General features: G+C 69.8%; 34 protein-coding genes and 1 pseudogene. 18 read left to right on the top strand and 17 right to left on the bottom strand.

Going from position 1 to position 53,476, the window contains the following annotated elements; translation table 11 throughout:
- The 6 genes from GA0115254_RS04575 to GA0115254_RS04600 all read left to right on the top strand — a co-directional run.
- The coding region (locus GA0115254_RS04575; RefSeq protein WP_256102394.1) for an FtsK/SpoIIIE domain-containing protein at positions 1–1,776 on the top strand (1,776 nt) is incomplete at its 5' end.
- A 142-nt stretch (positions 1,777–1,918) separates the two neighbouring features.
- Entirely contained in the window at positions 1,919–3,286 is a 1,368-nt protein-coding gene (locus GA0115254_RS04580) for an ABC transporter substrate-binding protein (RefSeq protein WP_093893982.1), read from the top strand.
- A gap of 4 nt (positions 3,287–3,290) precedes the next feature.
- Positions 3,291–4,715, top strand: a complete 1,425-nt coding sequence (locus tag GA0115254_RS04585) for a carbohydrate ABC transporter permease (protein WP_093893983.1) — start codon at positions 3,291–3,293, stop codon at positions 4,713–4,715.
- 99 nt (positions 4,716–4,814) lie between these two features.
- A complete protein-coding gene (locus tag GA0115254_RS04590) occupies positions 4,815–5,726 on the top strand; it encodes a carbohydrate ABC transporter permease (RefSeq protein WP_093893984.1) in 912 nt (303 codons plus the stop codon).
- A gap of 158 nt (positions 5,727–5,884) precedes the next feature.
- Positions 5,885–8,197 carry a bifunctional glycosyltransferase/CDP-glycerol:glycerophosphate glycerophosphotransferase gene (locus tag GA0115254_RS04595; protein ID WP_093893985.1) on the top strand — a complete coding sequence of 771 codons (2,313 nt, stop codon included), beginning with the start codon at positions 5,885–5,887 and terminating at the stop codon, positions 8,195–8,197.
- A gap of 43 nt (positions 8,198–8,240) precedes the next feature.
- On the top strand, positions 8,241–10,442 hold the full coding sequence (locus GA0115254_RS04600; protein WP_093893986.1) for a bifunctional glycosyltransferase/CDP-glycerol:glycerophosphate glycerophosphotransferase: 2,202 nt from the start codon (positions 8,241–8,243) through the stop codon (positions 10,440–10,442).
- Positions 10,443–10,448: 6 nt separating this feature from the next.
- Here GA0115254_RS04600 and GA0115254_RS04605 read toward each other — a convergent pair whose 3' ends face one another.
- From GA0115254_RS04605 to GA0115254_RS04625, 5 genes are all read right to left on the bottom strand, one after another.
- Complete coding sequence (locus tag GA0115254_RS04605) at positions 10,449–10,823, bottom strand: DMT family transporter (RefSeq protein WP_256102395.1); 375 nt, start codon at positions 10,821–10,823, stop codon at positions 10,449–10,451.
- A gap of 70 nt (positions 10,824–10,893) precedes the next feature.
- Positions 10,894–12,408 (bottom strand): bifunctional glycosyltransferase/class I SAM-dependent methyltransferase, encoded by a 1,515-nt coding sequence (locus GA0115254_RS04610; RefSeq protein WP_093893987.1) that lies wholly within the window; start codon positions 12,406–12,408, stop codon positions 10,894–10,896.
- 37 nt (positions 12,409–12,445) lie between these two features.
- Positions 12,446–13,687: a glycosyltransferase family 39 protein gene (locus GA0115254_RS04615; protein WP_256102396.1), complete on the bottom strand. Its 1,242-nt coding sequence runs from the start codon at positions 13,685–13,687 to the stop codon at positions 12,446–12,448.
- A 206-nt stretch (positions 13,688–13,893) separates the two neighbouring features.
- Positions 13,894–17,460 (bottom strand): bifunctional glycosyltransferase/CDP-glycerol:glycerophosphate glycerophosphotransferase, encoded by a 3,567-nt coding sequence (locus tag GA0115254_RS04620; protein ID WP_176739983.1) that lies wholly within the window; start codon positions 17,458–17,460, stop codon positions 13,894–13,896.
- Positions 17,461–17,574: 114 nt separating this feature from the next.
- Positions 17,575–19,599 (bottom strand): bifunctional glycosyltransferase/CDP-glycerol:glycerophosphate glycerophosphotransferase, encoded by a 2,025-nt coding sequence (locus tag GA0115254_RS04625; protein WP_093893990.1) that lies wholly within the window; start codon positions 19,597–19,599, stop codon positions 17,575–17,577.
- Positions 19,600–19,700: 101 nt separating this feature from the next.
- Here GA0115254_RS04625 and GA0115254_RS04630 point away from each other — a divergent pair, with 101 nt between their 5' ends.
- Positions 19,701–23,249: a bifunctional glycosyltransferase/CDP-glycerol:glycerophosphate glycerophosphotransferase gene (locus tag GA0115254_RS04630; protein ID WP_093893991.1), complete on the top strand. Its 3,549-nt coding sequence runs from the start codon at positions 19,701–19,703 to the stop codon at positions 23,247–23,249.
- 3 nt (positions 23,250–23,252) lie between these two features.
- Here the strand turns inward: GA0115254_RS04630 and GA0115254_RS04635 are convergent, their stop codons facing one another.
- A complete protein-coding gene (locus GA0115254_RS04635; protein WP_093893992.1) occupies positions 23,253–23,867 on the bottom strand; it encodes a TetR/AcrR family transcriptional regulator in 615 nt (204 codons plus the stop codon).
- Positions 23,868–23,995: 128 nt separating this feature from the next.
- Between GA0115254_RS04635 and GA0115254_RS04640 the strand changes: the two genes are divergently transcribed.
- Both GA0115254_RS04640 and GA0115254_RS04645 read left to right on the top strand, forming a co-directional pair.
- The gene (locus GA0115254_RS04640) at positions 23,996–24,937 is read left to right on the top strand and encodes an ABC transporter permease (protein ID WP_256102397.1); all 942 of its coding nucleotides are present in this window, start codon (positions 23,996–23,998) and stop codon (positions 24,935–24,937) included.
- Complete coding sequence (locus GA0115254_RS04645) at positions 24,930–25,718, top strand: ABC transporter ATP-binding protein (protein ID WP_176739984.1); 789 nt, start codon at positions 24,930–24,932, stop codon at positions 25,716–25,718. The genes GA0115254_RS04640 and GA0115254_RS04645 overlap by 8 nt, the downstream gene beginning before the upstream one ends.
- A gap of 179 nt (positions 25,719–25,897) precedes the next feature.
- Here the strand turns inward: GA0115254_RS04645 and GA0115254_RS04650 are convergent, their stop codons facing one another.
- Positions 25,898–30,892: an NAD-glutamate dehydrogenase gene (locus GA0115254_RS04650; RefSeq protein WP_093893994.1), complete on the bottom strand. Its 4,995-nt coding sequence runs from the start codon at positions 30,890–30,892 to the stop codon at positions 25,898–25,900.
- 391 nt (positions 30,893–31,283) lie between these two features.
- On the opposite strand from GA0115254_RS04650, the gene GA0115254_RS04655 reads away from it, so the two are divergent.
- Positions 31,284–31,853: a DJ-1/PfpI family protein gene (locus GA0115254_RS04655; protein WP_093893995.1), complete on the top strand. Its 570-nt coding sequence runs from the start codon at positions 31,284–31,286 to the stop codon at positions 31,851–31,853.
- Positions 31,854–31,893: 40 nt separating this feature from the next.
- Here GA0115254_RS04655 and GA0115254_RS04660 read toward each other — a convergent pair whose 3' ends face one another.
- The gene (locus tag GA0115254_RS04660) at positions 31,894–32,565 is read right to left on the bottom strand and encodes an HAD family hydrolase (RefSeq protein ID WP_093893996.1); all 672 of its coding nucleotides are present in this window, start codon (positions 32,563–32,565) and stop codon (positions 31,894–31,896) included.
- Positions 32,566–32,656: 91 nt separating this feature from the next.
- Positions 32,657–33,163, bottom strand: coding sequence for a DUF6912 family protein (locus tag GA0115254_RS04665; protein ID WP_093893997.1), 507 nt, complete (start codon positions 33,161–33,163; stop codon positions 32,657–32,659).
- A 291-nt stretch (positions 33,164–33,454) separates the two neighbouring features.
- Here GA0115254_RS04665 and GA0115254_RS04670 point away from each other — a divergent pair, with 291 nt between their 5' ends.
- Positions 33,455–33,883 carry an Rv3235 family protein gene (locus GA0115254_RS04670; RefSeq protein ID WP_093893998.1) on the top strand — a complete coding sequence of 143 codons (429 nt, stop codon included), beginning with the start codon at positions 33,455–33,457 and terminating at the stop codon, positions 33,881–33,883.
- Between the two features lie 541 nt (positions 33,884–34,424).
- On the opposite strand, the gene secA is transcribed toward GA0115254_RS04670, so the two are convergent.
- Entirely contained in the window at positions 34,425–37,244 is a 2,820-nt protein-coding gene (secA, locus tag GA0115254_RS04675; protein WP_093893999.1) for a preprotein translocase subunit SecA, read from the bottom strand.
- A 239-nt stretch (positions 37,245–37,483) separates the two neighbouring features.
- Here secA and GA0115254_RS04680 point away from each other — a divergent pair, with 239 nt between their 5' ends.
- Positions 37,484–38,059: a GNAT family N-acetyltransferase gene (locus tag GA0115254_RS04680; RefSeq protein WP_093894000.1), complete on the top strand. Its 576-nt coding sequence runs from the start codon at positions 37,484–37,486 to the stop codon at positions 38,057–38,059.
- A 70-nt stretch (positions 38,060–38,129) separates the two neighbouring features.
- On the top strand, positions 38,130–39,305 hold the full coding sequence (locus tag GA0115254_RS04685) for a winged helix-turn-helix domain-containing protein (protein WP_093894001.1): 1,176 nt from the start codon (positions 38,130–38,132) through the stop codon (positions 39,303–39,305).
- A gap of 58 nt (positions 39,306–39,363) precedes the next feature.
- On the opposite strand, the gene GA0115254_RS04690 is transcribed toward GA0115254_RS04685, so the two are convergent.
- From GA0115254_RS04690 to mtnA, 7 genes are all read right to left on the bottom strand, one after another.
- On the bottom strand, positions 39,364–40,119 hold the full coding sequence (locus GA0115254_RS04690) for a response regulator (RefSeq protein WP_093894002.1): 756 nt from the start codon (positions 40,117–40,119) through the stop codon (positions 39,364–39,366).
- A gap of 184 nt (positions 40,120–40,303) precedes the next feature.
- Positions 40,304–40,993, bottom strand: coding sequence for a ribosome hibernation-promoting factor, HPF/YfiA family (hpf, locus tag GA0115254_RS04695; protein ID WP_093894003.1), 690 nt, complete (start codon positions 40,991–40,993; stop codon positions 40,304–40,306).
- 322 nt (positions 40,994–41,315) lie between these two features.
- Positions 41,316–42,044 carry a ComF family protein gene (locus GA0115254_RS04705; RefSeq protein ID WP_093894004.1) on the bottom strand — a complete coding sequence of 243 codons (729 nt, stop codon included), beginning with the start codon at positions 42,042–42,044 and terminating at the stop codon, positions 41,316–41,318.
- Positions 42,045–42,115: 71 nt separating this feature from the next.
- Positions 42,116–43,981 (bottom strand): LpqB family beta-propeller domain-containing protein, encoded by a 1,866-nt coding sequence (locus GA0115254_RS04710; RefSeq protein ID WP_256102398.1) that lies wholly within the window; start codon positions 43,979–43,981, stop codon positions 42,116–42,118.
- The gene (gene mtrB / locus GA0115254_RS04715; protein ID WP_176739985.1) at positions 43,971–45,995 is read right to left on the bottom strand and encodes an MtrAB system histidine kinase MtrB; all 2,025 of its coding nucleotides are present in this window, start codon (positions 45,993–45,995) and stop codon (positions 43,971–43,973) included. Before mtrB ends, GA0115254_RS04710 begins: the two co-directional genes overlap by 11 nt.
- A gap of 1 nt (position 45,996) precedes the next feature.
- A complete protein-coding gene (gene mtrA, locus GA0115254_RS04720; protein WP_187438793.1) occupies positions 45,997–46,686 on the bottom strand; it encodes a two-component system response regulator MtrA in 690 nt (229 codons plus the stop codon).
- A 4-nt stretch (positions 46,687–46,690) separates the two neighbouring features.
- A complete protein-coding gene (gene mtnA / locus GA0115254_RS04725) occupies positions 46,691–47,836 on the bottom strand; it encodes an S-methyl-5-thioribose-1-phosphate isomerase (protein ID WP_093894005.1) in 1,146 nt (381 codons plus the stop codon).
- A 140-nt stretch (positions 47,837–47,976) separates the two neighbouring features.
- Between mtnA and GA0115254_RS04730 the strand changes: the two are divergent.
- The 5 genes and pseudogenes from GA0115254_RS04730 (at position 47,977) to GA0115254_RS04750 (ending at position 53,405) form a co-directional block, all read left to right on the top strand.
- Positions 47,977–49,178 (top strand): annotated as a pseudogene (locus GA0115254_RS04730) (glycerophosphoryl diester phosphodiesterase membrane domain-containing protein).
- A 4-nt stretch (positions 49,179–49,182) separates the two neighbouring features.
- Positions 49,183–49,872 (top strand): DUF4129 domain-containing protein, encoded by a 690-nt coding sequence (locus GA0115254_RS04735; protein ID WP_093894006.1) that lies wholly within the window; start codon positions 49,183–49,185, stop codon positions 49,870–49,872.
- Positions 49,869–51,086 (top strand): DUF4350 domain-containing protein, encoded by a 1,218-nt coding sequence (locus GA0115254_RS04740; RefSeq protein ID WP_093894007.1) that lies wholly within the window; start codon positions 49,869–49,871, stop codon positions 51,084–51,086. Before GA0115254_RS04735 ends, GA0115254_RS04740 begins: the two co-directional genes overlap by 4 nt.
- Positions 51,083–52,084 (top strand): AAA family ATPase, encoded by a 1,002-nt coding sequence (locus GA0115254_RS04745; RefSeq protein ID WP_093894008.1) that lies wholly within the window; start codon positions 51,083–51,085, stop codon positions 52,082–52,084. Before GA0115254_RS04740 ends, GA0115254_RS04745 begins: the two co-directional genes overlap by 4 nt.
- Before the next feature lie 10 nt (positions 52,085–52,094).
- Complete coding sequence (locus GA0115254_RS04750; protein WP_093894014.1) at positions 52,095–53,405, top strand: DUF58 domain-containing protein; 1,311 nt, start codon at positions 52,095–52,097, stop codon at positions 53,403–53,405.
- The last annotated feature ends 71 nt before the right edge of the window (positions 53,406–53,476 follow it).

Consider the following 53,476-nt stretch of genomic DNA (forward strand, 5'->3'; position numbering starts at 1 on the left):
TCGGCACCGTCCCACGGCCGGCCCGCGTCGGCCGCGCTCCCGCCGACCGCCCGGCTGCTGGACGAACTGGGCCTGGCGCGTGCCACCCCGGCATCCCTGATGGCCCGCTGGGCCTCCACCGCGGACGACCAGCCCGGCGCCACGGTCCGCGGTTCGGGCCGCTGGACGGGCGGGCCGGCGGGCGCCGGTGGCGCCATGGATGCGGCCGACGCGGATGCCCGCGGTTCGGGACGTACGGAGTACCCGCGCAGCGCGGGCCCCCGCGTGGGCGCCCAGCGCACAGGTGGCGCACCGGGGCCGGACCGCGCGGGCGAGTACGCCCCCGGCTCGGGGCGCACCCCGTACCCCGGCAGCGAGACCACCACCCACATCGGCACCGTGGGCTACGGCCTCGTGCGCGACGACGCCCACGACACCGGTGGCTCCGGGCGCACCCGGTACCCCGGCACCTCCCGTGTCGGCGGCGGGCACTACGGCAGTCCGCCCGGGGACACCCCGAGCTCCCGCACCGTTCCCGCGTCCGGTACCTGGGGCGGAGCGGATGTCCAGGGGGCCGACAGTCTCCGTTCCGCCGGATCCGGGCCGGCCTCGAACCGGGTCAGCGGACCGCGCGGCAACACGCCCCCGGTCGCGGCACGGGGCGCCGGGAGCGGAGCGGCAGCCGCACGTACCGCCGTGGAAGCGGACACGGGCACCGGCATGCCCGCAGCCGCCGGGGCCGAAGGCACCGCTGCCGTGGCCGCCGGGCGTCCCGTCGTGGTGCTCGGGGCCGGGCCCCGGGGCGCGGTCAGTGTGGATCTGGCGGAGGAGGGCCCCCACCTTCTCATCGAGGGACCGGCCGGCAGCGGACGTACGGAGCTGCTGCGGGCCGTCGCCGCCTCGCTGGCCGCGGCAGCCCGGCCCGACCGGCTGGGCATACTCCTGGTCGACGGCGCTGGTGGCGAGCGCGGTGAGAGCCTGCGCCCGTGTACCGAACTCCCGCACGCGTTCACACACCTGGTGGCCTCGGATCCGGTACGGATGCGTGAGTTCGCGCAGGCGCTGGGCGGCGAACTGAAACGGCGCGCCGAACTGCTCGCCCAGTACGACTTCACCGAGTGGCACCACCGGCACGAGATGGCGCAGCGGATGGTCGGCCAGCGCCCGCCGAGCGCCGCGGAGCAGCGCGGAGACCTCGACTCCCCGATGAGCGGGACGCTCCGGCTGCGGCCCGCCGCAGCACGGTCCACGGACCCCGGCCCCTCCCCGCTGCCCCGGCTCGTCGTCCTGGTCGACGACTTCGACGCGCTGGTCGCCCCGGCGCTCGGCAGCCCCGGCCGCCCCGCCGCGGGGTCGGTCGTACGGGCCCTGGAGGCCGTGGCCAGGGACGGCGGACGGCTCGGCGTCCACCTCGTCGCGACGTCCGCCCGCCCGGACCGTACGGAGGACACGGACCTGGCCCATGGGGCCCGGCTGCGCATCGTGCTCGACGCACCGGTCGTCCCGCCGTCGCCGGAGGATCCGGCACCCGGACGTGGCCGGCTGGGGCATCCGGACGGGCGGGTGACCCCGTTCCAGGGCGGCAGGGTGACGGGACGCATTCCACGTACGGCGACCCTGCGCCCCACCGTCGTCCCGCTGGAGTGGGAGCGGATGGGCGATCCTCCGGCCCGGCGCCCGGTCCGCGAGCTGGGCAACGGTCCGACGGACCTGGCGCTGCTGGCCAGTGCGCTGGAGCGGGCGGCCAGGTCGGTGAACGCCGAGCCGATAACCCCGTTCGGGCCCGTCCTTCCCTGAAGCGGCGCCGGGTCCGGACATCCACTGACATCACGTCACGAGCCCATCACGATCAAGGAGTTGACACGAGAAGCGGTATTGCGGCACCCGTACACCGGGCGTAGGACTGTGCGCACACAACGATGTGAGAGACGGGGAAGCAATGCGCACAACCCTTCGGATCAGCAGGGCCGCCGCGGTGTTCACCGCCATCGGCGCCCTGGCCCTCACCGGTTGCAGTGACGACGGCGGCGGCGGAAAAGACAAGTCGGACAAGAGCTCCGAGGGCGGCAAGGGGAGCTCGTCGAGCGTCGTACTGCCGAAACTGGACGGCGAGAAGCTCTCGGTCGCGGCGGTCTGGACCGGAGCCGAGCAGGCCAACTTCGTCAAGGTCCTCAAGGAGTTCGAGAACCGCACGGGGGCGACGGTCACCTTCGTCCCGGCGCAGGACCCGATCGTCAACTTCCTCGGTACCAAGATCGCGGGCGGCCAGCCGCCGGACGTCGCAATGATCCCGCAGGTCGGCGCGATCCAGCAGGCCGCCCAGAAGAAGTGGGCCAAGCCGGTCGGCGCCGAGGCCAAGGCCCAGCTGGCCAAGAACTATTCGAAGGTCTGGCAGGACCTCGGCACGGTGGACGGCACCCAGTACGGCGTCTACTTCAAGGCCGCCAACAAGTCCCTGATCTGGTACAACGCCAAGGCGTTCGAGAACGCGGGCGCGTCCGAGCCGAAGACCTGGAAGGACTTCCTGGCGACGGCCGAGACGGTCTCCGCCTCGGGTGTCACCCCGGTCTCGGTCGGTGGCGCGGACGGCTGGACCCTCACCGACTGGTTCGAGAACATCTATCTCTCCCAGGCGGGCCCGGAGAAGTACGACCAGCTGGCCCAGCACAAGATCAAGTGGACGGACCCGTCCGTCAAGGACGCGCTGACCACGCTCGCGCAGCTCTTCGGCAAGCCGTCACTGATCGCGGGCGGCGCCGACGGCGCGCTGCAGACGGAGTTCCCGGCCTCGGTCACCCAGACCTTCACCGGAGGAGACCAGCCGAAGGCCGCGATGGTCTACGAGGGCGACTTCGTGGCCGTCAACATCGCGCAGACGAAGGCGAAGATCGGGACCGACGCCAAGGTGTTCCCGTTCCCGGCGGTCGGCGCCGAGTCCCCCGTCGTGACGGGGGGCGACGCGGCGGTGGCCCTGAAGGACGGCAAGGGCGCCCAGGCCCTGCTGACCTGGCTGGCCTCGACCGACGCGGCGAAGATCATGGCCGAACAGGGCGGGTTCATCTCACCGAACAAGACCCTGGACGCCGCCGCGTATCCGAACGAGGTGCAGCGCACGATGGCGAAGGCGCTGATCTCGGCGGGTGACGCGGTCCGGTTCGACATGTCCGACCAGGCCCCGCAGTCCTTCGGCGGGACACCCGGGAAGGGCGAGTGGAAGACCCTCCAGGACTTCCTGAAGAACCCGAAGGACATCGCGGGGACTCAAGCCAAGCTGGAGTCCGACGCGGCCAAGGCGTACAAGAGCTGACGGGATGACGACAGCCGCAGCGGGGGGCGCCGACGCGGTGCCCCCCGCCGACAAGCATCCGTCCGGACAGTCGTCGCTCCCCTCGCCCAGAATGCCGTCCGATGCCCCGGCCGGCGGCCCGAAACGCAGCCGCAGCCGCAGAAGTGTGACCGGCACCCGCCGGGTCATCGCGGCGCTGTTCCTGGCGCCCGCGCTGGTGCTGCTGGGCGCGCTCGTGGTCTATCCGATCGTGTACTCCGTCTACCGGTCGTTCTTCGACCAGTCGGGTACGGGCTTCGCCGGACTCGACAACTACAAGGTGCTGTTCACGGACGACACCATCCGTACAGCGGTCAAGAACAATGCGATCTGGGTCGTGTTCGCGCCGACGGTCTCCACCGTACTAGGGCTGATCTTCGCGGTGCTGACGGAGCGGATCCGCTGGGGTACGGCGTTCAAGCTGATCGTCTTCATGCCGATGGCGATCTCCATGCTCGCGGCGGGCATCATTTTCCGGCTGGTGTACGACGCGGCCCCGGAGCGCGGGGTCGCCAACGCCGTATGGGTGGGTGTGCACGACACATTCGCCGAGTCGGCGGGCTATCCGAAGGCGCATCCGCTGCCCGTCCACCCGCTCAAGGCAGGCGGCGGCGGTTCGTTCGTCACCAAGGCGCCGGTACGGGCCGGCCAGCCGGTGCAGCTGCCGCTGGTCGGTGTGGCACCGGCGAAGATGCCGACGGACGCGAAGCCCGCGAAGGCCGCGGCGGCGGGGGCCGGAAAGATCACCGGCACCGCGTGGCTGGACTTCACCAGGGGCGGCGGCGGCAGGCCCAATGTCATCGACGCCAAGGAGCTGGGGCTCAAGGGCATCGAGGTGGAGGCGGTCAAGAACGGCAAGGTGGTCGCCTCGACGACGGCGGCCGCGGACGGTACGTTCGCCCTGCCCGCTTCGGCGGACGGAGCCGAACTCCGGCTCCCCGCCTCCAACTTCAAGGAGCCGTACAACGGAGTCGAGTGGCTCGGCCCGACCCTGGTCACACCGGGGATCATCGGCTCCTACGTGTGGATGTGGGCCGGGTTCGCAATGGTGCTGATCGCTGCGGGCCTGGCGGGCCTGCCGCGTGAACTCCTGGAAGCGGCCCGGGTGGACGGCGCGAACGAGTGGCAGGTGTTCCGCCGGATCACGGTGCCGATGCTCGCGCCCGTTCTCGCGGTGGTGCTGGTCACGTTGATGATCAACGTTCTGAAGATCTTCGACCTGGTCTTCATCATCGCGCCGGGCTCCTCGCAGGACGATGCGAATGTGCTGGCGCTCCAGCTCTACCGCTCCTCGTTCGGCACGGACGCGGACCTCGGGATCGGCAGCGCCATCGCCGTGCTCCTGCTGCTGCTGGTACTCCCGGTGATGTATTTCAACATCCGCCGGATCCAGAAGGAGGGGCGCCGATGACGACAGCAACGACCACGACCGCCACCCCCTGCCGGGGTCCGGGGGTTGTCCCCCGGGACGGCACAGCAACATCCGCCGGATCCGGAAGGAGGGGCGCCGATGACGACAGCGTCGAACACGGCCACGAGCACGACAGCCGCAACCGAACCGGTGAAGGCCGAGCAGTCCCTCGGCGCACGCATCGCCGCCCGTGCCGGCGGCGGTGTGATGCGGGTCTTCCTCATCCTGGTGGGCCTGTTCTGGCTGATGCCGACCATCGGGCTGCTGCTGTCCTCGCTGCGCGGTGCGGACGACATCGCGTCGACCGGCTGGTGGAAGGTCTTCACGGCCCCGTCCCAGCTCACCTTCGACAACTACTCCCGGCTGCTGGACAATTCGACCATCACCCACTCCCTCCTCAGTACGGTCGTGATCACCGTCCCGGCGACCGTCCTGGTCGTCGTGATCGGTTCACTGGCCGGATATGCCTTCGCCTGGATGGAGTTCCCCGGCCGCGACTGGTGGTTTCTCGTGGTCGTGGGGCTGTTGGTGGTACCGGTGCAGGTCGCCCTGGTCCCCGTCTCCAAGCTCTTCGGCGCGGTCGGGATCTTCGAGACGACCTTCGGTGTGATCATCTTCCACACGGCCTTCGGTCTGCCCTTCGCGATCTTCCTGCTGCGGAACTTCTTCGCGGAGATCCCGAGGGAGCTGCTGGAGGCGGCCCGGCTCGACGGGGCGGGCGAGATCCGGCTCTTCACCCGGGTCGTGATGCCGCTGGGCGGTCCGGCGATCGCCTCGCTCGGGATCTTCCAGTTCCTCTGGGTGTGGAACGACATGCTGGTCGCCTTGATCTTCGCGGACTCCGGCTCACCGCCGATCACGGTGGCCCTGCAGCAGCAGGTACGCCAGTTCGGTAACAACATCGACGTGCTGGCGCCCGGCGCCTTCGTGTCGATGGTCATCCCGCTCGCGGTCTTCTTCGCCTTCCAGCGTCAGTTCGTCTCCGGCGTGATGGCGGGCGCGGTGAAGTAGTCGCACAGCTGTACGTCAACACGGGGTGGTCCTGTTCACCGCAACAGGGCCACCCCATCTGCAATTTTGCGGGTTTGCCACGTTTTGGCGTAACCCTGTCACTCCATCGGAAGTTTGCGAAGCACCCGCCCGTGCTGCGAACGACCCATGGATGTGTTGTGCCCCGGTTCAGTGTCATCGTGCCCGCGTACCGGGTTCAGGCGTATCTGCACGAGAGCCTGGACTCGGTGTTGACCCAGTCCTTCGAGGACTTCGAGCTCATCGCGGTGGACGACTGCTCACCCGACGCCTGCGGCGCCGTCATCGACGAGTTCGCCGCCCGGGACCACCGGGTGCGGGCCCTGCATCTGCCGGAGAACGTGGGCCTGGGCCGGGCCCGTAACGCCGGGATCGCACAGGCCACCGGTGACTATCTGATCTTCCTGGACAGCGACGACACCCTCGCCCCCGGCGCCCTGCGGGCGGTCGCCGACCGGATCGAGGAGACCGGGGAACCGGACGTCCTGGTCTACGACTACGCCCGTACGTACTGGACGGGCGAAAGCGTACGCAACACCTTCGCCGAACACCTCGTCGAGACCGGCCCCGCCACCTTCACGCTCGCCGACCGGCCCGGGCTGCTGAAGGTCCTGATGGTCGTCTGGAACAAGGCGTACCGCCGGGCGTTCGTCGAGGCCGAGGGATTCGCCTTCCCGCCCGGCTACTACGAGGACACGCCCTGGACGTACCCGGTGCTGCTGGCCGCCCGCTCGATCGCGGTCCTCGACCGGGTGTGCGTCGGTTACCGGCAGCGGCGCCAGGGCAACATCCTGGCCACCACCAGCCGCAAGCACTTCGACATCTTCGAGCAGTACGACCGGGTCTTCGCGTTCATCGACGCCCGCCCCGAACTCGCGCCCTGGCGGCCGGTCATCTTCCGCAGGATGCTCGACCACTTCTGCACCCTGTTCACCACTCCCGGCCGGCTGCCGCGCGGCAGCCGCGCCGAGTTCTTCCGCCGCGCCCGCGCCCATTGCGACCGTTACCGCGCCCCGGGCGCCCCTGTTCCGCGCCGCGCCCGGCTGCGCCACGGCCTGATCCGGCTGGGCGCACACCGCACGTACCGTGCGCTGTGGGCCACGCAGTTGCTGCACGGCCGGCTGCGGAAGACCACCACAGCCACCCGCCGGGTACTGCGGGCCGCGGCGCTCCAGGCGTACTACCGCATCCAGCTGCGGCTGCCCGTCCAGGCGGACCGGGCGGTGTTCGCGGCGTACTGGCACCGCGGCTACGCCTGCAATCCGGCCGCGATCGAGGCGAAGGCCCGCGAACTCGTCCCCGGCCTGCGCACCGCCTGGATCTGCAGCCCCGAGGACGCGCACACCGTGCCCACCACGACACAGCGGCTCACCCCCGGAACGTACGGCTACTGGCGGGCGCTGGCCCGCTCCAGGTATCTGGTGAACAACGTCAACTTCGACCGGCGGCTGGTCAAACGGCACGGCCAGGTGCTGCTCCAGACGCACCACGGCACACCGCTCAAGACCATGGGCCTCGACCTCCAGGACCGGCCGGCGGCGGCCCGCGGGATGGACTTCGGCCTGCTGCTCGCCAATGTCGACAAGTGGGACTACTCCCTCTCCGCGAACCAGCACTCCACCCTCGTCTGGGAGAAGGCCTACCCGTCGGCCTCCGCGAGTTGCGCGACGCTGGAGTACGGCTATCCGCGCAATGACATCTACCAGCGGGCCACCGCCGACGACGTGGCGCAGCTGCGCGAGTCGATCGGCATCCCCGAGGGCACCCTGGCCCTGCTGTACGCGCCCACGCACCGCGACTACCGGCGCGACCAGCACATCGCGCTCGACCTGGCACGCGTGCTGCGGGTCCTCGGTCCGGGCTTTGTGATCCTGAGCCGCGCCCACTACTCGTACGAAGCTCCGCCGGTCCGCGAACCGCACCCGCGGATCATCGAGGTCAGCGGCCACCCCTGCGTCGAGGCGCTCGCGCTCGCCTCGGACGCGCTGATCACGGACTACTCGTCGCTGATGTTCGACTACGCCAATCTGGACCGGCCCGTCATCATCCACTGCGACGACCACGAGGCGTACGAAGCGGCCCGCGGCACCTACTTCGACCTGCACTCCTGCCCGCCCGGCGCGATCGCGCACAGCGAGGACGAACTGCTCGACGTCTTCGCGACCGGCCACTGGTGCGGCACCCGCTCCGCCCGACTGCGCGCGGCGTTCCGGGAGCGCTTCTGCCCGTACGACGACGGGCATGCGGCGGAGCGGGTGGTGCGCCGGGTCTTCCTGGGCGACACGTCCGCGCAGCCGCCCGCGATTCCTCCGGCACTGCGGCTGCCCGCACCGGCGGCGGGCAACCCGGCGCAGGTCCCGGTCTCCGCGCCGGCCACGGCCACGGTCCCGGCGGACCGGCAGGCATCCGCGGGCCTCGGCCTCGCCGGGGCGCAGCCCACCAACCACCCCTGAGCGCACTCCTTCCCCGTAGACCCGCGTCCGAGAAAGAGCCTGTATGCCCCGGCTGAGTGTCATCATCCCCGTCCGCCGCGCCCGAGGGCAGTTGCGCGAGTGCCTGGAGTCGGTGCTCACGCAGTCGTTCACGGACATCGAGGTGATCGGGGTCGTCGACGGTTCGCCGGACGGTTCGGGGCTGCTGTTCGACGAGTTCGCCGCACGGGACGACCGGGTGCAGGCCATCCATCTGCCGCCGGGGGCCGGGCCGGAGGGGCGGCGCAACGCCGGGGCCGAGCGGGCGGTCGGGGACTATCTCCTCTTCCTGGAGGGCAACTTCGTCCACCTGCCGGGCGCCCTGCAGGCCGTCGCCGACCGGCTGGACGCCGCCGGTGACCCCGAACTGCTGCTGTTCGGCCATCACAGGCGCCCGTTCCGGGGCCGTCCCCGCCCGACCCGGTCGCTGGAACTGCTCGGCGAACTGCCGGAGGGCCGGCTCACCCTGCTCGAACACCCCGTGCTCCTGGACGTCGCACCGGTCTCCTGGAACCGCGCCGTGCGCCGCGCCCTCCACGAGGGCGAGAAGCTGTCCTTCGGACCGGGGCAGCACGGGGAGCGGATGTACGCGCTGCAGACCCTCGCCGCGGCCGAGTCCGTCGCCGTACTCCCCACCGCCTGCGTCGAGCACCGCAGCCGGCGCCATCTGCCCGTTCCGGCCGACGGGACGGAACCGGCGGACGGCTCGACACCGCACCAGCTCGTCGACGCGTACACCGGCCTGATGGAGTTCGTACGGGACCGGCCGCTTCTGCGTCCCGTACGAACCCTGCTCTTCGAGCGGGCGGCCTGGGAGCTCCTCTCCGGATACCCGTCGGTGACCCGGCGGCGCAGGCGCTACGTACGGTCCGTGGCGGCGTTCCACCGTGCGCACCGGCCGGAGGGGCACCGCTTCCCGGCCGGCGCCCAGGGGCTGCGGCCGAAGCTGATGGGCGGTGGCCGGTACCTCCTGCTCGGCGCCCTCGACACGGTCCTGGCCCTGCGCCGGAGTCTGCGGGCGGCGCCCGGCACGATCCGGGCGCGGGCCAGGCGCGCCCTGTCCACGCGCTACTACTGGTGGCAGCGCAGGCTTCCGCTGGACCCCGGGCTCGCCGTCTACGCCGCGTACTGGAACCGCGGGGTGAGCTGCAATCCGGAGGCCGTCTTCCGCAAGGCCCAGGAGCTGGCCCCGCAGGTACGCGGCGTGTGGGTGGTGTCGAAGAACCAGGTGGACGAGGTGCCCGAGGGCATCGACCACGTGGTGCCGGGAACCCGCCGCTACTGGCAGTTGCTGGCCCGTGCCACGTACTTCTTCAACAACGTCAACTTCCCCGACCACCTGGTCAAGCGCCCCGGCCAGGTCCATGTGATGACCCATCACGGCACCCCGCTGAAGATCATGGGATTCGACCAGCAGGACTATCCGGCGGCGGCCCAGGGGCTGAACTTCGACCGGCTGCTCCAGCGCATCGACCGGTGGGACTGGAGCATCTCCGCCAACGCGCACTCCACCGAGGTGTGGGCACGCGCCTATCCGGGTGTCGCCCGGTCCCTCGAATCGGGCTATCCGCGCAATGACGTCTTCGCGACGGCGACGGCCGAGCGGATCGCGGAGATCCGCGAGGGTCTCGGCATCCGGCCGGGCCGGCGCTCCATCCTGTACGCGCCGACGCATCGCGACTACGAGGCGGGGTTCACCAGCCGGCTCGATCTGGTCCGCCTCTGCGAGGCACTCGGCCCGGACACCGCGGTGATGGTCCGCGCCCACTACTTCTACGAGGGTGCCGGGCTGCCGAAGCACCCTTCGCTCGTCGATGTCTGCGACCATCCGCGGATCGAGGAGCTGTGCCTGGCGGCGGATGCGCTGGTGACGGACTACTCGTCGGTGATGTTCGACTACGCCCACCTGGACCGCCCGATCGTGGTGCACGCCCCCGACTGGGAGACGTACCGCACGGTCCGGGGAGTCTGCTTCGATCTGCTGTCCGGGAAGCCCGGCGACACCCCCGGGGCGGTCTCCACCGATACGGACGAGCTGGCCCGGATCTTCCTCGACGGCAGCTGGCGGAGCCCGGCGAACGAGGCCCTGCGGGCCGCGTTCCGGGCCCGGTTCTGTCCGTACGACGACGGGCGCGCAGCGGAGCGGGTGGTGCGGAGGGTTCTGCTGGGGGAACGTGCGGTGCCGGGCCCGTCCGGCGGCGTGTCCTCGAACGCCGGACGGGCTTGAATCTGCTCAGCGTTGCTGGCCCGCCATCACCGTGAAGAGACCGACGACCACGAGCAGCGAGCCTCCCCAGGTCCACATCGAGGTCCGCTCGTGCAGCACGGTCGCCCCGGCCAGGACGATCAGCAGATACCCGAGGGCGTTGAACGGATAGGCGATGGACAGCGGCACCTTGGCCAGGGTGGTCATCCAGGCGACGGCGGACACCGCGAAGACCACCAGGCCGAGGACGACCCAGGGGCTGGTCGCGGCGCGCACGGCGAGGGACCCGCCGCCCTGCGCGGCGGCGGCCGCGGCGCCCTTCATCCCGTGCTTGAGCATGATCTGGCCGCCCGCCGACGAGAACACGGCGAACAGCAGCAGCATCAGACTGGGGAGGGTCAAGGCCTTGCTCCTGACTGCGGCGACCGGGGTTCCGGGCGTCGGGGCGGGGGTGGGACGAGGGACGGTGGTCTCAGACGCCGACCCGGTCGGCAGGGGCGTACTGTCGGTCGAGGATGTCCTGTACATCGACGTGCTCTCCAGCGATGATCGTCTCGGCCGCATGCGGGGTGAGCAGTGCGACGTGCTGATAGCCGAACAGCGTCGGCCGGATCCGGGTGAGCAGCTTCGACACCCCGCCGAGGACCGCGGGGAGCGGTCCGCCTCCGAGCAGCGCCCAGAACGGGGCTCCGGTGGAGGCGATGTGGAGGACGTCGTAGCCCGCGTTCCTGACCGTGCGGCGCAGGCTGGCCCGGGTGAAGAAGCGCAGATGCGTTTCGTCGAGGATGCCGCGCCGGTCGTAGTCGAAGACGCCGAGCGCGACCCGCAGCCGTGAGTACCAGTGGCTGAAGTTCGGTACGGAGAGCAGCACATGGCCGCCGGGCCGCAGCACGGTGGCGACCTCGGCAAGCACGCGCTCGGGGCGGGAGAGATGCTCGATGACATCGCCGGCGACGACGTAGTCGTAATCGGCGCCGATCTCCGCGGGCAGTCCCTCCTCCAGGTCGGCCAGGTGGAAGTGGGTGCATTTCTCGCGTACGCCGGGGACCTCGACGTAGTCCACACCCGTCACCTCGTGGCCGAGGGCTTCGAGGCGCTGCGCGAACAGGCCGCCGGAGCAGCCGAGATCGAGGACCCGGCCGGGCGGGAGGCTGCGCATCTTCTCCAGGATGACGGCGTGCGAGGAACCGTCGCCCTCCTTGAACGCGTACTCGACGGGCTTGGGGATCCAGGCGCAGGTGCCGAATCCCTTGACGGCGAGCCGGTATTCGAGGACGTCCTTGACGACATCCTTCGCGTACTTCATGCCGTTGACGTAGCAGATCTCGTCACCGTAGTAGGTGGGGACGGGGATCTCCTTGATCCGCATTCCTTCGTTGAGCAGCTGGACGATGATCTGGGTGTCGAAGTCGAACGCGTCGGTGTTCCGGTGGATCGGCAGCCTCTTGAGTGCCTCGACGCTGTAGGCGCGGTACCCGGAGTGGAATTCGGTGAGCTGCGAGCCGAGAAGAGTGTTCTCCAGACGGGTGAGAATGCGGTTGCCGAGCCATTTGTACACCGGCATGCCGCCCTTGAGAGCGGATCCGGGTTTCATCATCCGCGAACCGAACACGGCATCGCATTCGCCGCGTTCGATCGGTGCGACCATGTCGGGCAGGAATTCGGGGGCGTACTGTCCGTCGCCGTGCAGCAGCACGACGATGTCGAGTCCGTGTTCGGCGGCCAGCGCGTATCCGGCCTTCTGGTTTCCGCCGTATCCGAGATTCTTGGTGTGCCGCATCACCACGGTCCGCGGCAGTCCCTCCGTCTGCGACCAGCGGCAGCCCGCGGTGAAGGTCGCGTCATGGCTCGCGTCGTCGAGGATCAGGACCTCGGCGACCTTGGACCGGAAGTCTTCCGGAATGCGGTCGAGGGTCCTCTCCAGCGTCGTCTCGGCGTTGTACGCGACCACCAGGATGCCGATCCTGGGGCTCGGGCTTTCCTTCACGGGGCGTTCTCCAGTTGTGCTCGGTGCTTGGGAGGGGTCAGTTGACGGAGGAACCGGTGGGCCGCGGGGTGCAGGACGCCGGGACCGAGGTCCGCTCGGCGGGGGATTGCGGGGGTGCGGCCGACTGCGCGGCGAGGATCTTGCGGACTCCGCTGACGAGGCAGGCGGCGAGGACGAACCAGCCGGCCTCGCCCAGATGCAGCACCGTTTCGCTCCAGCGCACGGCGGAGCGTCCCTGGTAACCGAGGACAGCCGTCAGGCCGAGCAGACAGCTGTACGCGGTGCCTTCCCAGAACCCGATGACGAACAGCCCGGCGGCCGCCCAGGTCAGGTACTGCAGGGCGGAGGCGGTGGAGAGCAGCAGCAGGAGGCCCATCGTGACGGCGACGACACCGGGCAGCTGCGCAGGCCTCAACCAGGCGAGCCAGACCCCGGCCGCCACGCAGACCAGCACGAAGAGGAAGTGGCCCTCGCCCTGGATGAAGGTGATGAAGGACTGCGGCAGGCCGAGCGCGTCGGCGAACCGGACGAGACCCCACAGCCGGTAGCTGCCGCCCGCGTACTCCAGGACGTTCTCCTTCAGGCTCTGCGGCACGGTCACCAGGACCGGTCCCCAGACGAGGGCGACGAAGGCGGTGAACCCGGCGGTGAAACGGATGAGCGCCGGCCGGCCGGAGCGCAGCGCGACGACGAACAGCGCCGGGATCACCACCACCGGGACGAACTTGACACTGATCGAGAGCGCGGCACACACCCCGGCGGCCAGCGGCGACTTCCGGTCCGCGAGCAGATGGGCGGCGGCCAGGGCGAACGTGATGGCGACCGCGTCCGTGTTCCCGTGATAACCGGAGGTGGCGATCAGTACGGGGCTGACGGCCACGCCCACACCGCAGGCGACCGCCGTAGCGGCGGAGCTGCGCCGGCGCACGATTTCGAACACGAGGAGAGCGCAGAAGAAGTCGGCGATCGAGGCGGGTGACCTGATCAGCGTTCCGAAGGGAATCCCGAGTCCGGAGAGTTCATGCAGACCGAGGAGCATCCAGCCGGCCAGTGGCGGATGGTTGTAGACGGGCAGTCCCGGAAGCGGCTGTTCGTAAATCCGAATGGGGCCGTACCGCACGATGGCATCCGCGAAACCTTGAAAGATCCGCACGTCGGCCGGGCCGGGCATATTCGCCGCGATCAGCATTCGGGTGAGGAGACCGGCGGCGGCGGCAATGAGCACCACTGCTCTCGCCCGTCGTACGTCCCAGGTTTCGCATCGCATTCGGATACCCATGAAAACAGAACGTAGCAACCCGACGACACTGAGCAACGCACCGATGACCACACTTACCCGGCTCGCGACTTCGATGCCCTGCGCGTCTGTGCAAACGTCCGAATTCCTGAATCACTCAAACGGTTCAGGCGGGGTGTGATGGCCACGGCACCCCTGCCCGGCCGGCACCGGGACCGGCCGGATCGCAGGGACCACGGTCCGGCGGATCAGGGCCGGTCGAGGCTCTGGAGCATCCGGTCGACCACCCCCGCCGCCGCGTGTCCGTCGTCCAGGTCGCAGAAGTCCCGTTGGAATGCCTCGTACGCCTGCGCGTGCCCCCTGGTGGCCCGCTCCGGGTCGCGCAGCGCCTCGATGAGTCCGGCGGAGCCGGGGATCAGGGGGCCGGGGGCGCGGGCCTCGAAGTCGAAGCAGAAGCCGCGCAGGGCATCGCGGTAGTGCGCCAGATCGTAGGTGTGGAAGAGCATCGGGCGGCCGGTCTGGGCGAAGTCGAACATCAGCGAGGAGTAGTCGGTGACCAGCACGTCGCTGATCAGCATCAGCTCTCCGACGTCCCCGTAGCGCGAGACGTCACGGACGAAGCCGCTGCCGCTGTCCGGGAGTCGGTCGGTGACCAGATAGTGGCGGCGGATCAACAGGACGGTGTCGGCACCGAGTTCGCGTTCGGCGACAGCCAGGTCGAGCTGCAGGTCGAGGGCGTAGCGGCCGCCGCCCTGCGGCCGGTCCTCGCGCCAGGTCGGCGCGTACAGCACGACCCGCTTGCCCTCGGGGATGCCGAGCCGCTCCCGTACCGCCGCGGCGACCTTGGTCCGGTCCGAGGCGTGGAACAGGTCGTTGCGGGGATAGCCGCACTCCAGGACCTCGCCCCGGTAGCCGAACGAGCGCCGCAGGACAGGGGTGGAGAAGCGGTTCGGGGAGACCAGGACACTCCACTGGCGGGCGCGCCGCTCGATGGTGGCGATATAGGCGCCGTTGGCCTGGGCGGTGCCCGCGAGGTCGAGACCGATGCGTTTGAGGGGGGTGCCGTGCCAGGTCTGGACGACGCACTGGCCCTCGCGCCGCTCGAACCACTCCGGCAGCTGGGTGTTGGTGACGATGTGACGGCTGCGGGCCAGCGCCTCGTGCCAGGCGGCGGAGCCGTGCTCGACGGCCGTGGCTCCCGCCGGGATACGGGCCTGCTGGTCGCGCACCACCCACAGATGCTCCAACTCGGCGCCCCGCCGTGCCACTTCCTCATGGATCGCGCGCGGCGAGTCGGAGTACTGGCGGCCGTCGAAGCTGCTGTACAGCACGGTGTCGCGCAGGGGTGCCATGCGTAGGCCCCGGTACGCCTCGCGCAGCAGCCGCTTGCCGCGCACACCACGTTCCGCGGCGGTGAGCACCGATGCGCAGTTGATCAGCAGTTGGTCGTGGAAGCGCCGTTCGATGAGGTACTTCCGGCCCGCGAGGGTGCGGGCGGCGGGCAGGGTGCGGTGGGCGGCGGCCGGGATGCGCAGCGGGGCGTCGTGCACGTCGTCCCTCGCGCCCTTCTCGCGGAGGAAGAGGTACCAATGGCCCTGGCCCAGCGGCAGTTTCCCGCCGGGTCCCTCGACGGCGTCCGGCCGGAGCGCGGCCCTGAACCGCCGCGCCCCGACGGCCCCGGAGGAAGTGAGGGGAAAGACGGCCTCCTCACCGTGCCCGCTGTGCCGGGCCACCAGCTCGACGGGCCGTTCCGGGTCGTCGGGGAAGGTGCCCTCCAGGAGGAGCTGTCCGTCCCCCGTCCAGGTCGCCAGGTCGACGGCGGGCTGTACGCTGCGGTCGCTGATCAGCAGATTGCCGCGGGAGCTTGCGGTCAGACCGAGTTCGCGCCGCTGGTCGCCGTCCCTGCCCAGCGGGTAGCGGCCCGGCAGTACGGGCCCCGGCACATCGATCGGTGTCCTGCGCCCGTCCGGGCCGACGAGTTGCAGGCTGTACGGCAGCTGTGCGGGCGCCGCCCCCTCCCCCGCTCCGTGACGGGCGTCGGCGAAGGCGCCGAGCGGGACATCGGCTGTGAAGCGCCGCCACCCCGCCGCCGAGGGTACGGCCCCCTCGTGCACGGTCACCGGACAGTCGAAGGAGGTACCGGAGGCCCGGTGGGTGAGTGCGAGGCGCAGCGGTCCCTTGCCGAGACGGTCGCGAATCATCCCGTGGATCACCACGGTGCCTGCGCCGCCGTCCGTGCCGCCCGCACGGTGCGTCTCGAAGCGGGCATCGATCCGCTCGGCGTGCAGCACCAGCCTGCCGCTCTCGAAGGCGGACACGATCCGGTGGTCGCCGTCGGGCCGGTGCACGGGCGGCGGTGCGGCCGCCTCGCTCGTCGAGAGGTCGGAGCGGCGCAGCATGCCGTGCCCGGCGATGCCGATCTCCAGGTGCCAGGTGAGCCGTTCGAGGGTGCCGTCCGCATCGATGCGGAGCCTCGCCGGGTCGATGACGGTCTCGAAGCCGGAACGGTCGTAGTCGTGCAGGCTCTGCCGGGACCGGGCGGTGGCCTCGGGTTCGGTGACCGTGCGCAGCCGGAGCGGCAGCACATGCCGTCGCCCTGCCCGCAGCCAGCCGGCCCGGAACTCGGTGCCGCGCGTGGTGGCGGGCAGATTCCGGATGTACGCGTACCCCTTGAGGTACAGCTTGCCGCCCCGCCAGTGGGCGTCCCGCAGCCGGGCGGTGAGCGGCAGATCCCGGTCGGTGACCCGCAGCACCGAACGCGGAACCGGCCGGACGAGGGCGGGGAAGGAGGCGCTGCGGCGCCGCACGCCCCGTACCGCGAACGCTCCCGGCTCGGCCTTGTCGAAGGCGAGCAGGGCCAGCAGTTCATCGGTCCGCCGTTCGCGCACGAGGTGCCACATCAGGCGCAGTCGCAGCGGGAGTTCGTCGAGGACGACCGGGTCGACCTGGTCGGTGAACTCGTTCGCGTAGGTGAGGAAGGCGCGCCGGTACTCCTCGTCGCCGTCGGGCAGCGCCTCCATGAAGTACCAGAGGTCGTTGGCGAGTACGTGCGCCTCGTACTGCCGTTTGTCGGCGGCGCCGCGGTGCTCGTCGAGGAACGTGGAGACGCCCAGCACGTGCGAGGCCCGGTCCTGGATACCGCGGACGACAGCACGACGGGTGGTGATCGAGCCCGCCCGGTCGCGCCAGTGGTAGACGGCGTCCTTCAGCACATCGACGGAGCGGGCCAGGAAGTGGGCGGGCAGGACGACCGGGATGTCCTCGTAGAGGGCGCCGACCGGAAAGGCGAAGGCGTGCTCGTCCCAGAAGGACCGGCGGAAGACCTTGTTGCAGGCGATCCGGTCGGCGGCGAGGTCCCAGTCGCGGGAGATATGGGTGCGCAGCCGGGTCGTCGCCATGGGCTTGCGGAAGTTGGGCGACTGCTGGAGCTTTCCGGAGGCCCGCAGCCGCAGTACATTGCCGGACGCGATGTCCGAGCCGGTCCCGTCCAGGGCGCCGACGAGGAGTTCGTACGCGCGGGGCGGAAGCACGTCGTCGCTGTCGACGAAGGCGAGATGGCGAGCGCCCGGGTCGCAGTGACGGACCCCGGTGTTGCGGGCGTGCCCGAGTCCGCCGTTCTCCTGGCTCACCAGCCGGAACCGGCCGTCCTGTCCGGCGAACTCGGCGGCCAGGGCCGCGCTGTTGTCGGTGGACCCGTCGTCGACCATCACCACCTCCAGGTCGGCCATGGTCTGCTCCGCGAGGGACTTCAGGCAGTCCGTCAGATAGAGCTCGACGTTGTGGACGGGTACGACGACACTGAGCCGTGGCGGCATGTTGAGCACGTCCGTTCATCGGGGGCCTGGTTGTCCGTATGGCTCAACCCCGTGCGGGGCCGGGGGTCACCGGTTGCGGTCTTTCCCGAACGGGTGACATCGACTGCGTCGCGCTTACTCTCCGTCGCTCAGGAACAGCCGCCGCACCACCCGCTCGGCCGCGTGTCCGTCGTCGTACGGGCAGAAGCGCTCCCGGAACGCCGCCCGCAGTTCCGCCGTCCGCGCCGAACGCCATTCGCCCGTCCTGAACAGTTCCAGCAGCTCGTCCTCGTCGGTGGCGACCGCGCCCGGGGTGTCGCCGGGGCGTCCGGACAGCAGATCGAAGTAGGTGCCGCGCGAGGCCCGGTAGGCGGCCCAGTCCGGGACGTGGCTGATGATCGGGCGGTCCAGGCAGGCGTAGTCGAACATCAGCGACGAGTAGTCAGTGATCAACGCGTCGGAGACCAGGCAGAGTTCCTCGACGGACGGATATGCCGTCACGTCCACCACCCGGGCGCCGTCCAGCCGCGCCGAGCGGCCGTAGAAGTAGTGCGCCCGGACCAGCACGACGTAGTCCGGTCCGAGTTCGCGGGCGAGTCGTTCCAGGTCGAGGTGGGGTACGAAGCCCTTGCGGTAGTCGCGGTGGGTGGGCGCGTACAGCAGCACCGTCCGGTCCGGGGCGAGGGAGAGGCGCTGCCGGATCGCGGCGGTCTGCTCGGGGGTTGCGGTGAAGAAGATGTCGTTGCGCGGGTAGCCGAGGTTCAGATGCTCGTAGCCGGACGGGTAGACCCGGTCCCAGATCTCGGTGGTGTGCGGGTTGGCGGAGAGCGAGAAGTCCCACTGGTCGGCGTGGGCGACGATCTTCTCGAAGCTGATGCCGTTGGTGAGGGCCGGGTAGGCGCGCTGGTCCAGGCCCATGGTCTTCAGCGGGGTGCCGTGATGGGTCTGGAGATAGCGCTGGCCGGGGCGCTTGGTGAAGCCGCCGGGGAAGCTGGAGTTGTTGATCAGATACGTGGCGGTGGCCATCGCCCGCCAGTAGGCGCGGGAGCCCTCGATGACGTACGGGATGCCGGGCGGCATGCGGTCGCGGTGACGGGAGGAGACGGCCCAGACCCCCCGGATGTGCGGGGCGAGTTCGAGGGCCTTGGCGTGGATCGCGGCCGGGTTGCAGGCGACTCCCCGATTCCAATAGGCCCCGTACACCGCGAGGTCGGGGTCCAGGGGGCGGAGCAGATCGGTTCGGTAGGCGGCGCGCAGGACGCGGGCCCGGAGCGTCGTCCTGCCGTGGCGCAGGGCGGCCCGGATGCGGGTGCGGCCGGTGCGGACGGCTTCCCGGGCGCGGTGGACGGTGTAGCTGCCGGGGAGGGCCGCGGCGCGGTGGAAGGCGGCGCGGTCCTCGGGGGCGGTCCGGCCGGGGTCGGCGAGGACGGCGCGCAGGTGGTGGGTGCGCGCCGCCCGGATCCGTGGGTCGTGCCCCGTCTCGGCAAGCAGCCGTTCGTATGCGTCGAGGATCGCGAAGTGGTGGCGTCCCGGGGTGGTGGCGAAGGTGCCGGAGCGGCGGATGCGGTGGCGGACACAGATCCGGTCGAGGGTGTCGAGCGTGCCGGCGTCGGAGGCGAGGAGGGTGGCGCGGTGGACGGGGAGGACGTCCTCATAGGGGCCGTCGGTGAAGTGGAGACCGTGCGCGGTCCAGAACGCGCGGCAGAAGAGGCGCGGGACGGCGGTGGAGAAACCCTCGGCAACGGGCGCCGGGAACGGGACGAGGGGTGCCGGGGACGAGACGTCCCCCCACCAGTCGATGCGGTCGTGTCCGAGGAGGAGTACGTCCGGTTCGCTCGCGGCCAGCCGGCCGGTGATCGCTTCCAGGGCGCCCGGGCGCAGCAGGTCGTCTCCGTCGAGGAAGAGGAGATACCGCCCCCGTGCCTCTGCCGCCCCGGCGTTGCGGGCCGGACCCGCCCCGCGGTGCTCGGCGAGGGTGATCAACCCGACCCTCGGGTCGCGCGCCGCGAACTCGGCGGCGATCTCGGCGCTGCCGTCCCTCGCCCCGTCGTCGACGACGAGAAGCTCCCATTCACCGGGGCCCTGGCCCAGCACGGACTCCAGGCTCGCCCTGAGATATCCCTGAACGCGGTGGACGGGCACGACAACACTGAGAAGCATGGCAGCCGAGGGTAATCGCGCACCCACCGCGCACCGAATCGCGTGTTCACCCGTTCGGGGCAGTGCCGGTGACCAGGCGCGTCCGCCCCGGTTGACCTGGCATGAAGCCGCGCCTCAGTGTCGTCGTCCCGGTCCACAACGTCGAGGACTATCTGGAGGACTGCCTGCGGTCGGTGGCCGAACAGTCGGTCTCCGACATCGAGGTGGTCCTCGTCGACGACGGTTCGACGGACGGCAGCGCGGCCCTCGCCAGGGCGTTCGCCGCCCGCGACCGCCGCTTCCGCTACGTCCGTCAGCCCAACGCGGGGCTGAGCGCGGCCCGCAACACCGGCGTACGGCACACCACGGCGGACGTGCCGTATCTGGCGTTCGTCGACAGCGACGACATCGTCGTCCACGACGCCTACGAACGGATGCTGGCGTCACTGGAGTCGACCGGCTCCGACCTCGCGACCGGCAATGTGTGGCGGCTGAACGAGCAGGGGCGGCAGCAGGCCTGGCAGTACCGCTGGCTGACGGCCACCCGGGCCCGCACCCACATCAGCCGCGATCCGCGACTGCTCGCCGACCGGGTCGCGTGGAACAAGGTGTTCCGGCGCTCCTTCTGGGACCGGCACGCGTTCGCCTTCCCGGAGGGGAAGCTCTACGAGGACACCCCGGTGATGATCCCGGCGCACTTCCTCGCGAGCGCGGTCGATGTGCTGCACAAGCATGTCTACTACTGGAGGGTCCGGGAGGGGTCGATCACCCGACGGCGTACGGATGTGCAGGGCGTACGGGACCGGATCTCGGCGTGCGAGCAGGTCAGCGCGTTCCTGGCGGGCCGGGGCGGGGTGGCGAACGGCGGTGCGCGGCGCCGCTACGACCTCTCGTGCCTGCGCGACGACTTCGTGTACTTCCTGGAGGGGCTCGCGATGGGCGGGCCCGAGTACCGGGATGCGTTCATGGCGGACGCGGGGGCGTTCCTGGACCGGATGGAGCGGATGGACGGGGCGGCCAGGTCGGGCCGGGCCGTGGCCCATGAACTGCCGGTGGAGCTGCGGATCAAGTGGCAGCTGGTGAAGGAGCGCAGGCTTGCGGAGCTGCTGGCCGTGCTCGCCTTCGAACGGGCCAACGGCGCCGGAACGTTCACGGTCGGCGGCGTGCCGGGGCGGCGGCAGGCCGGTTTCCCCGGCATCCCGGACAGCACCCGCCTCGCCCGTACCGATCTCCCGGCCGTGGCCCGGCTGTTGGAGGCCCGGTGGAGCGACGACGGGAAGCTGCTGCTGCGCGGTTACGCGTACATCCGCAATCTGCCGGCCGCGACTCCGCGCCACTCGCTGAAGGTGGGCATGGTGCGCGCGACCCGCGGCCAGCATCTGCGGACGGTTCCGGTACGGAACGTTTCCGCCCCCGAGGCGACCATCAACTCCGGTCAGCAGTTGCACAGTTACGACCACGCGGGTTTCGAGCTGACTCTCGACCCGCGCCGGCTGCGGCCCGGCGGTTGGCTGGTGGGCATGATGGTGGCCGCTCATGGCACGGTCCGCCGAGTGGCCGTGCGGGCCGTGGAGGCGGGGTCCGTACAGCCGCTCGTCCATGACCTGGGCGAGGGACGGCGGGGGGTGCTCGACTACCTGGACGGGCGGCTGAGGCTGACCCTGACGCAGCTGCCGGCCCGGTGCGAGGACCGTCGCATCGGCGAGGAGCTGGAGTTGACCGGCCGGCTGTACGGGGGCGCCCGGCCGAAGGCCCTGGTGCTGACCTGCGAAGGGGTGGCGGACCAGGAGTTCGGCCACCCGGTCGAGTGCCTGGCGGGCGACCGTTTCACGGTACGGATTCCGCTCACCGACCTCGCCGGGATGGCGGCCGCATCACAGGCACCGCACCGGGCACCCCGCGAGGTCGAGCCGGAACCCGGCGGGCGGTGGCGGGCGCGGCTGGTGCTGGCGGACGGATCGAGGGTGCCGCTGGCCGCGGCACCGGAGGCGGCGCCGCCGGTCGTGGCCGATGCGGTGGGCGAGCTGGTGCTGGACCTGAGCGGGCAGCCGTTCGTGGAGGGGGCGGCGTGGACGTCGGACGGTGCACTGCGGGTGGAGGGGGTGACCGGCGCCGGAACGGGCGTACGGGAGGACGCGGGCCCGGCCCACCTCGTACTGCGGCACGAGGCACTGCGCGAGACGGTGACGGTCCCCGTCACACATGAGGAGCCGCGCGCGGCGACGTACGGGGAAGCACGCGCGGGGGCGCCCGATGGGGCTTGCGAGAGTGCTTACGAGGGGCGCCGCTTCACCGCGTTCCTCGCGCCCTCGGTGGCCGCGGGGCTGCACGAGGGCCGCTGGGACGCGTATCTGGGCGGCCGGCCGGTCCGTGTGCTGACCGCACTCACCGCCCGCCTGCCGCTCCGCCGCACGGGAGCGGACTCCACGTCCCCCTCACCCGGCCGGGAGTTCGCCCTGGACCGCAGGTTCGGCGACCGGCTTACCCTGCAGGCCGGACCGGTACTCGCGGTCGCCGAGCGGGGCGCGTACCGCCGGGCCGAACTGCGCGGCACGCACTATCCGGCCCGGCGCACGCTGCCGCTGCGGGACGCCGTCCTCTACACGGGCGGCGCCTCACCGCGCGCCGTTCACGCCGAACTCCTGCGCCGCGGCGTGGAGTCGGAGCACCTCTGGGCCACCGACGGGCTCCACGGACACATCCCGTCCGCCGCCGTCCCGGTCATCGAGCACAGCGCCGCCTGGTACGAGGCGCTGGCGCGGTCCCGCCGGATCGTCACCGCCGACCAGCTGCCCGAGTGGTTCGAGCGGCGGCCCGGCCAGACCGTCGTGCAGACCTGGCACGGCACCCCGCTCGGCCGCTTCGGCACGGATCTGGACGGCACCCTGTACGCCGACCACCACCAGCTCGCCTCACTGCCGCGCCGAGCGGCCCAGTGGTCCGTCCTGGTCTCCCCCAGCCGCCACTCCACCCCGCTGCTGCGTCGCGCTCTCGGCTACGGGGGCGAGGTCCTGGAGGCGGGTTCCCCCGCCAACGATCTGCTCTTCTCGGCCGACCGGGCCAAGACCGCCGAGCGGGTACGGCGCAGGCTCGGCATCCCGGACGGCCGCCGCGTCGTGCTGTACGCGCCGACCTACCGTGACCAGCTGGCCCACCCGTCCGGCACCGGTGGCGAGCGGCCCCGCTACCGCTGGGATCCGGCGCTCGACCTGGCAGCGCTGGCACGGTTCCTCGGCGACGGCCACACCGTACTGGTGCGGCGCCACCCACAGGTGACCGGGAGCGTGCCCGAGGGACACGGTGTACGCGATGTCTCGGCGCACCCGGACACCGCGGAGCTGCTGCTGATCGCCGATGTACTGGTCACGGACTATTCGGGGCTCATGTTCGACTACGCACACACGGGCCGTCCGATGCTCTTCCACACCTACGACCTGGAGCACTACCGCGACACGGTGCGCGGTTTCTGTCTGGACTTCGAGACCCGGGCGCCGGGGCCGCTGCTCGTCGGCACGGACGAGATCGCCGGGATCCTGCGCGATGCCGGCGCCCTGACCGCGTCGGCGGCCCGGCACGCGGAGGCGTACGAGAGTTTCCGCCAGGACTTCTGCGACCTGGACGACGGCGGGGCGGCGGCGCGGGTCGCGGACCGGCTGCTCGCCGAGGGTTAGTACCTACCCGGCTCGGTTCTTCAGTGCGGCGACGGCGGATGCCGCCAGGTCGTCGAGGTAGCCCTTGGGCAGCGGGGTGCGGACGACGGCGAGCCGCCAGTAGAGCGGGCCGACGATCAGGTCCAGCGCACGGTCCGGGTCGCTGTCCTCGGGCAGCTCGCCGCGCGCCACGGCGTCGCGTACGACGACGGCGGCGATGCCCTGATGCGGATCCAGCAGGGCGGCCTTGATCGTCTCGGAGATCTCCGGACTGCGGGCCGCCTCGACCAGCAGGTCCGGGATGACCTGCGAGGCGACGGGGTGGCGCAGGGCGTAGGAGGCGAGTCCCAGCACGGCGCGGACATCCCCGTACAGCGAACCGGTCGCCGGAGCCGGCATGCCCTGGACGGCGACGGCGGAGACCAGGTCGAGCACCAGGGCCAGCTTGGACTTCCAGCGGCGGTAGACGGCGGTCTTGCCGACGCCGGCGCGCCGGGCGATGCCCTCGATCGACATCCGGGCGAAGCCCACCGCGGCCAGCTCCTCGAAGACGGCGCTGCGAATCGCATCGGTGACGTCCTCGCGCAGCACAGCGGCTCCGGCGGGGACACGGCGGCGGGTTCCCGGGTCGGTGGTCATGACCGAATCATAGTCCGTAACGACGAAACGGTTGCGTTGCGACGTGGATGCGCCCTACCCTCGACGTTGCGACGATACGGTTCCGTCCCGTCGGTCTTCATGTTCCTGCCCTCCCGTCGAAAGCGATCGTGGTGAGCCAGACATCAACACCAGCGGCCCCGGCCGACACCCCTGCCGGTACGCCCCTGCCGGTGTACGCACCGGGTGAGCTCGCCGCGCTCGCCGCCCGGCACGGACTGACCATGAGCGGGGCCCGGCCCACGCTGGGCGCGTACATCCGGCAGCTGTGGGGGCGGCGGCACTTCATCACGGCGTTCGCCACCGCCAAGCTGACCGCCCAGTACAGCCAGGCGAAGCTCGGCCAGATCTGGCAGATCATGACCCCGCTCCTGAACGCGACGGTCTACTACTTCATCTTCGGCGTGCTGCTGAACACGAAGCGCAACGTCGAGGACTTCGTTCCGTTCCTCGTCACCGGCGTGTTCATCTGGACCTTCACCGCCAGCTCGATCACCGCGGGCACCCGTGCCATCAGCGGCAACCTCGGCCTCGTCCGGGCCCTGCACTTCCCGCGCGCCTCGCTGCCGATCGCGCTGGCCCTGCAGCAGCTCCAGCAGCTGCTGTTCTCGCTGGGCGCGCTGGTGATGATCCTGGTGGGGTTCGGGCAGTTCCCCAAACCGTCCTGGCTGCTGGCGATTCCGGCACTGTTCCTCCAGGCGGTGTTCAACACCGGTGTCTCCATGGTGGTGGCACGGCTGGCCGCCCGGACGCCGGACATCGCCCAGCTGATGCCGTTCATCCTGCGCACCTGGATGTACGCCTCGGGCGTCATGTGGAGCGTGGACACGATGCTCAAGGGCGACCGGGTTCCGCACTTCGTGATGGTGATGCTGGAGTGCAATCCGGCGGCCGTCTTCATCGACCTGATGCGGTTCGCGCTCATCGACAGCTTCGGCGCGTCGCATCTGCCGCCGCATGTGTGGGCGATCGCCGCGGGCTGGGCGCTCGTGTGCGGCGTGGGCGGATTCGTGTACTTCTGGCAGGCGGAGGAGCGGTACGGACGTGGCTGACAACGTGACCGACTACAACGAGCGGGTACCGACCGTCGTCGTGGACGACGTGCACATCACGTACAAGGTCAACGGCGCCCGTACCGGAAAGGGCAGCGCCACCTCGGCGCTCAGCCGGATCGTCTCGCGCCGGCAGACCCCCGGGGTGCGCGAGGTGCACGCCGTGAAGGGGGTGAGCTTCGCCGCATACAAGGGCGAGGCCATCGGCCTGATCGGTTCCAACGGCTCGGGGAAGTCGACGCTGCTGAAGGCGATCGCCGGTCTGTTGCCCGCGACGAAGGGCCGGGTGCACACCCAGGGCCAGCCCTCGCTGCTCGGGGTGAACGCGGCGCTGATGAGCGATCTGACCGGCGAGCGCAACGTCGTGCTCGGCGGCCTCGCCATGGGCATGACGCGGGCCCAGATCCGCGAGCGCTATCAGGGAATCGTCGACTTCTCCGGCATCAACGAGAAGGGCGACTTCATCACCCTGCCGATGCGGACGTACTCCTCCGGAATGGGCGCGCGGCTGCGCTTCTCGATCGCGGCCGCCAAGAGCCATGACGTCCTCCTGATCGACGAGGCGCTGTCCACCGGCGACGCCCGGTTCCAGCGGCGCAGCAAGGAACGGATCATGGAGCTGCGCAAGGAGGCCGGCACGGTCTTCCTGGTCAGCCACAGCAACAGGTCGATCACCGAGACCTGCGACCGGGCGATCTGGCTGGAGGCGGGGACACTGCGGATGGACGGTCCGGCGGACGAGGTCGTGGCCGAATACGAGAAGTTCACCGGCAAGAAGTAGCGGGCCGGGGAGAGCGGCCGGGGCGGCACCGCTGCTGGTCGCGGGAACGTGGGTGATCGCCACCCGCGGCAACGACAAGCGCGGACTCACCCTGTGGCAGCGGTGAATACCGGGCCCGTCCGTTGAAAGGGCGGGGCGGTTGCCGGGCACCCCGGCAACCGCCCCGCCCTCACCAACCCCTACGCGTGCGTACGCAACAGCGTCCGCATCGTCCGCATGGCCACCGACAGATTCGCCAGATCGAACGCGTCCGACCCCTGAATCTCCTCAAGCGTGGAGCGCGACCGGGTAAGGATCGCCGCGTTCTTCTCCTCCCACGCCTTGAACCGCTCCTCCGGCGTAGAGGTCCCGTTACCCACGGACAGCACATCCGCGGTGAGTCCGGCGTGCGCGGCGTACAGGTCCTCGCGGATGGAGGCACGGGCCATGGACTGCCAGCGGTCGGCCCGCGGCAGCTCGATGATCCGGTCCATCAGCTGGGTGATGCCCAGCCGGTCCGCGAGGTCGTAGTACACCTCGGCGACGGAGAGCGGGTCCTTGCCGGTGCGGTCGGCGATCGCCACGATGTCCAGCGCCGGGAAGGCGGAGGAGAATCCGGCGACCCGCTGGGCCAGCTCGCCCGGGACACCCGCCTCGGTGAGCTCGTCCAGGATCGACTGGTACCAGTCCAGGTCGGCGCCCATCAGCATCTTGGGCAGCTCGGCCCAGACCTGCTCGACCCCCGCCTTGAAGAAGTCGATCGTCCCGGCGATCTCCAGCGGCTGCGGCCGGTTGCCGAGCAGCCAGCGCGAACCGCGCTCGACGAGCCGGCGCGAGTGCAGCCGGATCCGGGTCTGCACATCGGCGGCGACCTTGTTGTCGAGCGCCTCGACGGCGTCCCACACCTGGCCGAGGCCGAAGATCTCGCGGGCCGCGAACTGCGCCCGCACGATCTCCTCGATCGAAGCACCGGTCTCTTCCCGCAGCCGGTGCAGGAAGGTCGAACCACCGCTGTTCACGGTGTCGTTGACCAGGACCGTGGTGATGATCTCGCGACGCAGCGCGTGCCCGTCGACCGCCTCGGGGAACTGCTCGCGCAGTTGCTGCGGGAAGTAGGCGTGCAGCAGCTTCTGCAGGTGCGGGTCGTCCGGCAGGCTGGTCTTGATCAGCTCCCGGGCCGCCGTGATCTTCGTGTACGCGAGCAGCACGGCCAGCTCGGGCTGGCTGAGCCCCTTGCCGGCGTTCAGCAGTTCGCGGATCTGCCGGTCGGTGGGCAGGAACTCCAGCCCGCGGTCGAGGTCCCCGTCACGGACCAGCCGACGCATGAAGCGCTGGTGGGCGTGGAGCAGGGAGGGCGCCTGGACCGTGGCGTTGGCCAGGGCCACGTTCTGCGCGTAGTTGTTGCGCAGAACCAGACGGCCGATCTCGTCGGTCATCTCGGCGAGCAGCTTGTTGCGCTGCTTGACGGTCATGTCGCCGTCCCGGACCAGACCGTTGAGCAGGATCTTGATGTTCACCTCGTGGTCGGAGGTGTCCACACCGGCGCTGTTGTCGATCGCGTCGGTGTTGATCCGGCCGCCGTTGCGGGCGAACTCGATCCGGCCGAGCTGGGTGGCACCGAGGTTGCCGCCCTCGCCGACGACCTTGGCCCGCAGGTCCTGGCCGTTGACGCGGATCGCGTCGTTGGCCTTGTCGCCGACGTCAGGGTTCGACTCGGCGGACGACTTGATGTACGTACCGATGCCGCCGTTCCACAGCAGGTCGACGCGGGCCTTGAGGATGGTCTGCATCAGCTCGGCGGGCGTCATCTTCATGACGCCCGACTCGATCCCGAGCGCCTCACGGATGTGCGCGTTGACCGGGATCGACTTGGCGCTGCGCGGGTGGATGCCACCGCCCGCGGAGAGCAGTTCCTTGTTGTAGTCGGCCCAGGAGCTGCGCGGCAGGTCGAAGAGGCGGCGCCGCTCGGCGTACGAGGTGGCGGCGTCCGGGTTCGGGTCGATGAAGATGTGCCGGTGGTCGAAGGCGGCGACGAGCCTGATGTGCTCGGAGAGCAGCATGCCGTTGCCGAACACGTCGCCCGACATGTCGCCGACGCCGACGACGGTGAAGTCCTCGGTCTGGGTGTCGTGGCCGAGCTCGCGGAAGTGCCGCTTGACGGACTCCCAGGCGCCGCGGGCGGTGATACCCATGCCCTTGTGGTCGTAACCGGCGGAACCGCCGGAGGCGAACGCGTCGCCGAGCCAGAAGCCGTACCCGACGGCGACCTCGTTGGCGATGTCGGAGAACTTCGCGGTGCCCTTGTCGGCGGCGACGACCAGGTACGTGTCGTCCTCGTCGTGACGGACGACGTCCCTGGGCGGCACGACCTCGCCGGCCACCATGTTGTCGGTGATGTCGAGCAGCGCCGAGATGAAGGTGCGGTAGGAGGCGACACCCTCGGCCATCCAGGCGTCACGGTCGACGGCCGGGTCCGGGAGCCGCTTGGCAACGAAGCCGCCCTTGGCACCGACCGGCACGATGACGGTGTTCTTCACCATCTGCGCCTTGACCAGGCCGAGGATCTCCGTACGGAAGTCCTCGCGCCGGTCCGACCAGCGCAGACCGCCTCGGGCGACCTTGCCGAAGCGCAGGTGCACGCCCTCGACGCGGGGCGAGTAGACCCAGATCTCGAACGCCGGGCGGGGCGCCGGCAGATCCGGGATGGACTGCGGGTCGAACTTCATCGAGACGTAACTGTGCGGCCTTCCGTCGTCCGCCATCTGGAAGAAGTTGGTACGCAGGGTGGCCTTGATGACAGTGAGGAAGGACCGCAGGATCCGGTCCTCGTCGAGCGAGGCGACCTGGTCCAGGGCCCCGTCCAGCTCCTCGAGGAGCCCGTCGGTCAGCTCCGTACCGGCCCGCTGGCGCTCGGGCGACATCCGCGCCTCGAAGAGCGAGACCAGCAGCCGGGTGGTGTGGACATTGTTACGGAGAGTGCTCTCCATGTAGTCCTGGCTGAAGGTCGATCCGGCCTGACGCAGGTACTTCGCGTAGGCGCGCAGCACCATCGCCTGCCGCCAGTTCAGACCGGCGCCCAGCACGAGCGAGTTGAAGCCGTCGTTCTCCGCCTCACCGGTCCACACGGCGGCGAAGGCGTCCTGGAACCGGTCGCGGGCGTCGTCGGCGAGGTAGTTGCCGTTGCCATTGGTCTGCGGCATCCGCAGACCGAAGTCGTAGATCCAGGCGTGCGTACGGTCCGCGCAGCGCAGCTCGTACGGACGCTCGTCGACGACCTCGACACCGAGCCGCTGGAGCGCCGGAAGCACGGCGGACAGGGAGACCTGCTCGCCGGTCCGGTAGATCTTGAAGCGGCGCTCACCGGGGCCGGCGCCGACCGGCTCGTACAGGCTGAGCGCGAAGTCCTTCTGGTCCTTCTTGAGCGCTTCGAGGTGGACCAGGTCGGCCACGGCGGAGCGCGGCGTGTGGTCGGCCTTGTAGCCCTCGGGGAACGAGTGGCCGTACTGACGCATCAGCTCGGCGGCGCGCTCCTCGCCGCACTCGGCGTTCAGCGCCTCCTGGAAGCCGTCGGCCCAGGAGCGGGCGGCCTCGACGAGCCGGGCCTCGATGCGGTCGGCCTCGGCGTCGGTGAGGTCGGGCAGCTCGCTGCCGGGGGCGACCCGGACGACGAAGTGCAGCCGGGAGAGGATCGACTCGGTGTTCCAGGCGGTGAAGTCGACGCTGGTGCCGCCCAGCTCCTCCTTGAGGATGTCGATGAGGCGGAGCCGTACACCGGTGGTGTAGCGGTCACGCGGCAGGTAGACGATCGCGGAGTAGTAGCGCCCGTACTCGTCCTGGCGCAGGTAGAGCCGCAGCCGACGGCGCTCCTGGAGGTACAGCACGGAGGTGACGACGGAGCGCAGCTGGTCGACGGGCGTCTGGAAGAGCTCGTCTCGCGGGTACGTCTCCAGGATCTGCAGCAGGTCGCGGCCGTCGTGGCTGTTGGGCGAGAAGCCGGCGCCCTCCAGCACCTCGGCGACCTTGCGGCGGATGACGGGCACCCGGCGCACGGACTCGGTGTAGGCGGCGGACGAGAACAGGCCGAGGAAGCGACGCTCACCGATGACATTGCCGTCGGCGTCGAACTTCTTCACGCCGACGTAGTCGAGGTAGCTCGGGCGGTGGACGGTCGACCGGCTGTTGGCCTTGGTGAGAATGAGGAGCTTGCGCTCGCGGGCCTTGGCCCGGGCGTCGGCGGGCAGCCGGTCGAAGGACGGGCTCACGGGGTGTGCCTCGTCGACGCTGTGGTGCGGGTCGGAGCGCAGGATGCCGAGGCCGGTGCCGGGGACGGCGGCCAGTGCGTCGGTGTCCTTCAATTCGTACTCGCGGTAGCCGAGGAAGGTGAAGTGGTCGGCGGCGAGCCAGCGCAGCAGCTCCCTGGCCTCGTTCACCTCTTCGTCGGCGAGGTCGTCGAGCGGCTCGCCGGGCAGGTCGTCGGCGATGCGCAGTGCGGCGTCGCGCATCTTCTCCCAGTCCTCGACGGTCTCCCGTACGTCGGACAGCACCCGCAGCAGATCGGTGGCGATCTGCTGGAGGTCGGAGCGGTCGGTCTCGCGGTCGATCTCGACGTGGATCCAGGACTCGACGAGCGCGTCGTGCGGCAGCTCGGTCCCGGCGCCCTTGGCGTCCTTGCGGCCCGTAGAGATGCCGTTGCCCTCCGCGAGGACCTCGATGAGCTTGCCGGTGACGTCGCGGCGTACGACGACCTGCGGGTGGATCACGACATGGATGCCGCGCCCCTGCCGGGACAGCTCATTGGTGACGGAGTCGACCAGGAACGGCATGTCGTCGGTGACGACCTCGACGACGGAGTGGCTGCACGTCCAGCCGTTCTCCTCGACGGTCGGGGTGTGCACCCGGACGTTCGCCGTGCCCTGCGGGCGTGTCTCCGCGAGCCGGTAGTGGGAGGAGGCGGCGCCGAAGACGTCCACGGGGTCGCGGCCCGCGATGTCCTCCGGAGCGGTGTGCAGGTAGTAGCGCTGGAGGTAGGCGAGGAGTACGTCCTGCCCGGGACGCTCCTGGTCGGCCCCGGCGGCCGCCACACGTACCCCGGGGGTACCGCCCGGGCCACCGACACCACCGCCCGGGCTGTTGTCAGCTACCTTGGCGGCCCGTGCGAGCAGCTCGGCCTTGGCTTCGTCCAGCTTGGTCTGCATGTCCTCTGGCTCCTGTCGCGCGCCGTTGCGTGACGTAGGTGAAAAAGACGACGTACCGCCACGACACGGGGTTTCCGGTCTGAGTCGACGCTATGCCGCTATGAGAGATGCCCGGGCCCATATTGGCCATTCTTGGCAGTCGGGCCGGGCTGTGAGGATCAGTGATAGCCCGGGTGCTGTGGCACTCCGGGCGCAGGCCGGGGGCTTCGCTGCCCCCGAGGCGTATCGCGCTGATCACGGGGTCCAGGCTATCTCGCCCGCCCCCGTAACCGTCACGACCCGTATGTGTACAAAAGAAGGTCCCGAAGTTTGACACTCTGGACAGCGCGGCGGCCGGTATTGCCGCACTCTGGTAGACGGAACAGGTCGACGAACCCGTGGGAGTCCCGCCATGGCACCGAAAATCCTGATCGTCACCGGCGACGCCGCCGAGTCCCTGGAAGTCCTCTATCCGTACCAGCGGCTGCGCGAGGAGGGGTACGACGTCCACATCGCGGCCCCCGCCCGCAAGACGCTCCGCTTCGTGGTCCACGACTTCGAGCCCGGCTTCGACACGTACACCGAGAAGCCCGGCTACACCTGGCCCGCCGACCTGGCCTTCTCCGAGGTCGACGCCGGAGATTACGTGGCCCTGGTCGTGCCGGGCGGCCGGGCGCCCGAGTATCTGCGCAACGACGCCGAGCTGCGCAAGATCCTCAAGGCGTTCTTCGACTCGGACCGGCCGGTGGCCCAGATCTGTCACGGCCCGCTGATGACGGCGGCGGTCGGCGCACTGGTCGGCCGGCACGTCACCGCGTACCCCGCGCTGGAGCTCGACATGCAGGCGGCAGGCGCCGTCTTCGAGGACCACGAGGCGGTGGTCGACGGCACCCTGATCTCGTCCCGTGCATGGCCGGACCACTCGGCGTGGATGCGCGAATTCCTGAAGGTGCTCCGCACAAAGGCCCCGGTAACCACCTGACGGCGCTCACGAGGGACCGGGCCCCGTCGTCCTTCCCTTCCTATCCAGCCATCCGCTCGGCGAGGTCGGCGGCCTCGGCCAGGCTGTCGACCACCGGCACCCCGGCCGCCTCCAGACTGGCCCTGCTGTGCGATCCGCCGGTGTAGAGCACGGCCTTCGCACCGACATGGGCGGCGGCCACGGCATCGTCCACCGCATCGCCGATGACCACCATGTGCTCCGGGGACACCCCGTCCAGCGCGGCCATGTGCCGCTCCATGTGCAGCGCCTTGCTGCCGCCGGACGGCCCGGTGCGCCCGTCGACACGTACGAAGTGCCGCTCGATGCCGTACCCCCGGACGACGGGGACCAGCTGCTCGTGTCCGTACATGCTCAGGAGGGACTGGCTGCGTCCGGCCAGCTGCCACTGCGCGAGAAGCTCCTCGGCACCCTCGGTGAGCCCGCAGGCGGCCCGCTGCTCGGTGTAGTGCAGGTGAAATATCCCGTCCATCCGCTCCCACTCGGCCTCTGTGGGCAGTCGGCCCATCAGCCGCTCGTAGAAGCGGGGGATGGGGACGCAGTACATCTCGCGGTACTGCTCGAGGGTGATCGGCGCCAGGCCGACCTCGCCGAACGCGGCGTTGGTCGCGCCGACGACCGCGGCGTTGTCGTCGAGCAGTGTGCCGTTCCAGTCCCAGACCAGATGCGTGCGGTGCTTCCCATGCGTCCCCATGCATAAGAAAGTACCCCGCGGGTCCGACACCCGTTCCGGCAGCGGGGCAGCAACCGCAACGCCCCCGTCCCCCTCCGCTCCCCGTCCCCCCTCATCCGATCAGATTCGGAATCTCCTGAATGCCGAACCAGAGCAGCTCGTGATCCTCGGCGCCGTCCACGGTGAACTGCGCGTCGTCGTCACCGAGGTCCGCCGCGCCCAGTGCAGCCGCGGCGGCCGTGACGTCCTTCTCTGCGTCGTCCGCGTCGACATGCACGGCAGCGGCCTCGGTCAGCGCCACGGAGGACGCGATCCGCACCTCGCCGAGCGACGACGAGTCGAGGCTGCGGTCCGGGTCGGCCACGGCCGCGCCGTCCGGTACGTCGACGGCGACGACGACCCGCCGGCGGACCGCGTCGGGGTTTCCGGCGATCAGTCGCAGTGAGGCGGAAGCGGCCCGGTTGAGCGCCGCGTACTCCAGCTCCTCGATGTCGTCGGAGACGTACCACTCACGAAGTCCGGGGGTCACCGCATAGGCGGTCAGCGGACCGGGACCGATCTCGCCCGCCTTGTGCGCCGCTGCGAGACCGGGGAGCGTCAGGGGGACGTACACGCGCATGGCTGGCCGCTTTCGTAGTCGGAAACGCCCTCAGGATACGTGCGACGTCCCCCTTTGGGGTTACATGCGCCGCTGCTGTCACGTCCACCCCGCAACCGCCACTCACCCTCCCCACGCCTTCCTCGCACCCCGCACGGCACCGGGTTCATCACCCGGATAGGTGATTCGCCCCGATCGCGTCCGGCACCCCATCGGCGCTTGCGGTCACCTCCGCCGTCGCCGTAGAAGATCCACAGCAGAAGTTACCGCCCGGTATTCGGCCGGGCCTCTGAAGCACGGGGGCAGTGAGCGATGAGCACGAACAGGACCCGGCCCACCGGACGACACGACCGGCGCAGGCCCGAGTCGGTACCACCGCAACGCGCGAGGACTCCCCGACGCGTCCGCCCGCACCACTGGTTCGCCGAGCGCCTCCTGGCGGTCCTCAGCGGCCAGCGCCCGGTGCACTGGATGCTCGGACACACCATCGGCGAGGCATACGACCAACTGGCCGAACTGGCCCCCCGCACCCCCCTCAGGGCCCGCGGCGCGCGCCCGGTCATCCGCATGTGCCACGGCGCCCAGCCGGCTCCGGGCGTGGTGGAGGCCTGCGCGAGCATCGCAGCGGGCGAACAGGTAAGGGCCATGGCCTTCCGCCTGGAACAGGGCACAGACCTCCGCTGGCGCTGCGCAGCAGTGGAGCTGGGCGACGAACGCCTACAGGCAACGCCGACCCGATAGACACCCAGCCAGGGGCTTCCCCCAGCCCCGCAGCCACACGAGCCACGGGGCGGCCAGGGGAAGCCCCCGGAACCCCCGGAAACCACTGGCCACCCACCCCACGCCGCGCACCGCACTCCCAGCCTTTCCGGCACTCGAGGAGCGGGGCCCGAGCCGGAACCCGTCCACCACCGGACGCCTCACCCACAGCTGCCTCACCCACACCACAGCCACCCAACCTCACATCCACCACCCCACAGCACCACAGCCACCCCACCCGGCCCCCGTCCCGTCTCCACCCAGGCCCCCGTACTCCAAGCCTCTCCGGCGTCCGAGGAGCGGGGTCCGGGGCAGAGCTCCGGTTTCGGGGGCGGAGAGGGGGGACAGCCCCGCGCAGCGGCCCCCCACCCGCGCCAAGGACACCCCGCGCCCATGCCCCCACCCGCGCCGCACCCGGCAACGGGACCCAGGGCCCGGGCCCAAAACAAACCGGGGCCGGCCACCCACAAAGGTGCCCGACCCCGGCCGATCCCCACCGGCGCCGGCGACGCCGACGCCACCGCTACTTCTTGCGGCGCCGCCCACCCCCACCATTCTTCTGCGCCTTGCGCCGCTCCGCCCGAGTCAACCCGTCCGACTCGGACGCGACCCCGCCGTCACCGTTGGAGAAGTCGCCCTCGACGACCCCGCCCTCCCCGTCCACCGTGGGAGCGGAGAAGTGCAGCCGGTCCGGTCGCTGCGGAGCATCGAGCCCCTTGGCACGGATCTCCGGACGCGCCGCCGGCACGAGGTCCTCCTTGGCGAGCGAGGTCCGCTCGGCCTCGTCCTGCACCGGAACCTCCTCGACCTGCTGCTCGACCTGGACCTCCAGGTTGAACAGGTAGCCGACGGACTCCTCCTTGATGCCCTCCATCATGGCGTTGAACATGTCGAAGCCCTCGCGCTGGTACTCGACCAGCGGGTCCTTCTGCGCCATGGCACGGAGGCCGATGCCCTCCTGGAGGTAGTCCATCTCGTAGAGGTGCTCGCGCCACTTACGGTCCAGGACGGACAGGACCACACGCCGCTCCAGCTCGCGCATGATGTCCGAACCGAGCTGCTTCTCGCGCTCGTCGTACTGCTCGTGGATGTCGTCCTTGATGGACTCACCGATGAACTCGGCGGTGATCCCGGCACGGTCGCCGGCCGCCTCCTCCAGCTCCTCGACGGTGACCTTGACCGGGTAGAGCTGCTTGAACGCACCCCACAGCCGGTCCAGGTCCCACTCCTCGGCGAAGCCCTCGGCGGTCTCCTGGCGGATGTAGTCGTCGATCGTGTCGTCCATGAAGTGGCGGATCTGATCCTGCAGATCCTCGCCCTCCAGGACCCGGCGACGCTCGCCGTAGATGACCTCGCGCTGCCGGTTGAGCACCTCGTCGTACTTCAGGACGTTCTTACGCGTCTCGAAGTTCTGCTGCTCGACCTGCGACTGGGCCGACGCGATCGCCCGCGTCACCATCTTGTTCTCGATCGGCACGTCGTCCGGCACATTGGCCATCGACATGACGCGCTCGACCATCTGCGCCTTGAACAGCCGCATCAGGTCGTCGCCGAGCGACAGATAGAAGCGGGACTCGCCCGGGTCGCCCTGGCGGCCGGAACGGCCGCGCAGCTGGTTGTCGATACGCCGCGACTCATGCCGCTCGGTGCCCAGGACATAGAGCCCGCCGAGCTCCCTGACCTCTTCGAACTCCGCCTTCACGGCCTGCTCGGCCTTCTCCAGCGCGGTGGGCAGCGCGGCCGCCCACTCCTCGACGTGCTCGACGGGGTCGAGGCCGCGCTGGCGCAGCTCCGCCTCTGCGAGGTCGTCGGGGTTGCCGCCGAGCTTGATGTCGGTGCCTCGTCCGGCCATGTTCGTCGCGACCGTGACCGCGCCCTTGCGGCCGGCCTGGGCGACGATCGTCGCCTCACGGTCGTGCTGCTTGGCGTTGAGGACCTCGTGCTGGACACCGCGCTTGGAGAGCTGCTGCGAGAGGTACTCGGACTTCTCGACCGAGGTGGTGCCGACCAGGATCGGCTGCCCCTTCTCGTGCTTCTCGGCGATGTCGTCGACGACGGCGGCGAACTTCGCGACCTCGGTGCGGTAGATCAGGTCCGACTGGTCGGCACGGACCATCGGCCGGTTGGTCGGAATCGGGACCACGCCGAGCTTGTAGATCTGGTGGAACTCGGCGGCCTCGGTCATCGCCGTACCGGTCATGCCGGAGAGCTTGCTGTAGAGGCGGAAGAAGTTCTGCAGGGTGATCGTGGCGAGCGTCTGGTTCTCGTCCTTGATGTCCACCCCTTCCTTCGCCTCGATCGCCTGGTGCATGCCCTCGTTGTAGCGGCGGCCGGCGAGGATACGGCCGGTGTGCTCGTCAACGATCATGACTTCGCCGTCGATGACGACGTAGTCCTTGTCCTTCTTGAAGAGTTCCTTGGCCTTGATGGCGTTGTTGAGGTACCCGACGAGGGGGGTGTTCACCGACTCGTAGAGGTTCTCGATGCCGAGCCAGTCCTCGACCTTCGCGACACCGGACTCATGGATGGCGACGGTCCGCTTCTTCTCGTCGACCTCGTAGTCGCCGGTCTCCTCGATTCCCTTGAGCGGGTTGCCCGCCTCGCCCTTGGTGAGGCGGGTGACCAACTTGGCGAAGTCGCCGTACCACTTGGTGGCCTGGTCGGCCGGGCCGGAGATGATCAACGGCGTACGGGCCTCGTCGACGAGGATCGAGTCGACCTCGTCGACCACGGCGAAGTTGTGGCCGCGCTGGACGAGCTCGTCCGCGGACCACGCCATGTTGTCGCGGAGGTAGTCGAAGCCGAACTCGTTGTTCGTGCCGTACGTGATGTCGCAGGCGTACTGCTCACGGCGCTGGGCCGGCGTCATGTTGGCGAGGATGCAGCCGACGGTCAGGCCGAGGAACTTGTGGACCCGGCCCATCATTTCGGAGTCACGCTCGGCCAGATAGTCGTTGACCGTGATCAGGTGCACGCCCTTGCCGGAGAGTGCGTTGAGATACGCAGGCAGGGTGCCGACCAGGGTCTTGCCCTCGCCGGTCTTCATCTCGGCCACATAGCCGAGGTGCAGGGCTGCGCCGCCCATCATCTGGACGTCGTAGTGGCGCTGTCCGAGGACCCGCTTGGCGGCCTCACGGACGGTTGCGAATGCCTCGGGGAGCAGGTCGTCCAGGCTCTCGCCGTCCGCGTACCGTTCCTTGTACTCGTCGGTGAGCGCCCGCAGCTCGGCGTCGGAGAGGTTGGCGAAGTCCTCTTCGATGGAGCTGACCTGGTCCGCGATGCGGTGCAGTTTGCGCAGGATCTTGCCTTCGCCTGCACGCATGAGCTTGTTGAAGACGGACACTGAGGCTGGTCTCCTTGCCGGTCGGGCCTGGCACTGGGTCGTGTTATGGACTCTGGCGCGGGCACGGCAGGTGGGCCCCACCGCAACGGCCATCGTAAGCGAGGACCGCGCCGCGCCGGGAGGGCTGCCGCCGCGTCGGCTCCGTCATCCCTTCCAAGTCAACGGCCGGGAGGCTCCGAAGGTGCCGGGAAGTCCGAAAAGTGTTCGCTTCACGGCCGGCGCCTCAGCAGAATCCGTACATGGAGCCGATCACCCTCACCACCGAGCGTCTGCTGCTGCGCCCCTTCACGATCGGCGACGCGGACGACATCCACGCCGCTTGTCAGGACCCGGACATCCAGCGCTGGACGGTCGTGCCCTCGCCGTACAGCCGCGCCGACGCGGAGCTCTTCGCGGGGGAGCTGTCCCCCGGCGGCTGGCGCGACGACTCCATGTACAACTTCGCGGTGGTCCCGCGCGAGGGCGGGGCCCTGGCGGGCGCGCTCGGCATCAATCGCGGCAATCTGCCGGGCACGTACGAGGTGGGGTTCTGGACCGCCAAGGAGTATCGGGGCCGCGGCTACATGACGGAGGCCGTGCTGTCCGCCGCCCGCTGGACCTTCACCTCACTCGGCGGCGACCGGCTGGAATGGCGGGCCGAGGCCGGCAACACCCCCTCGCGTGCCGTGGCGCTTCGGACGGGATTCCGGATGGAGGGTGAGCAGCGGTCCGGACTCCTCAACAAGGGCGTCCGGCGCGACGCGTGGGTGGGGGCACTGCTCCCGTCCGATCTCGGCCTGCCGGGCGCCCACGCCTACCTGCCCGCCACCGCCTGACTCACCGGCCTCTTGTCGCCGCGGGAAGCTCCACGGCCGGTTGTCAGTACCTCCCTCTAAGGTGCGAGGCATGACGTCTGTGCCGCCTCCCGCCGTCGAACTCTCCGCCGACCAGGCGCGCAGGATCGCCCTGCGCGCCCAGGGCTTCCTGGGCGCTCCGGACCGCAGGGCCGGGGTTCCGGGCGTGTTGCGGCACCTCGGTGCCGTACAGCTGGACACGATCTCGGTGCTCGCTCGTTCACACGAGCTGATTCCTTACGCGCGCCTCGGCGCGGTCGGCCGGCGCGTGGTCGAGGAGGCGTACTGGTCGCGTGGCCGCACCTTCGAATACTGGTCGCACGCGGCGTGCATCCTGCCGGTCGAGGAGTGGCCTCACTTCGCGTTCCGCCGCCGCGCCTACCGCTCGCGACCCCACTGGCACCACGATCTGCCGGACGGCGCCTACGAAACGGTGATCAAGCAGCTGCGCGCCGAGGGCCCACTGACGGCGACGGAGCTGGGCGGTGCGAAGAACGGCGGGGAGTGGTGGGACTGGTCGGCGTCGAAGGTCGCCGTCGAGCGCGCCCTGATGTACGGCGAGGTGGTGTGCACCGAGCGGCGCGGCTGGAAGCGGGTGTACGACCTCGCCGAGCGGGCCCTGCCCGACGCCGTGCTGCACGACGATCTGGACGACGCGGAGTGCCTGCGTCGGCTGGTCGCGCTCGCGGGGCAGTCCCTGGGCATCGGCACCCGCGCGGACATCGCGGACTACCACCGGCTCAAGGGTGAGCAGTTCGACGCGGTGGTGGCGGACTCCGGTCTGGTGCCGGTGACGGTGCAGGGCTGGGCGAAGCCGGCCTGGGCGGACCCGGCGGCGCTGGCCTCCGAGCCGCGCGGGCGGCACCGTACGACCCTGTTGTCGCCGTTCGACTCGCTGGTCTGGGAGCGGGCACGCACCGAGCGGATCTTCGGTTTCACGCATCGTCTGGAGGCCTACGTCCCCAAGCCCAAGCGGATACACGGCTACTTCGCGATGCCGCTGCTGGCGGCCGGAAAGCTGCGGGGCCGCGTCGATCCGGCTCGCGAGGGAAGCACGCTGGTCGCGCGTCAGGTGTCCCTGGAGGGCAGGAAGGCCGTGGCGCCGATGGCCGAGGCGCTGGTGGAGGCCGCGTCCTGGGTCGGTTGTACAGATGTCCGGCTGGAACGGGTCGACGCACCGGAACTGCGCGGGCCGCTGGCTCAGGAAATCGCCCGCGCTCTGGCGTGAGCACGTATTCCCGTCCCTTTACCCGGAGTAGTCCCTTCCTGTCCTGCCGTAGGACCGGTCATCTGATCTCCAGGATCTTCTCCCGCATGGCGTAGACCACGGCTTCCATCCTGGAGTGCAGCTGCAACTTCTCCAGAATGTTGCGGACGTGGTTCTTCACGGTGTTCTCGGAAATGAACAGTTCCTTCGCGATATCGCGATTGTTCATGCCCGTTGCAACAAGTTTCAGGACTTCGAGTTCCCGGTCGGTGAGGCGCGGCGCCGGCACCAGCCTGCGCTCGTCGGTCCGCTGGATCATCGACTTGAACTCGGTGAGCAGTTTGGACGCCATGGAGGGGCTGATCTGGGACTGCCCGTCGGCGACCGCGCGGATCGCGGTGGCCACCTCGTCCGTGGAGATCTCCTTGAGGAGATAGCCGGTGGCGCCCGCCTTGATCGCGTCGTAGAGATCGGCCTCCTCGTCGCTGATCGTCAACATGATGATCTTCGCACTGGGGGCCACCTCCTTGATCGACGTGCAGGCCTCGATGCCGCCGCGCTTGGGCATCCGTACATCCATCAGCACGATGTCGGGCAGCAGATCGGCCGCCTTGTCGACTGCCTCCGCCCCGTCACCTGCCTCGCCGACGACCTGGATGTCCTCCTCCTGGGCGAGGACGATCTCCAGACCTCTGCGGAAGAGCGCGTGGTCATCCACCACGAGGACCCGGATCGGCTCCTTGCAGGAACCACTGTCCGTGTCCGCCCTTGTATCGGCACCGGCAGCGCCGTCGGCATCACTCGCATCGCGCACGGGCCCGAAGGTGTCCGCCATCGTTCCTCCCCCTGAAGGCCATGGCCTGAAGTTCACAAACTGTCCGCCAACGGCAGTTCACAGAGCACTGGTTGGCTTGGGACGACATGATTTCATGCCCGGACGTCGGAGCGGTGATTCCGTGGCCGCACACGGGTGCCCCTGGGGGCGCACAGGCGCTCCAGGGGCACCACAGAAGGGGGCGTCAGCCGCCGAGCGCACCGCCCGCGCCGCCCGCCTCATCGGCGGCCAGCGGATCGGTCCTCAGGTGAATGACACCGTAGTCATAGGCATGCCGTCGGTAGACGACACTGGGTTCCTTCGTTTCGGAGTCGACGAACAGATAGAAGTCGTGCCCGACCAGCTCCATCTCGTAGAGCGCCTGATCGAGCGACATCGGTGCGGCGACGTGCGTCTTCTCCCGCATCACCAGCGGACCCTCGCCCTGTACCTCCAGCGAGCCGAACCTGGTGGTGGGTACGGACTGAGCCGCCTCGTTCCCGACCAGATCGCCCTCGCCGTTGAACGACGCCGCGCCCGGCACGGTCTCGGCGACTTCGGCAGCGGGAATCCGGCCGTTGCCACGACGGCTGTAGCGCTTGTCGTGCTGCTTGCGCAGCCGCGCCTCCAGCTTGCCGGTGGCCAGGTCCAGCGCTGCGTACGGGTCGCCTGCGGCCGCTTCCGCCCGGATGACCGGCCCACGCGAGCGGAGCGTGATCTCCACCCGGTCGGAACGGTCGGCCTGACGGGGGTTCGGCTCCTTGGACACCTCGACGTCGAGGCTGATCACCTTGCCGTCGAACTTCTGGATCTTGTCCAGCTTCAGCTTTTCGGCCACGTGCTTGCGGAACCGCTCGGGCACCTCGGTCTTGCGGCCCTTGACGACGATGTCCACGCAGAACTCCGTTCCCGGATCACTCCGCTCAGCGGCGGAGCATCTCCCTTTTGCACCAGGCCCCGGTGGTGGCCGGAGCCGCGGACTCGGTGACTTCCACCTCCTCCTCCCCCATCGGCAGGGTCTCCACCCCACCGAATCTTCTGCATCTGGACTACCGGTGAGTTACCTGCCCGAAACCTGGCGGTGCATTCATCGAGGTCCGGCATTCACCATTCCTCACAACCGAACATAGCCTGCCTGGCCTGATGTCGGCACCCGCTACTCGCACGTACCTCCGTTCAGGTCTTTTTACCCACTCACCACCTGCAACGATGCAAGTTCACTGGCAGTTCCGGTTTATTTCGAAGGCCGGCGGAGATACTGCGACAACCGCCGCCTGCCCGCTGCCGGACAGGGCACCCGTGCGCCCGTCCGCTGCCCCGATCGCCCGGGCCGCCTCGGCCAGCGAGGCACCGGTCGTCAAAACGTCGTCCACCAGCACTACCCGTCCGGCCCCAAGCAGCCGTTCGCCCCCGGCCACGACCTCCAGTGCCCCCGCAAGATTCGCCTGCCTCTGCCGGGCTCCCAGTCCCGCCTGATCAGCCACCGGGCGCCGCTGCCGAAGCACCGCGACCACCCGGGCACGGGTTCCTCCGCGCCGCAGTTCACCCGCGGCGGCCAGCGCGATCCGGCGCATCGGATCATGCCCCCGTGCCGCCACGGCCCGCCGCGTCGACGGCACAGGTACGAGCAGAACCGGGCCGCTGACACCCACCTGCCCCGCCCCGGCCTGTACCGCCCCCGCCAGCGCCTTGCCGAGCGCCCCGGCCAGCCCCAGTGCGCCCCGCTCCTTATGGGCCAGGAGCACCGCACGTACCGCGTTCTCGTACGCGGCGGCCGCATGCACCACTGACAGGCCCGCAGGCTCCGGCACGGGCCTGACCCGGCGCGGCGCCTTGCCGTAAAGCTCCGCACGGCATTCCGCGCACAGCTCCGTACGCGTACTGCCGCAGCCACCACAGGACACCGGCAGGACCAGCCCGGAGATCTCCCGCCACCATCCCCGCATGACTCCACTGTGCCCTCCCCGAAGGGGCCGGGCCACCCCTGTGGAAAACGCGGAAGCGGTCCGGTGGGGTCTCAGCCCGGGTAGACCAGCGACGAGCCTTCCTTGACCACCGTCTGCCAGTTGTCACCCGGCGACAGCTTCACTATCCCGTCGCTCGACGTGGCCGCCATCAGCGGCAGTTGCTCGTCGTCCGCCGCCGCGACCGACGACACCTGGTTCACACCGGGCAGAACACCCGATGCGGCCGTCGAGCCGTCCGCCTGCACATAGCGCACCTGTTGCACGCCGCCCTGCTCCTTGCCGACCACCACGAGACGGCTCCGGCCCGACCACGACATCGCAGTCACATCCGTCAGCTGCGGTGCGGCCTGTCGCAGCTCCACCACCGAGACCTTCTGCTCCGCCTCCGGCCCGCGCCGCTCGATCCGGCCGATCTTCAGCGTGTTGTGGCCGTCCTGAGTCACCAGGAGGGCGATCCGCACGCCGTCCGCGGACATCCGCAGCGCCTCGATCCGACCGCCGTCCAGGCTCGGCACGGTGACCTCCTGCGGCTTGCCGGCACCGCCGGTCAGCCGCAGCAGTCTGCGGTTGCCGGGATCCCGGTCGGCCACCCAGAGGTCGCCCCGACCGTCCCAGCTCGGCACCGACAGGCGGTCGTTCGGGTTCTGGGCCTTGCTGGTCACCGCAGCCGCAGGAAGCTCGCCGTCCGAGACAATGGACGACACGTAGAGGGCCTTCCTGTCGCGCGAGACCGCCGCCGCCCGCTGCTCGTCCCTGGCCACACCGACCGCCCCCATCCGCACCGGTCCGTCGCCGAGCGGACCGGACACCACCTCCGGGGTGCCACTGCCCTTGGCGCTGCCAGGAATTCGCTCCACATGCCCCTTGGCATCGACGAAGTACTGGCTGTCCGGCCCACTCGACGAACCGTCAGGGGCGAACTCCTCCGCCTGATCCGTCCCGAGGACGCACAGCGGAGAGCCGTCGGAGCGCTGCAGTTCTACCTGCCCGACCCGTGCGGACGTCAGGTCCCTCAAGGTGTAGAGGACCTGCGAGGCCATCATGCGGCAGGAACGCTGTCCGACGCCGTCCGCCTTCTTGTTGAGCGGGACCTTCAGTACGTTGCGGTCGTCGGGCGCCAGCGAGGTGACTCCCTTCTTCAGCGCCGTACCCGCGGGGAAACGGGAGTCGACCACCGGCCGCAGCCAACTGGTCGGCCCTGCCAGGATGCTGCGGACCGCCTGTGTCACGGTGTCCATCCCCGTGACAGGGTCCGTCCGGCTGCGGAGATAGACGGGGTCGGCGACCAGGGTCGACTGCTCCGACGGCCGCCCCGCGGCGAAGTAGTACTTGTCCACAGAACGGTAGAGACGCTTGAAGTCCGACTGTCCGAGCAGAAGGCCGTCCGGCACGAGGTCGATGCGCCACTCCTTGCCCTCCGGTCCGTTCTCCTTCACCAGATGCAGGGACTCGTTGTAGTCCGTGGGCGCGAGTGGCTGATAGGCGCTCTGGGCGTCGACCGTTGCCACCTTCTCACCGGTCAGGGTGTACGTGATCTCCGTGATGCCGGGGTCGCTGTCGCGGAATGGGCGGTCGCTCCGGTTCGGCGCCTTGGTGAGCACCGTCGTGAACGCGCTCGGCTTCCAGGTACTGGCTGCCTTCCTCGTCAGGTACTTGCGGGTCGTCCTGAAATCCGAGTCATCACTCGTCATGGACTCCAGGAAGCCGTCGACGACCTCGTTGGGGGTGGCGTTGTCACGCGGCGCCACGGCATACACCTGCACCTGGGAGTCACCGGGCTGCGAGGCGTCGACAGCCTTGACATCCCCGGTGACGGGCATCGAGCCGCACGCGGACAGCAGCACGACACCGCATCCGAGCAGCGCGAACAGCCCCAGCACACGTCCTTGGCCGTCCCTACGACGGTCAGTGCCCACGATTCGCGTCCCCCCGCTCCGGGTCCTGCGCTGCAGAGTCGAAATCGCCACCCGGCCGGTCCTCGGCGGCGCGCGCCACCACCCGTGCACCGCTCCCCGGCAGGGCCGCCGGATGCACCGAAACCGGCGTCGTCCGGGGTGCCACGGGGGTACGCGAGGGTACGGGCAGCGAGGACCGATCATTGCCACCGGGCTGGGCCGGCACTGCTGTCAGCCGGTGTTCACTCCCAGTCATGGAAGCGACCGCGGCTCGCTCCCGGCTCTCCCGGTTGCGCCGGGAGTCCTCGGGTTCCAGTGGTATCGGCGATCCGCGCAGCGGTTCGTCCGCCGTGCGCGGCAGAGTCAGCCGGAACTGCGAACCGCCTCCCGGCTCGCCCCATGCCTGTAGCCAGCCGCCGTGCAGCCGGGCATCCTCCACCGCGATGGACAGTCCGAGTCCGGTGCCGCCGGTCGTCCGTGCGCGAGCCGGATCAGCCCGCCAGAAACGGTTGAACACCCGGGTCGCCTCGCCGGGCTTGAGCCCCACGCCGTAGTCCCGGACGGCCACGGCGACCGCACCTCCGGCCACCGCCATCCGCACCACGACGTCCCTGCCTTCACCGTGCTCGACAGCATTGACCACAAGGTTGCGCAGGACGCGTTCGACCCGCCGCGCATCGGCCTCCGCGATCACCGGCTGCTCATCGCCGACCACCCGGATACGGCTGCCCTTGCGCTCGGCCAGCGGCTCGGCCCCGCCGATCACCCGTCGTACGACCTGTCGCAGATCTATCGGCTCGGCCTCCAGCGCGGCGGCGCCTGCGTCGAACCGGCTGATCTCCAGCAGATCGGAGAGCAGCGACTCGAACCGGTCGAGCTGATCCCCGAGCAGTTCCGCGGAACGCGCCGTCACGGGATCGAAGTCGCTGCGGGCCTCATGGATGACATCGGCGGCCATACGTACGGTCGTCAGCGGTGTCCGCAGCTCGTGGGAGACGTCGGAGACGAAGCGCCGCTGCATCCGCGACAGCTCCTCCAACTGCTGGATCTTCAGCTGCAGGTTCTGCGCCATCTTGTTGAAGGCCTCACCGAGCCGGGCGATGTCGTCCTCGCCGGTGACCTTCATCCGCTCCTGGAGCCTGCCGGCGGAGAGCCGCTCGGCGATGCCCGCCGCCATCCGTACGGGCGTGACGACCTGCCGCACCACAAACCAGGCGATGGCCCCGAGCAGCACGACCACGAACAGTCCCGCAGTCGCCAACGTGCCCTTGACCAGCGTCAATGACTTCTCCTCCTGCGTCAGCGGGAAGAGGTAGTAGAGCTGGTACGGATTGTGGTCGATGTCGTAGAGCCGCTTGCCCACCACGAGCCCGGGCTGCGGCTCCTGTCCGTTCGCGTACTGGATCAAGGAGTATGTCTGGAACGCTCCCGGGCCCTTGTTCACGGAATCCCGCAGGCTCTGCGGAATGCTCGCCGCCTCCACACTGCCCGAGCCGCGCGGCGCACGGGTGCCCTCGTCGGCACTGAGTGCCACCACGTTGAAGGCGTTCTTGCCGCCACTGGCGAGCTGATCGACGAGTTCGGTCCGCCAGGAGTTGTTGGCGGAGGTGCCGTCCGCAGCGTCTCCGCCCTGCCCACCAGGGGTGAGCGGGGCGTTCGCCTTCTCCTGGGCCGCCGCGAAACCGCCGGCAGCCTGGGTCTGGGCAGCCTTGCCCTTCGCGTCGAGCAGGCCGTTGCGCACCTGGCCGATCACGACCAGCCCGAGGAGCAGCACCACACCGAGCGACATGAGCAGCGTGCCCGCGACGACCCGCAGCTGGAGGTTGCGTCGCCAAAGCCGCACGGCGGGCAGCAGCGGACGCCGCACCCAGCGCATCAGCAGTCGCGGCACAGGACCGCTGGGCGCCCGGTCGTGGAACAACCGGCCACCCTGCACAAGACGTCGGACCTGGGACGCCTTGTGTCCTGGAGCAGCAGCCCGCTCCGCACGGGCTCCCGGCTCCCCGGGCTGCGGAGCAGCGCTACTCAGGGGCATTTCAGCTCGGTCCGGCCTTGTAACCGACACCTCGGACGGTCACCACGATCTCGGGCCGCTCCGGGTCCTTCTCGACCTTGGAGCGCAGACGCTGGACATGCACATTCACCAGCCGGGTGTCGGCGGCGTGGCGGTATCCCCAGACCTGCTCCAGCAGTACCTCACGGGTGAAGACCTGCCACGGCTTACGGGCGAGTGCGACCAGCAGGTCGAACTCCAGCGGGGTGAGGGCGATCGACTGTCCCTCCCGCTTCACCGAATGACCGGCCACATCGATGACCAGATCCCCGATGGCCAGCTGCTCCGGCGCCGGTTCCTCGGACCTCCGCAGACGTGCCCTGATCCGGGCAACCAACTCCTTAGGTTTGAACGGCTTGACGATGTAGTCGTCGGCCCCGGACTCCAGGCCCACCACCACGTCAACCGTGTCGCTCTTGGCAGTGAGCATGACGATCGGCACACCTGACTCGGCCCTGATCAGCCTGCAGACCTCGATGCCGTCCCTACCGGGCAGCATCAGATCCAGCAGGACCAGGTCCGGCTTGGCCTCACGAAATGCGGCAAGTGCCTTGTCGCCGTCCGCTACGAACGACGGCTCGAACCCTTCACCACGCAGCACAATCCCGAGCATCTCGGCCAGTGCGGTGTCGTCGTCGACGACAAGGACGCGTCCCTTCATAATCGACATCATCCCATTAGCTAATCGTTACCTGCGATGATCTGGCACACAGCTCTGCCAGTCCGACCCCCGTGACCGGGGAAACTGCGCCCTCCTCCGTGACGATCGCCGTAACCAGCTCCGGCGGTGTGATGTCGAACGCGGGGTTGTACGCCGGGGTTCCCGCCGGTGCCACGAGCAATCCGCCGTTGTCCCCGCCTGCCGCCCCGATCTGTGGATATGTGAGCTCCGTCACTTCGCCCCCCGGCCGCTGCTCCACGGTGATCGATGCCCCGTCCGCGGTGTTCGGGTCCACCGTCGTGGTCGGTGCCACCACGATGAACGGTACGTGGTGGTATTTCGCCAGCACAGCCAGCGGATAGCTCCCCACCTTGTTCGCCACCGACCCGTCCGCGGCGATGCGGTCCGCTCCTATGAGCACGGCATCCACCTCCCCTGCGGCGAACAGCGAACCTGCGGCGCTGTCTGTGAGCAAGCTGTACGGCATGCCATTGCGCGCTGCCTCGTACGCGGTCAGCCGGGCACCCTGCAGCAGCGGACGCGTCTCGTCCACCCACAGCCGCCGCAACCGCCCCTCCCGATGCGCCCCGAGCGCCACCGCGAAGGCAGTGCCCTCACCTCCCGAGACGAGCGCCCCCGTATTGCAGTGAGTCAGCAGTCGATGCCCGCCACCGGGCAGCAGTTCGTCCAGAAGCGCGAGCCCGTACCGTGCCATACGCCCGCTGGCCTCGGCATCCTCCCGGTGCAGCGCCCTGGCCTCGGCCAACGCAACTGCCGCAGCCCGCTCCGGATCCGCTTCCTTCTCCCTGGCCACCCGGTACGCCCCGGCAGCCCGCCGCACCCCGTAGCCGAGATTCACCGCGGTGGGCCGCGCCCGCTCCAGCAGGTCTGCGGCCTCCGCCACGTCGTCTCCTCGTACCGCTGCCAGAGCCACACCATAGGCCCCTGCGATGCCCAGCAACGGCGCCCCGCGCACCGCCAGCGTGCGGATCGCCCGCACCAGCGCGGGCACATCGGCGCACACCAGCTCGGCCTCCTCGGCCGGCAGCCGAGTCTGGTCGAGGAGCACCAGCACGGGACCTTCCGGAGGCTCGTCCCAGCGAAGTACGGGAAGCGAGGGAGGCTCGATGCCCACCGACGATTGCGCATCCTGATCAGCCATCCGCCCAGTCTGCCCGGTGAGCCACCCACAAATGAAGGTACGAAGGAGATACAGGGCCAGGCCCGCACCGGAGCAACGCGTGGCACGATGGCTGCCAACCTGCCGCACCGATCAGTGGACAGGACCGTGAAGGAGCGAGAATGAACGACACTCCGGGCTGGGCCTCGCCCGGATCTGCCCCCGCGAAGGTCAGGGGGCGGGCGTCCCCCGGCCCTCCGAACCCGCCGACGACAGCGGCCCGGCAGGGAACTGGTCTCCCACGCAGCCGCCCACAGGGCAGTGGTCCCCACCGAGCGCTCCCGGCACAGGTCCCGGCGCACCACCCCCCGCTCCCGGCTGGGGTGGCGGATCTCAGGGACCCGGCTGGAGGCAGCCGCCCGTCGCGGCCAAGCCCGGTGTCATCCCGCTCCGGCCACTCGGCGTCGGCGAGATCCTCGACGGCGCGGTCTCCACAATGCGCGCCCACTGGCGCACGGTCCTCGGAATCACGCTGACCGTATCCGTGATCGCCCAGATCGCGATCACCCTCGTACAACGCTATCTGCTGCCGGAACCCGCAGTGATCGACCCGAACGCCACCGGTTCGGAGGCACTCCGGCAATCCGCCGACTCGGCTCAGTCGGCGCTGGTCAACAGTGTGCCGTCGCTGCTCATCATCATGATCGCCACGCTGATCACGACATCCGTACTGACCGTGGTGATCAGCCGCTCGGTACTGGGCCGCTCGGTGACGCTCTCCGACGCATGGGCCGAGGCCCGGCCCCGGCTTGCTCAGCTGCTTGGTCTGACATTGCTGCTGGCTCTGATCAGCGCCGCCATCATGACGGTGGGGCTGCTGCCGGGCATGCTGGTCGGCTCCGCCGCAGGCGCCGGGCTCGTCGTCATCGGATTCATGGCCGCGTTCGTCGTCGTCATTTGGCTGATGGTCCGCTTCTGTCTCGCCTCGCCTGCGCTGATGTTGGAGCGGCAATCGATCACGACCTCCATGCGCCGCTCCGCGAAGCTGGTCAGGGGCGCCTGGTGGCGGACCTTCGGCGTCCTGGCGCTCACCGGACTGCTGACCCTCATCGTGAGCGTGATCATCGCCATCCCGTTCAGCGTCATCGCGATGGCCGTGGACGGCGGCGGTGTCGGCTCCTTCCTCACGGACGGCTCCACAGACTTCGGCTGGCCGTTCCTGATCGTCTCCGGTATCGGTCAGGTGATCACCGCAACGATCACCTACCCGCTCTCCGCTGGTGTGATGGCTCTGCTCTACATCGATCAGCGCATCCGCCGCGAGGCACTCGACCTCGAGCTCGCCCGGGCAGCAGGCCTGCCCGGATACGACACCAGGAGCTGATGCCGTGTCGGGGGCGGGGGGCACAACAGCAGCACGGCTACTCATGCACGCGAGCAGTGACATACCGGTGGACACTCCACGTGTCCCAGCCCGCGAGGCCGCGAAGCACGAGCTGTCCAAACCGATGTACCACGAGAACGATCCCAACCTCCTCCAGCGCGGCCTCGACCGCCTCTGGGGCTGGGTCGGCGATCTCCTGAACACAGCCTCCGGCGCCGCACCGGGCGGCCCACTCGGTCTTGTCGTGCTCGTACTGGTCGTCATCGGCCTGGTGGCCGCACTCTGGTGGAGGCTGGGCACCCCGCACCGCACCGTGCGTTCCGCAGACGCCCTCTTCGACGAGAGCCCCCGCAGCGCCGTCGAGCACCGGACGGCCGCCGAGGCCCACGCGGCCGCCCACCGCTGGAACGAGGCGGTCCAGGAGCGCATGCGCGCCATCGTCCGCGCCCTGGAGGAGCGCGCTCTGCTCGACCCCCGCCCTGGGCGTACCGCCGACGAGGCCGCCGCCGAAGCAGGCCGTCCGCTGCCCACACACGCCACGCGACTCCGCGCCGCCGCCAGAGGATTCGACGATGTCACATACGGCAGCCGAACCGCGGACCAGCAGGCGTATCTGGATGTACGAGCTCTGGACCTCGATCTCGAAACCGCCAAGCCTCTCCTGACAGCCACAGCGCAGGGAGCAGCCGAATGACCGAGGTCACCGCCGCCCCCACCACCTCGGCATCCCTCGCCCCGCACCAGATCTGGATCCGCACCCGCGGTCTGCTGCTCGCCCTCCTCGTACTCGTCGCTGCCGGAATCGCTCTGGCAACCATGCGCTCCGGAGACCAGCACGGCCGCCTCGACCCCCGTTCCGCCGACCGCTACGGCAGCCGGGCCGTCGCCGAACTCCTCAAAGAGCGTGGCGTCTCCGTTCACGTGGTCACCACGCTCGACGAGGCCACGGCCCAGGCCGGCCCCGAAACCACGCTGCTCGTCGCCTCCCCTAACCTGCTGACCCCGCGCCAACAGAGCGAACTCCGTGCCACGACCGACCACTCGGACGGCCGTACCGTCCTTCTCGCGGCGGGCCCTCCGTCCGTGGGCACACTGGTCCGCGGTGTCCGCGCGGAGTCCACCGGACCGGTAGCCACGCGCGCCCCTCAGTGCTCCCTGCCCGCCGCCCGCAACGCCGGCGACGTCGAAACGGGAGGCTTCCACTACGCCTCGGACGGCCTCGCCAACACCATCGCCTGTTTCCCGAGCGACGGCCTCCCCACCCTGCTCCTGGTCGAACAAGGCGCGGGTGACACCGTTCTCCTCGGTTCTCCCGACCTTCTCTACAACGACCGGCTCGGAAACCAGGGCAATGCCTCCCTGGCCCTGCAACTCCTCGGTTCCCGCCCACATCTGGTCTGGTACCTCCCCTCGCTCACTGATACCTCCGCTGCCGCCGAGAACGGCGGGGACGGCGGCGATGGCGCCCACGACGACCGCAGCTTCGTCGACCTGATCCCCCGGGGCTGGCTGTGGGGCACCCTGCAACTCGCACTGGCCGCCGTGCTCGCCGCCATCTGGCGCGCCCGCCGTCTGGGCCCGTTGGTGACCGAACGGCTGCCCGTGGCCATCCGCGCTTCCGAATCCGCCGAGGGCCTGGCCCGCCTCTACCGCAGAGCGAATGCCCGCGACCGGGCCGCCGACTCACTGCGCGCCGCCACCCGCACCCGTATCGCCCCACTCATCGGCGTCTCCCCACGCGATGCCCACTCCTCCGCGACCCTTATCCCTGCCGTTTCCGCCCGTCTCAGCACCACCGGCAGCGACCCCCAAGCCGTGCTCTTCGGACCCGTCCCGTCCGACGACGCCGCTCTCGTACAACTGGCAGACCAACTCGACACCCTCGAAAGAGAGGTACGCACGTCATGAGCGCCCCGCCCCCAGTGCCCGCCGGGACTACCGAGACCGTCGGGCACGGCGACACAGCCCGCGCATCCCTGGAAGCGCTGCGCTCCGAAATCGCCAAGGCCGTGGTCGGCCAGGACCCGGCGGTCACCGGGCTTGTCGTAGCTCTGCTCTGTCGAGGCCATGTCCTCCTCGAAGGCGTCCCCGGCGTGGCCAAGACCCTCTTGGTCCGGGCTCTCGCAGCCTCACTCGAACTCGACACCAAGCGTGTCCAGTTCACCCCCGACCTGATGCCGAGCGATGTCACCGGCTCACTGGTCTATGACGCCCGCACGGCAGAGTTCTCCTTCCAGCCCGGGCCTGTCTTCACCAACCTGCTTCTCGCCGACGAGATCAACCGCACCCCTCCCAAGACGCAGTCCTCCCTCCTGGAAGCGATGGAAGAGCGCCAGGTCACCGTCGACGGAACCCCTCGGCTGCTGCCCGAGCCCTTCCTCGTAGCGGCCACGCAGAATCCCGTCGAATACGAGGGCACTTACCCGCTCCCCGAGGCCCAACTGGACCGGTTTCTCCTTAAACTGACGGTGCCATTGCCGTCCCGCGACGAGGAGATCAACGTCGTCACGCGTCATTCCGACGGCTTCAATCCGCGAGACCTCCAGTCAGCGGGCATCCACCCCGTCGCCGGCCCGGCCGATCTGGAAGCCGCCCGCAACGCAGTCGACCGAACCAAGGTCTCCCCCGAGATCGCCGGCTATGTCGTCGATATCTGTCGTGCCACGCGTGAATCCCCCTCGCTCTCCCTCGGTGTGTCTCCCCGAGGCGCCACCGCTCTGTTGTCGACTGCCCGTGCCTGGGCCTGGCTCACCGGCCGTGACTACGTCATTCCGGATGATGTGAAAGCCCTGGCGCTCCCCACGCTTCGCCATCGCATCCAACTGCGGCCCGAGGCGGAGATGGAGGGAGTCACCCCCGACTCCGTCATCACCGCGGTCCTCGCCCACGTACCCGTACCCCGATGAGGCGGTGACCGTGGCCCTCACCGGACGTACCGCCTTGCTGGCCGCCCTGGGGTCACTCCCCGTAGCCGTCCTGGCCCCCAGCTGGACAGGCATGCTCGCGGTCAACGCACCGCTCTCCCTAGCGATTCTGTGTGACTACGCCCTGGCTGCGCCAGTGCGAACGCTTCAGTTCACCCGATCCGGTGACACAACCGTTCGCCTTGGCGAGGCCGCCGAAGTGCAACTCACCGTAACCAATCCTTCCCGTCGCCGACTGCGGGCACACCTCCGCGACGCCTGGCCGCCCAGTAGCTGGCCCACCGGCACGGAGCGGGCCTCCTCCCGTCACAGGCTGACGATCCCGGCAGGGGAACGCCGTCGACTGACCACCCTCCTGCGACCGACACGGCGCGGTGACCGCCGAGTCGAACGCGTCACTGTGCGCTCGTTCGGACCTCTAGGGCTTGCGGCCCGCCAGGGAAATCACGAAGTCCCGTGGACGGTACGTGTCCTGCCACCCTTCACCAGCCGCAAGCATCTGCCGTCCCGCCTCGCCAGGCTCCGCGAGCTGGACGGCCGCACCAGCGTCCTCACGCGTGGAGAGGGCACGGAGTTCGACAGCCTGCGTGCCTACGTGCCCGGTGACGACACGCGCTCCATCGACTGGCGCGCAACAGCACGTCAGTCTGCCGTCGCAGTGCGAACGTGGCGCCCCGAGCGGGACCGTCACATCCTCGTTGTCCTGGACACCGGCCGTACTTCGGCGGGTCGTGTCGGTGACGTGCCCCGTCTCGACGCCGCTCTGGACGCGGCCCTGCTCCTCACAGCGCTTGCCACTCGTGCGGGCGACCGCGTGGACCTGCTCGCCTACGACCGCCGCATCCGCGCCCAGGTCCAGGGCAGGTCCGCGGGAGAAATCCTGTCGGCCATGGTGAATGCACTGGCGCCGGTCGAACCCGCACTCGTGGAAACGGATGCGCGCGGTCTCAGCGCTGCCGTTCTCGCCGACGCTCCTCGTCGCTCCCTGATCGTGCTCCTCACCGGTCTGGACGCGGCGCCCGTAGAAGAGGGCCTGCTCCCTGTCCTCCGCCGGCTGACCCAGCGCCACGCGGTGCTGGTGGCTTCAGTGGCCGACCCGCACATCGAACAGATGGCAAAAGCCAGGGGCACCGTGGACGCGATCTATGAGGCCGCAGCCGGCGCACAGGCCCAAGCACGGCGACTCCGCACCTCAGAGCAGCTTCAGCGCCACGGCGCGGTGGTCGTCGATGCCACCCCGGACAACCTCGCCCCGGCTCTCGCCGACGCCTACCTGACTCTCAAGGGAGCAGGTCGCCTCTGACCCACCGCTCGTGGCAAAGAATTCACTCATCATCGGGAAGGGCCCTCCCGACAGGCCCTGAACGCAGAAAA

The organism is Streptomyces sp. Ncost-T10-10d, assembly GCF_900091955.1.
Taxonomy (GTDB): domain Bacteria; phylum Actinomycetota; class Actinomycetes; order Streptomycetales; family Streptomycetaceae; genus Streptomyces.

Bases quoted from the DNA above. Each gene is read 5' to 3' on its own strand.
- GA0115254_RS04580 (WP_093893982.1), top strand. From the start codon at position 1,919: ATGCGCACAACCCTTCGGATCAGCAGGGCCGCCGCGGTGTTCACCGCC.
- GA0115254_RS04585 (WP_093893983.1), top strand. From the start codon at position 3,291: ATGACGACAGCCGCAGCGGGGGGCGCCGACGCGGTGCCCCCCGCCGAC.
- GA0115254_RS04590 (WP_093893984.1), top strand. From the start codon at position 4,815: ATGACGACAGCGTCGAACACGGCCACGAGCACGACAGCCGCAACCGAA.
- GA0115254_RS04600 (WP_093893986.1), top strand. From the start codon at position 8,241: ATGCCCCGGCTGAGTGTCATCATCCCCGTCCGCCGCGCCCGAGGGCAG.
- GA0115254_RS04615 (WP_256102396.1), bottom strand. From the start codon at position 13,687: ATGGGTATCCGAATGCGATGCGAAACCTGGGACGTACGACGGGCGAGA.
- GA0115254_RS04620 (WP_176739983.1), bottom strand. From the start codon at position 17,460: ATGCCGCCACGGCTCAGTGTCGTCGTACCCGTCCACAACGTCGAGCTC.
- GA0115254_RS04625 (WP_093893990.1), bottom strand. From the start codon at position 19,599: ATGCTTCTCAGTGTTGTCGTGCCCGTCCACCGCGTTCAGGGATATCTC.
- GA0115254_RS04630 (WP_093893991.1), top strand. From the start codon at position 19,701: ATGAAGCCGCGCCTCAGTGTCGTCGTCCCGGTCCACAACGTCGAGGAC.
- GA0115254_RS04635 (WP_093893992.1), bottom strand. From the start codon at position 23,867: ATGACCACCGACCCGGGAACCCGCCGCCGTGTCCCCGCCGGAGCCGCT.
- GA0115254_RS04650 (WP_093893994.1), bottom strand. From the start codon at position 30,892: ATGCAGACCAAGCTGGACGAAGCCAAGGCCGAGCTGCTCGCACGGGCC.
- GA0115254_RS04655 (WP_093893995.1), top strand. From the start codon at position 31,284: ATGGCACCGAAAATCCTGATCGTCACCGGCGACGCCGCCGAGTCCCTG.
- GA0115254_RS04660 (WP_093893996.1), bottom strand. From the start codon at position 32,565: ATGGGGACGCATGGGAAGCACCGCACGCATCTGGTCTGGGACTGGAAC.
- GA0115254_RS04665 (WP_093893997.1), bottom strand. From the start codon at position 33,163: ATGCGCGTGTACGTCCCCCTGACGCTCCCCGGTCTCGCAGCGGCGCAC.
- GA0115254_RS04670 (WP_093893998.1), top strand. From the start codon at position 33,455: ATGAGCACGAACAGGACCCGGCCCACCGGACGACACGACCGGCGCAGG.
- GA0115254_RS04680 (WP_093894000.1), top strand. From the start codon at position 37,484: ATGGAGCCGATCACCCTCACCACCGAGCGTCTGCTGCTGCGCCCCTTC.
- GA0115254_RS04685 (WP_093894001.1), top strand. From the start codon at position 38,130: ATGACGTCTGTGCCGCCTCCCGCCGTCGAACTCTCCGCCGACCAGGCG.
- GA0115254_RS04690 (WP_093894002.1), bottom strand. From the start codon at position 40,119: ATGGCGGACACCTTCGGGCCCGTGCGCGATGCGAGTGATGCCGACGGC.
- GA0115254_RS04705 (WP_093894004.1), bottom strand. From the start codon at position 42,044: ATGCGGGGATGGTGGCGGGAGATCTCCGGGCTGGTCCTGCCGGTGTCC.
- mtrB (WP_176739985.1), bottom strand. From the start codon at position 45,995: ATGCCCCTGAGTAGCGCTGCTCCGCAGCCCGGGGAGCCGGGAGCCCGT.
- mtrA (WP_187438793.1), bottom strand. From the start codon at position 46,686: ATGATGTCGATTATGAAGGGACGCGTCCTTGTCGTCGACGACGACACC.
- mtnA (WP_093894005.1), bottom strand. From the start codon at position 47,836: ATGGCTGATCAGGATGCGCAATCGTCGGTGGGCATCGAGCCTCCCTCG.
- GA0115254_RS04740 (WP_093894007.1), top strand. From the start codon at position 49,869: ATGACCGAGGTCACCGCCGCCCCCACCACCTCGGCATCCCTCGCCCCG.
- GA0115254_RS04745 (WP_093894008.1), top strand. From the start codon at position 51,083: ATGAGCGCCCCGCCCCCAGTGCCCGCCGGGACTACCGAGACCGTCGGG.